The sequence below is a fragment of the Pluralibacter sp. genome (assembly GCF_019237635.1).
In the GTDB taxonomy this organism is placed as follows: Bacteria; Pseudomonadota; Gammaproteobacteria; order Enterobacterales; family Enterobacteriaceae; genus Enterobacter_B.
Genome location: NZ_JAFAGS010000069.1, coordinates 1 through 48,565, shown reverse-complemented (window position 1 = coordinate 48,565; position 48,565 = coordinate 1). Strand labels below are relative to the sequence as shown.

The following is a 48,565-nucleotide window of genomic DNA, read 5'->3' as shown; positions in this document are numbered from 1 at the left end:
TCGCATCATCTCATCCCACTGATCCTCGGCTTTCGACAGATCGGCACAACCACGTGCCAGTTCGTCCAGTGCACCGTAATTTGCCGATTTATCCACTCGCCAGAATACCGCTTCACCGGCATCGGCAAGCCGGGGGGAAAACTGGTATCCCAGCAGCCAGAAGAGGCCAAAAATAATGTCGCTGGTACCGGCTGTGTCTGTCATGATCTCAACCGGATTCAGCCCTGTCTGCTGCTCCAGAAGGCCTTCCAGCACAAAAATGGAATCTCGTAATGTGCCGGGGACAACGATGCCGTGGAATCCAGAGTACTGATCAGAGACGAAGTTGTACCAGGTGATGCCACGTCCGGAACCAAAATATTTTCTGTTAGGTCCTGAATTGACGGTTTTCACCGGCGTGACAAAGCGCATGCCATCAGCTGAAGCCACTTCGCCACCACCCCAGCGGCCAGCAAGCTCCAGTGTGGACTGAAAATCAACCAGGCGGGCATTGGCGCTGACCAGCGTTTCTGCCCGGAGGTAATTCTGTTTTACCCAGCTAAGCCGGTGGCGCGTCAGCGCCGGTATATTGTGCTTTATCAGCGGTTCCAGCCCGATATTGCAGGCCTCTGCCATCAGGACCGCGCACAGGCTGATGTGCAGATCCTGTGCCCGGGCCCCGGATTCACTGACATGCGTAAACTCACGTGTAAATCCCGTTCTGGCATCTATTTCAAGCAACAGTTCCGTCAAATCTACTGGCGGGAGTAGCAGCCTTACCCGACTGTTGAGACGATGCAACGATGTTGGCTCCTCCAGTTTCTCCAGGCTGCTGATAGTCAGGGAAGGATGTTTACCGTCATGGCAAATATGAACCTCCGCATTTCCTTCAAAGCGGGATGCGACGGTTTTCCAGGTTTCATCTAGCTGGACCGCCAACTGTTGCACGCCTTTATGTCCATCAGTGGGATGTCCCAGCGCCCGGCAAACGGGGACCCGCTGAGCCTGCCATTCTTCCCCCTGCAACAGCTTCTCGCGGGGATTTCCCCAGCGATCGCTGTTTTCGAGCCAGATGTCCCTTCGACGTAGTGCATCCTGAAGGCGCTCCAGCAGACAAAGCGAGTAACCGGCACGCTGTATCCGGCCCTCCGCATCGTATACCAGGCGTTTCCAGGGGCCGGTAATAATATGTTCAGGCGCATTGTCCAGGATGCGCTTTTTCGAGCAGTTCAGTTCGGTCAGATAATGAATGGCGGACAACGTATGTTCTCCGGCTGGCGCTGCCTGGAAATGCAGGTCGCGCAATACCGCCGGAAGAAAGCGCTTTACCCGCCCGTACTGCTCCACCATTTCGTCATGGAAATTGTTGTTCTGAGGCCGGGCCAGCTCATTTACCTTGCAGACGGATTCTGCCAGCCTGCTTTTCGGTATGCTGTTGAATATGGTCTCCCTCAGTTCAGCATCGTCAGCCTGTTCATCCAGCAACAATGAACATGCCCGCGCCAATATTAGCGCAGCACGATCAAGATCTTTAAGCGTCCTGAGCCGTTTTTTCTGCCCCGTTTTCTTCGCCGCACGAGTGATATCCAGTATCAGCATATCGAGCACATCAACGGCCTCATCCAGCGCCGCAGTCTCCTGCGCTTTAACGAATGCTGTGAGTACGGCCAGTTTTCTCTGCTGTGGCATTCGCGCGATATATTTTACCGACGCCATGCCTGCGTAACGGGCCAAATTACGCAGTTGTATAGCAGGCAGACCGGTAAAATTCAGTCGGGAAAATTCCAGGTTTCGCAGCCGGATATACCGCTCCAGCGCTTCGGTAAATGCCGGGCCGCTGACGGTGACCGGTCCCTTTTTCAGTTGCTCCAGCGGTGAAGTACGCTGCCCCTCAGGAATGTCCAGAAGCTCCGTCACGCGGGCGGTCTGCCAGCTGTCCGGCAACGCGGCCAGTTTCTTCCACAGCCGCTGATTTGCCCGTTCGCGTATTTCACTGACGAGACGTACAAGTGTGGTTGCTCCGGGCAGCAGGACCTTATTCTGAAGCAGCCACGCGGTGGCAAAATCAAACATAAGGCCGGGTCGCTCATTACTGAGCCATGCGCGGGTGTACAGCAGGCGCTTCAGGCGGAAAGACCAGGGGAAATCGCCAAATTCATGGTAACCGTAATATTCCTTAATCAGCGCAGTATGCTCTCTGAGGGTGGTAACCCGTTCTGCGTAGCGGGTAAGGACTTCTGGACGGCGAATATTAAGCTGCACCGCGACAAATTGCTGAACACCTGGCAGAACCCGGGTTAAGTCTGTCAGAAAGGTGCCCAGAAAACGGGCGGTGGTGAGCTGAAGCGCAATTCCCAGCCGGTTATGCCTTCCCCGCCGCTGGTTAATGAAGGCAAGATCCCGCTCATCAAGATGAAAATAGCGCGCCAGCTGCACGTCATTGGGTTCTGCAACATAGCGACCATAATTCAGTTCCTGCTCAGTGGTCAGAAAATCGACGGGCATACCGGCCTCCCTGCCTGATGGTCATGAATTAACAATTTCGCAACCGTCCGAAATATTATAAATTCTCGGACACACTAAAATGGTGTTGTCTAGGTGTCTATTAAATCGATTTTTTGTTATAACAGACACCCACTGTCCGATATTTGATTTAGGATACATTTTTATGCGACTTTTTGGTTACGCACGGGTATCAACAAGCCAGCAGTCCCTCGATATTCAGATCAAGGGGCTTAAAGAGGCGGGGGTGAAAGCCAGTCGCATATTTACCGACAAAGCATCCGGCAGTTCTACCGACAGGAAAGGACTGGATCTGCTGCGAATGAAGGTGGAGGAAGGTGACGTCATCCTGGTGAAGAAACTCGACCGGCTTGGCCGCGACACTGCCGATATGATCCAACTGATAAAAGAATTCGACGCTCAGGGAGTCGCGGTCCGATTCATAGACGACGGGATCAGCACCGACGGTGAAATGGGGAAAATGGTTGTGACCATTCTTTCAGCTGTAGCCCAGGCCGAACGCAGGAGGATTCTGGAGCGTACGAACGAAGGACGGCAGGAGGCCAGGCTGAAAGGTATCCGGTTTGGCCGAAAGCGCATCATCGACAGAAATAGTGTACTGGCACTTCATCAGCAGGGAACTGGTGCAACAGATATTGCCCGCCGGCTCAGTATTGCCCGTTCCACTGTTTATAAAATTCTGGAAGATGAGAGCCGGGTTAATCTGAGCAAAATTTGAGGACGAACATGAGTGATGTAAAGGCATTCAACAATTGCATGAGTGTGTTCTGGCGACAGCATGAAGCCGAATTCTCTCGCTTTCTGACATCGAAGACAGGTGATAGCGAAAAAGCAGCAGACCCGGAGAAGACGAAGGTGATTATCGTGACGCTTGCCGAAACGACACCTGTACTGGAAGCCGCTAACCTGCAGCAGGATCTACGCCGAGCTGGCATCGAGCCGTGGGCATGGGTCGTTAATAACAGCCTGGCAGCTGCTCAACCGTCTTCGCCTTTCCTGAAGATCAGGGCGAACCGCGAGCTGCCTCTCATCTCTGATGTGGAAGAGCAGTATGCAAAGCGTATTGCATTAACAGCGCTACAGAGCGAAGAGCCGGTTGGTATTGACCTGCTGGAAGAAATGGCGAAGTAATAATGAAGGGGGCAAATGCCCCCTTCGTCTTTATTTCAGTCTTTTACCTGAATCATCAACGACTTTTTCACCGTCTTCCTTGGTGAAAGCCGCTTTCTGGGCATCTGGAAGGATATCGAGAACAACCTCTGAAGGACGGCAAAGTTTAGTTCCCAGTGGCGTCACTACGATCGGACGGTTGATCAGAATCGGATGCTGTAGCATAAAGTCGATGAGCTGGTCGTCAGTAAATTTATCTTCTGCAAGACCCAGTTCCTCATACGGCTCGACGTTCTTACGCAGCAAAGCCCGGACGGAAATGCCCATATCCGCAATGAGTTTGAGCAGCTCATCGCGTGAAGGTGGAGTCTCAAGGTAAAGAATAACGGTCGGCTCGATACCGCTGTTGCGGATCATCTCCAGCGTATTACGCGACGTGCCGCAGGCTGGGTTGTGATAAATGGTGATGTTGCTCATATCAGTATCTCATTACAAAGTGAAAGAGAGACGTAGCGCCAGCGCGGCCAGCGTTACAAACAGCACAGGCAGAGTCATGACGATCCCGGTGCGGAAATAGTATCCCCATGTGATGGTCATGTTCTTCTGTGAAAGGACATGCAGCCAGAGCAACGTTGCCAGGCTACCAATAGGTGTAATTTTCGGTCCAAGATCGCAGCCAATCACGTTGGCAAAAATCATCGCCTCTTTGATAACGCCTGTTGCAGTGCTGCCATCAATAGAGAGAGCACCAACCAGCACGGTAGGCATATTGTTCATGATGGAAGAGAGGAAAGCCGTCAGGAAGCCAGTACCAAACGTCGCGGCCCAAAGTCCTTTATCTGCCAGCACGTTCAACACACCGGAGAGGTATTCTGTTAGTCCGGCATTACGCAGACCATAGACCACCAGATACATTCCCAGAGAGAATATGACGATCTGCCATGGCGCACCGCGAAGCACTTTGCCAGTGTTAATGGCATGGCCTCGCTTCGCCACCGCAAACAGAATGACAGCCCCTACAGCAGCAATCGCACTGACCGGGATACCCAACGGCTCAAGGACGAAAAAGCCAACCAGAAGAAGGATCAACACTATCCAGCCGGTTCTGAAGGTTGCCAGATCTTTAATCGCTTTTGCCGGTGCTTTCAGGAGAGCCAGGTCGTAAGTTGGCGGAATATCTTTGCGGAAGAACAGATGCAGCATCACCAGCGTGGCGATAATGGCTGCGATATCCACCGGCACCATTACCGACGCATACTCAGTGAAACCCAGCCCAAAGAAGTCTGCAGAAACGATGTTAACCAGGTTGGACACGATAAGCGGCAGACTGGCCGTATCGGCAATAAACCCGGCGGCCATGACAAATGCCAGCGTAGTGCCTTTGCTGAAACCTAATGCAAGCAGCATGGCGATAACAATTGGCGTCAGAATCAATGCCGCACCATCGTTGGCAAACAGTGCCGCCACCGCTGCGCCGAGCAAAACGATATAGGTAAACAGCAAACGCCCGCGACCGTTACCCCAACGTGAAACGTGCAGCGCCGCCCATTCGAAAAAGCCCGATTCATCGAGCAGAAGGCTGATAATAATCACGGCAATAAAGGTCGCCGTCGCATTCCAGACAATATTCCACACTACAGGGATATCACCAAAATGGACTACGCCAGAGATCAGCGCCAGTACCGCGCCCAGCGTCGCACTCCAGCCGATCCCTAATCCCTTCGGTTGCCAGATAACCAAAACGATGGTCAGGACAAAAATAGCGCCTGCCAGTAACATAAATCCTCCAGACAGGACGGCTTTGCCGCCCTGTATATACAAAAAAAATTAAACAACCAGCTCTCTGAGTTTCTCGATGCCAGTGGGCTCTGCAGCCATTACCGGTACTAACGCTATGCGGCTTGCATGCTGGTTTTTCACAACCTCGATTTGAGGACGCTCTTGTAGGGCGCGCTGGCAAAGCAGCGGCGATTGCGTCTGTGCAATCGAAAGGCTGTTATTGATAATCCAGCCCCAGGGATGAATCCCCGCACGTTCAAGATCGGACTGCAGGTTTGCCGCTTCCAGTACAGGTGTGGTTTCAGGCAGAGTGACCAGCAAAACTTTGGTACGTTCCTGGTCCTGAAGCTGCATCATCGGAGTGGTAAAATGACCTTTATCCCCCATCTTCCTGGCAATCTCACGGTGATAAGCCCCGGTAGCATCAAGCAGTAATAGCGTATGCCCGGTAGGTGCCGTATCCATGACCACAAACCGTTTGCCAGCTTCACGAATTACGCGTGAAAACGCCTGGAACACCGCAATCTCTTCTGTGCAAGGAGAACGTAAATCCTCTTCGAGCAGCCGTTTCCCAGCCTCATCCAGATCCCTGCCTTTCGTCTCAAGAACATGCTGACGATAGCGTTCAGTTTCATCGTGAGGGTTGATTCGGCTGACCTGCAGATTTTTGAGGCTGCCATTGAGCGTTGTACTGAGATGTGCAGCAGGATCTGAGGTGGTGAGATGCACATCAAAACCCTTATCCGCCAGACTGACGGCGATAGCCGCAGCCATTGTGGTTTTGCCCACACCACCTTTGCCCATCAGCATAATCAAACCGTGTTCACTGCGGGCGATATCATCAACCAGGACAGACAACGACATATTCTCTGGCTTGTTCTGTGGGCTTTGTTCAGGAAGCGATGTTATCTCAGCGTGTTCGTTGAGCAGGCCTTTCAATGCGGATACACCAACCATGTTCAGCGGCTGCAGGTATAAGTTGTCTGTCGGCAAATCAGATAACCCGGCAGGAAGATTTGCCAGCGCCTCTTGCTCCCGTTGCCATATTGCAGCGGCCAGTGCATCACGTTCTGCTTCGCTCGCAGGCAGGACACCGTTAATGACTAAATACTGATTTTTAAGGCCAATAGCTGATAATTCGTCATGAGTACGAGCGACTTCCTGCAGTGTTGATTTTTGCAATCGCGCGACCAGCACAAGGCGAGTTCGTTCAGGATCGGATAATGCCTCAACCGCATGAGCATATTGCTCGCGTTGTTTTTCCAGCCCAGCCATTGGACCAAGACAGGAAGCACCATCCGGGTTACTTTCGATGAAGCTGCTCCAGGCTCCGGGAAGCTGAAGAAGGCGAATAGTGTGGCCAGTTGGGGCAGTATCAAAAATGATGTGATCAAAGCGGGTCAGCAGAGAAGCGTCAGTCAGTAAGCCAGTAAACTCGTCGAATGCAGCGATCTCTGTCGTACAAGCTCCTGAAAGCTGTTCACTGATGCTGTTAACAACGTCATCAGGCAAAAGACCTTTAATAGGGTCAACGATTCTGGCGCGGTATTGCTGGGCGGCGTCCTGCGGGTCAATCTCCAGAGCCGAAAGACCAGACACAGCAGTCACGGGCTGGATAGTGTTACCGATAGTCTGATCGAATACCTGACCGACATTGGAAGCCGGGTCGGTACTGACAAGCAGAACACGCTTTCCCAGTTCAGCCAGACGTATAGCCGTTGCGCAGGAAATCGAAGTTTTGCCTACACCTCCCTTACCGGTGAAAAACAGGTAAGACGGGATATTCTCTAAGAATTTCATATGTCCTCCTGACATACTCAACAACAGGAAGTTTTACCACCACAGCAACTGGTGGAAGCTAAACCCACCTTTTCCAGCGGTATACCAAACCAGCGAGCCAGTTCAGCGCGTTTTGGGTATCGCCCGGCCATCACCGTTTCACCATCAAGCAACAGCAGCGGAAGCCCTTCAGCTCCAGAAGCCTCAAGGAATGCTTTCGCTTTTTCGTTCTCAACGAAGCTCATAGGCTGCTGCGCCAGGTTATAACGTTCGATCTGAACCCCACGCCCTTTCAGCCATTGCACATCAGCAGAAAAATTGACCAAAACCTGATCGACATCTGAACCACAAACGCCGGTACTGCAGCACATCGCCGGATCAAACACCGTTAACATTTTCATCTTTAACACCTCATATTCGTAAAAACATATATGTACAGGCAAAATTTTTAGATACAAACAGCCTTACCGCTGCCAGAGCAGTTGGCCGATGCCAGCTTACGGGCGATGGCCTGTACGTCGTCCTGTTGACTTAACCAGGCCTGCTCAATCACCAGGGCAGCCCAGGAAGGAATATGCGGGGATAAGCGATAATGAACCCATTTCCCCTGCTTGCGATCCAGCAACAGGCCACTTTCCCGAAGCATCGCCAGATGGCGGGAGGTCTTGGGTTGTGATTGTTCCAGCGCTGTGCAGAGATCGCATACGCACAGCTCCCCCATCTCCCTGAGCAGTAGCACGATACCCAGGCGGGTTTCATCAGATAGTATTTTGAAAAGTTGTAGGGATGCAATTTCTGGCATTATGTACTCCTGCTATGAATGGGTATTGTCTCTCCACCAAAACAAGAAGTCAAAATCATATGTGTTTTCTCGCATGTGAGTGCAGGTGTCACTATGCGGTTGAAAAACGACCTGATGTGCGATCGTTACGTTAGTTGGGTAGGTAAAAAAGTCATTTGAGGCTAAAACATTGCTTAGTGCGGGCTTTCAGTTCATAGAGAAGAATGAATAATATCAATTATAACAATTGGTTATTTCCTTAGCGTACGTTTTCGTTCCATTGGCCCTCAGACCCCTGTTACTACAAAATCATCCTGGAGAACGTGAAGGTGACGAGCGTGATTACCTCGATCCCAAACACAAAACTCTCCAGCTCGCAGATTAACCACGTCGAAAATGTCAGTCTGAACTACGAGAAAATCACCTGGCACTACATGGACGGGAACGTGCAGTACGCCGATGCTTGGAATGAGCGTAAAACGGCTTAAAAAAATGCGCCCTTAGCGGCGCACTTTTCTGATAATCCACATTGAGAGCAGATACCCCACCACGGCGAACGCCAAAGAGCTAACCACCCAGGTCAGCACCCACAGGTCGTCGAAATTCTCCTGGCTTGAGTATCCATGTACCCATTGAGCGAAGCGCTCAGAGGTGTACAGGCTAATGAACTTCTCAGGCGAGATGATTCGTAAGCCGATATAGAGCAGCCCGAGAAACCAGCCGATTTTTACCAGCCAGCGGGCCAGCGTCATGGTCAGCCTACTTGCAGAGGTTGTAGCCATTGTTGACCACCTCGATCATGCCGTATGCCTTCAAATCCTTCATGCAGGGCACATCGATAAGCGTGGTGGCCAGCAGCGCGTTACGCAGAGTGCGAAACTCAGCATTGCTCACCAGGGTTATGCAGCCGTCTGACAGCACACCCGGGTGCAGGCGGAAATGTTCGCGCTTCACACCTTCAATCCAGAGCGCATCGTCGATATTCCAGTCGTTCGGGTACAGCGCAAACCATTCATCACGGCTGAACTCTGCGCCACTGTGCCACTTGTTGTACGTGTCTTTGACGTAAGCAATGCCCTTTGAGATTGAACCGCCACCGCCACGGCTCACAATCCAGTAACGTCCTTCAGGGAGCGGACCGTCACCGGCTTTTTTCCCGGAATACTTGCCGCAGCCGCCCCGGTTTTTATACGCCCCGTTGCCGGAGAACGCCATAAACGTACCCACACCGGCAAAAGAAAGCGGCGCGACGTCGGCACCGTTCAGTAACATTTTTCCATTTAACGGCATACATTAATCCCTCTTGATTTTGTGGGTTAAGTGTACAGCGCAGATGCTTGTTTTTTGAAAGGTATTTCGTAATTGATTATTAACGCAGCAGATGTTTGCAGGGAAATGGAGCAGAGATATGAGGCACTTTTTTTTAAATTTGAAGCAATACTTCCCCCGGTATAGTGGATGTCCACTTTACCGGGTGATTCACAGTTTCGGGTTCCGCTTCAGGATATTCAGGACGTAATCGTCATTCTCCTTTTCAACGGAATACTCCAGAAAGCCAATATCTTTCAACTGCTGCAGTGCTTTCTTCACGATGGCGTTCTGATTACCGAGGTGAGAGGACAGCTGGAGCCGCTCGCGCAGCCTGTCAAAGCCAATTCTGTAGAATGTGCTGGGGAGTTCAGCCAGATAAAGATACAGCGCCTGGGCGGATTCTTTACGTGACAGTTTTTGGAGTGATCGCAGGTACAGCCTGGTTTTGCCATCCACCCGGTACAGTGTATTAAGTTTGGTGTTGGGATGGATGATGACCTTGCCCATAGCGCTGTTGTAATACGTGCTCTCAACCAGGTGCAGGTTGATAGTTATATGATCGTCTGTACCGGGTATCTTTTTAACACAGTTGATGTGTGTTCGAGATATACGGGTTAAGGAGTTATCAAAGCGTGCTTTCAGCTGCCGGTCTATGCGTTTGCTATCGATGCCACAGTATTTGGCGAACTCCGGGAAGTTCAGCTCCAGCTGGCCTTCCTCGTTGAGCTTTTTGTTAGATAACGCATACACAATGCCAACCCAGACTTTAAAGTCCGTATCCATATCAAGCCGCGGGCCGTAAATCTGGATCTGATCGTAGCCCTCACCCTCTATAATGGATAATCGGGACAGGGCCTCCGTGGCGTCAACGCAGTGGCTTTTCCGGCCACCCTTCTCAGTGGATTTCAACGTCGGTACAAACACACCTAGTCGCAGAAGAACCTTTGGCTGAATGGTCTGACGAAGAGTCGGTATCAGGTGGATAACCTCACCGCTTTCCTTGTGCTGCTCTTCAATAAATAATGCTAACTCATTATTATTATTGGACATATTCACCAAGCGAGGTTTGTGGACAGTATAAGGATCCTACCCTGTACAATGGATCATATCCACCCGGTATAGTGTATTTGTCACCCGGTACAGTGGAGCGCTAACCCTCTACAATGTATTTTCTACCCGTTACAGTGTATCTGGCATCCCTGAAAGCACCGTGATTAAAGGGCTGAGCGGATCCTTATTCTTTGTTGATCTGTTACTTAGCCCTGTATTGAGCTTTATTATTGATCTATCCGGTGGATAACTTGAAAAAGTACAGTGGAGCCAGAAAGGTTACTCAGAAGGTTTCCAGTATCTGCAGGGCATAGCAGGTATTCAGCCCCGTCATATTGGTGTTCAGCGACTTCATCATTCTCGCGCTGGCAAGTTTGATGTTGTCAGATAATGGGCCCTGATACCCTTTTGTCGTGACGATGGTCAGGCTGTCTGGTCTTCGCAGAGCCTGACGAGCTGAACATAAATCTTCTTCAGCGGCACGGAGATACACCGGGGAAGCGGCTATTACAAACCGGTCATCAGGTCTCGCTTGCATCAGTGCTGTCAGCGAAGAATTCCGCCGTTCCGTTAGTGGCCGTGTAGTGAGTTGCTGCCACATAGCACGATGGCAGAACTTCATCGCGGAGAACGTAGCTTCATAAGGCACAACGGGATCTGAAGCGTGCAGCAAACCCAGTCCGGCAGAAATAACCCACAATTCCGCCCCCGTGCGTGACGCAGCTGCAGCTGCCCGGCTCCAGTGTTGACCGGTATAAAGCTCGCCGGCAGTTATGGCCGTCTGATTACAGCTGGACTGAGCCAGGACCTTTCGCCATGCCTCGAAGGCTGAACCCGCATCCTCTGCTACCGGAAACACCCTGCTGCCGGCAGCCGCGGTTTTCCGTTTGGTACAGGTGACGATCAGGTGCAGGCCCTTAGCGTTTGTCATAGCCGCTCACCCGGAATACTGCCTTCAGGCTGCTGTCGGAGAACGATGTGGTAAACCCGGGCATCCCAGATCGCCAGGGACGGGCTGTTATCACAACGCAGGAACATCCCATTTTCTTTAGTGTCCACGGCAAATCCACCGGGATTGCCACACAGTTTCTGAAAGGCTGGCATCAGCTCGATGATACCAGCAGATGTTTCATTGCCGTCAGTAATGAACTCCCGGGCCAGCCACGTAGGATAGCGATCGGCATTGACCCAAGTAAGCCATTCTGCAGTACCGCTCATCATGACCAGAAAACTGAGAGCCAGCGCGGCGCGAATGCCCCACCGCATGGGAAATACTGGCTTCATGATTCCTCCTTGTTCCCGGTCTCTGCCGGCGCGTCACTTTCGTTGATCTGTATCCGGATATCCAGGCCCGCGTCGTGGCAGGCCTGTAGCCACTCTGCAACCTGTAGGGGATCGCCATTCAGCCGTGTCACCTGACCACCCTCGTCCCGCAGCTGCAGGCAGGTGGTGCCGTCGAGTCGTATCACATAGTCAGCCCGGTTAACGGTGTACCAGCGGTTATGCAGCCAGACTGGACGGCGTTCTGCTGCCGGTGCCTGACGGCTCAGCGGCAATACGCAGATTTGAGCCTTGCGCTGTTCGGCCAGTACGCGTTCCTGTTCATCTGCCAGCAATGGGGCAGCCATCTCACGTCCGGCAGCAGTAAGCTCAACCGCCAGCTGCAGATTTGGCGCCCGGAGGGTACGCAGCAGGCCAGTGTCCTCCATACGACGGCAGGAGGCGCGCAGGTTCGGCCCGTACACCGGGGCATCGCCGCCCTGCTCCAGCAGCCGCTCAATATCCCGTGTCGCCACTGGCCCCGGACGTTTCGCATCGAGAGCAGCCAGCACAATCAGCACTCTCCGCTGCAGTGGTGATGGTCGGCGTGTACCTGTGTTCTTCATGGTCTTTTACTCTTTATAGACAAGAGCTGCCAGACGCTCCGAGTCGGCATTAACGCGATCTTCGTGTTCTTTTCCGGAACCACCGCTTATCGCAAGATTGCGCCAAAATCCCAGAATGGCGGAAGCCCTGCCTAATTCCTTCAAATAGACGGCACCATCCGGATTAAGCCAGCATTTCTTAATTTCGTCTTCCGCAGTTCGGGTTAGCTGCTCATAGCTGAGTGAAAAATTCAGTTCCTGATCCATCCGCATGCTCCATCTGATAAGTGTTAGGTTAAGCAAAAATCATACTTAAACTGATTAAAGTATTATTAGATAAATATCATACCATATATGATTATATTCAAATATAAATATAATCATATTACCAACGGGTTTCCCGCCGCGCAGATCTGAAAAGATGCTTAACCGGATTTCTTGCACCGAGTTAAAGGAAGGTTTTACATTCATGTAAATAATGCCGTTTCGCTTCCTCCAGCTTGGTAAAGGAAACCTGAATGTACTTTTATGTGGATGAAACCGGTCAAACCGGTAAGAACCTTTTTGACCGCACCCAGCCTGTGCTTTCCTACGGCGTGCTGTCTTCTCCGGATGATCTGGATAAGGTTGCCGAAGTACCGCTTGCTGTTTTGCGTAAGAAACTGGGAGTACAGCGCCTGCACGCCGCAGAACTGGGCATGCACCGCCTTGATGAGGTGGTCGATACGCTGCTTGTTCTACAGAAGAAGCACCGGATACGATTTGATGTCTGGCAGGTGGTTAAACGGGACCACGCCATTATTTCATTCTTCGACCAGGTGTTTGACCAGGGCCTGAATCCGGTAGTGCCCTGGAGTGCCTACTGGACTCCCCTGCGCTATCCGCTGCTGCTGAATCTGGCAAACCTGTTTGATGATGAACTGGCTGAAAAAGCGTGGCTTGCCCGTCACGAAGCACATGATGAACGTTCCTCATCCCTGTTCTTTGAAGTCTGCAGCGAGCTGCTTGCGCGTGTGCATACCCTGGGCGACCCCCGTTCTGTTGAACTCATTACCGATGCGTTGTCCTGGGCGATGACTCACTTTAACGAGCTGGGATATAACTGCAAAACCGGCAAAGAAAAGTTGCAGATCATGCCCAACATGATCGGATTCCAGCATGTTTTGCACGGTATCTGCATACGGCTGGGATCGCCGAATAAGAGAGCCGACATCATTGTGGACCAGCAGTCGCAATTCAATACCACCCAGCGGGAGCTGAGCCAGTTCTATTACCAGATCCGTGAACAGCCGTGGGTACTCGGCCCCGGTTTACCGGTCATGGATCTGAAGAACATGCCGGCTGAACCGCTGGTCTTCCAGTCCGGCACAAAGAGCGCAGGGCTGGAGCTGGTTGACATTTATCTCTGGATCTTCAAACGCTTTATGGAAGGGAAAGAGCTGACCAGGCCACTTGCCCGACTGATTTACACTAATCAGAATACCGCCCGTACAGACAGTGTCTCCCTCCAGTCGGTGGCTAAACGTTTTAAGGAGTTTTTTGAAAAGTTGCCGGAGCCAACGGCCGAAATGATGCAAAAGGCGAGTGTATACCGGGACCGGGAAGAGGCGCGACGGCTGGCGCATCGGGTGCAAAGTCTGCCGCAATCCTGATCAGGAGGATTGTTCACGCGCGAAAACGGAAAACGCCACAGGCCGTTAATCTTCAGACGGGATTTCCCGGATGCTCTTCAAATCAAGACGGTTTGCACTCCAGACGCCGCTTGCAACTGCAGCGCCGGTGGACTTTCTGAAGCGCAAGCCGCATTCACTGACCCACCAGGTTCCGGTTTCCCGCAGCCTGACTTCGCGGGGCTGGTAGCATTCTGTAATGGTCCCGGTGTGCGTCATTTTCTTCTGCTTTTTCTTTTCAGGGGCATGACCGATGTTATCTGACGGGCCGTTCAGCGTCCAGCCACGGTACTCCTTCAGGATTTCCATGGAAACAAGCTGCGGCGGGCTGCACGGTTGCCCCGTCGCAGGCAGCAGACTGTCCGCCGTGGTTTTCAGCCAGTCATACAGTTTCCAGGCCTGATCCGGAATGCCGGCGAACGTCAGTTCACGCGTGCTGAGAGTCCCGCCCTGGCCCCGGACCATCTGCATAAATGCCGCGATCTGCCCGCCGGACTCAACGGGCTCCGCCACAACCCAGTCGTCATAGCCGTCAAACTGATCGAGGGTCAGGTCGATGTAGTCCCCGTTGAGGGCGACAATGACGTGGCCGTAGTCTTGAGCATTAACCCTCCAGTCCATCCCTATGACGTAAGGAAACAGCTTCTCGTCGTGTTCCATCAGGTACCTGACCAGCGTCTGGCTGGCCAGCTCGCAGCAGCCGCGCGGAAATGCCTTCAAATCGTTACGCCATGTGGAAAGCACGGGCTCACCGGCCGCGAGCTCCAGCGCCCGGCGGAAGGCCTTCACCCATGCCCGGGTGTCCGCTGTCATTTCTTCACCTTGCTGTCTGCCCGGGCCAGGGTCAGCAGCTCCTGCTGCAGGGTCTTTTCGCTGTCCCGCAGGGTTTTCAGGTCCTGCCGGCTCTCTTCCAGCTGTGCGGTCAGGTGTTCATTCCGGGTCTGCTGGCGCACCACCTCCTCGCGCAGCGAAATCATCCGCTCATTGAGCCCCAGCTCCTGTTTGAGCAGACGATCGCGCTCGGCCTGCACCTCGCGCAGCACCGCCAGCTCACTTTCCAGGGTGGCCACTTTCGCCAGGGCCTCATCGCGCTCCCGGTCGGCCTGTTCAGTGTCGGCATCGGCCTGCTCACGCGCGGCCAGGGTGTCAGCATCAGCCTGCCTGACCGCCGCCTGCCACAATAGCCCCAGCTGGCCGGTCAGCAGCTGCGTGAGCTCCGCCGGCAGCGCCGGGGTCTGTTCACTGGCCAGCGCGCGCTGACGGGCACGGAAGTCCCGCATTACCGGGGAGATGTGGGAGAGCGAGCCGCCGCCGAGGTGCTGGCGGACCTGTTCGTTGGTCGGGTTGGGGGTGCCGGCGGCGATGAGGGCCGCTGCGGCGTCTTCAATACGGCGGACGGTGTCCGGGGCGAGTGTGCTCATAAAAAGGGCTCCGATCTTGTCAGGGAATGAGGTTATAGTACTCCCGGTGTAAAAAATACACAATACACAGAATACAAATAATACATACAATACAGTGAATACATACCGTACATACAGTACAGAACATACATGCAGTTTCTCTTCTTTCCCGGTCAGATCCGAAAAGTCCCGGTTCCGGATCTTCTTTCTATGCACCGCCGCCCAGCGGCGCTGAAACACAAGATATGCCACGCTATCAGCTGCGTTTTCTTCTATATGTTGTGTTATCCCCCTGCCCCGTGACCCGGCGCGCAGCGCCGGAAAACCACGATATGATTATTACGTGACCGTGGTACACTTCCGGAAAGTTGTGAATATGCAAGAAACCGGATCACCCTGTAACAGCCGTTCGGTAATTTAGCTGAGTGGTTATATGGCTGCTTATTATCAGATAAGTGATGTTTACGCCGGGTAAAGTCATTCGAGGTGACGGCCTGATGGGTCAGTGGGTGATTGTTACGTGGTGTGATTATTCAGGAGAAAAACAGTGTGTGACTTATGCGATCAGGATGCGAACTATTTTCATACCGCTGAATGTGTCTATGACCATCTGGTCAATGAATATCCTGTGCTCTGGTTACGGGACTCTACCCTAATAGGAGCCAGCTACGTTTGTCGTGAGCTTCATTCGCCCGAAGGAAGAGTTCTGGCTTTCCAGAATGCGCCTCCCATGATGGGATGGCGGCTTCGCCTGCGATACACTGAAACCGTTGATGAAGAGCCGGACCCGCAGCGTCAGGATATTGTTGAGCTGACCTCCCGGGCTGACGCCCTGCAGGCGTTTCTGCCGTTCCGTCAGGCAGCGGTATGATCCTGACTGGCGGGATTTCTTAAAGACTGATTTTCAACTATCTGTTCAGGAGAGTTAACGATGGAAAAGACAGCGCATGCAACGATGATTGGGGTCAACCTCAGAACCGTGACGGTGAAACAGTCGCTGGAAGACTTCGGCGTGAAACGGGGCGAAAACGGGAAACTGATATTTCCCCGGCATTCAGATCCGCGTTTCCCGGTTGGGCGCATTCGCCGCAGCCTGGCCGCTTACGGCTGGCGCGGGGAGCGTCTGAAGCAGGAAGTGGAACGCATTACAACCGGACCGACTCCCCGGGCGCTGGATATTGAGGAGAGAAACGGCAGGGTGATTTACCCGTATGGCTGGGAAAAGAAGGAGCTGACGCGCGAAATGCGCCGCATGTTCCCCCGCCGTTCAGGCCGCCGCGAGTTGATTATGCTCGATGAGCTTCACCTGGCGTTTCATGAACAGTGAAGAGGACTCCATGATGCACCGGACACCCGGAGAAGAAATGATCGAACTGCTGACGTTGTGCCAGCAGCTGCAGTCGGAGAAAGACGGTCTGAAACGTCCTGTTCCGCGTCGGCCTGGCGTGGCCGCAGATGAAGTGATGGACGGCTTTGCACAGCGCATACTGCAGTCCTGTGCCTTTGCTGCCTCCCTTGACCCGCTTCTGGACCTCCAGTCCCGACTGGCCGACGTCGGCCGCCGGCTCGAAGAGCAGGGGCAGTTACAGACTGACGTCGGCGATAACTACGCCCTGGCCGCGCTGACCTGGATGGAGCTCATCACCGGAACGGGAACCGCATTATGACCGTGCCTGCACTCCCGGTCTTTCCTGGCGCCCATCCCGTTGTTATGCCGCAGCAGCTGCCGGTGGCCATTGACTACCCAGCTGCACTGGAACTGCGCCAACTGGCAGCCCTGCATGATGAACTGCCGAAATATCTTCTGGCCCCGGAAGTCAGCGCCCTGCTCCACTACATCCCGGACCTGGAGCGCAAGACTCTGTTTGCAACCTTGTGGAATACGGGGGCTCGTATCAACGAAGCGCTGCCATTAGGTAGAGCGGATTTTTTACTGCAACCGCGTTACTCTTTTGTGCAACTGGCTACGCTGAAACAACAGGAAGAGAAAGCGGCCCGAAGTTCCGGGCGTACGCCAGCCGGGACGGTACCTCACCGTTTAGTCCCCCTGTCCGATCAGCACTACCTCAGCCAGCTGAAAATGATGATAGCCACGCTGAAGATCCCGCTCGAACGGAAAAACAAGCGTACCGGCAGGATGGAAAAGGCGCGGCTATGGACCATCACCGATCGCACTGTGCGAACGTGGCTGGCTGAGGCCGTGGCGGCCGCCGCGGAAGATGGCGTAACCTTCTCTGTACCGATTACGCCACACACCTTCCGCCACAGTTACGCGATGCACATGCTGTACGCCGGTATTCCGCTCAAAGTGCTGCAGGCATTAATGGGCCACAAGTCGATAAGTTCGACAGAGGTGTATACGAAGGTGTTTGCGCTCGATGTCGCTGCACGCCATCGCGTACAGTTCCAGATGCCAGAAACCGAAGCGGTAAGCCTGCTGAAAAGTTTGAATCCTTCTAGCTGAGTTACAACTAAGATCGGCTAGAGGGAATTGTATCTGTAGGATGCTCTAAAGTGTTCGGCCACCAAAGGGTGGCCACGCAGATTTGCATTAAATCATACTTCACATTTCATAATTAATACTTCATAAGTGTGATTTATGATTTCATATTATTTAGGTAGAGATCCAGAGCTTCCCTTACTATGGCGCTTACATTCTTAGGCTCTATACCATTCCGCTTGTTTTTCAGTGCTAGATCTTCAACCTTTAACAACATAGATTCTTGTAGAGAAATTGTAGTTCTGCACTGCTTTTCCTGGACCTCTTTCTCAGGGACTGATTTTACAGGATCACCATAAGGCTTATCAGCCAGGCGCTGCGCCAGTTCGTCTGCCTGTTCTGGTGTTACCGCTGAGCGTGATGAGGCTTGTTGACTTGGCTTCTTAACCATTATCCAAATACCTCTTCCATCAGTTTTTCCATTTCTGTTTTTGCCGCTGCATTGTCAGTTTCCAAAACACCCAGACCACTGCTCATACAGTCACGGTAAACCTTCCTGAAACAAATGACCGACTCTAGGGTTTGAATAGAAGGGAACTCATCGAGATAATCAATGAACTCCTTGCGCTCATTGCCTCTTAACACCGGATTTGTTGTAGCCATGCTTTGAAGACAAAATACCTTCAATTCAGGGTTAAGGTCTCTCATGCTTTCAACCTGCTGTTGTAGCTCAATCAGTGTGTCAAGGTCTGGTTGTGAACATTGGAGGGGGGCGATGATTTGATGAGCTACTACACCACTGGTAATGAACTCTCTGGAGTTGCGGCCTGCCACATCAACGATAACATGCTCATACTTCTCATCCAGCGCTCGAAGCGTTTGGGAGAGATTATCAAATTTCTCAATAAGCGTTATAGCCGGCTTAACTTCCGAGGCCTCACGCTCTGCAAGATGTTTTGCTGCGGTCCGCTGTAAATCGCCGTTAACCAGGCAAACATCTTTTCCCCTGAGAGCAAGCCCTATAGCAAGGTTCACTGCCGTAGTAGTTTTCCCCGAACCACCCTTATTACCACCAATGACTGTTATCATGGTTAATCCTAATTATGAAGTGTGAAGTATGATTATCTGAGATTATATGCAATTGCACGATTATCATACATCATAAATCATAAATAGGAAGTGTGACTTCATACTTCATACTTCATACATCATAAGTATGAAGTGTTATCTATAGCAAGCGTGCTTTAGGGATTTCACTCCAGCGGGTGGTGTAAGCCGGAGAGAGCATCTCCCGCTTCATTTTCCACTCAGGTGCAATACCTCTGCCGGCAAACCATACTTTCCCCAGTCCTGAGTGATTGATCCCATCCAGAACTTTCATTAGTTCGCTGCTACAGGCGCGGGGTTGCACTTCATCGAACAGGTTTAACTGAGAAACGCCAGTAGGGGTGAAGTCGTTTAACATCACTCCTGCTTTGGCATAACGATGGTTGTCCTGCCAGATGCGGTCTAATGACCTGATGGCGGCGGCAATGACATCGCGAGTATCCTGGGTTGGTACCAATAGTTGTTCGCTGGCCACGTTACCGTAATAGGGCTCATTAACTGCGAACGGCGACGTTTTGACGAACACAGTAACATGCCGGCAGAATTGGCGTTCACCACGTAATTTTTCAGCTGCTCTTTCGGCATATTGGCAAATTGCCTGCCGCATAGATTCGTAAGTTGTAATACGTTCCCCGAACGATCGGCTACATACAATCTGCTGCTTTGGTGGCGGGGCTTCTTCAAGCGAAATACATGGCTCTCCGTTCAATTCTCTGACGGTGCGTTCAAGTACCACATTAAAATTCCTGCGGATAAACGTGGGATTAGCCTGTGCCAGCTGTAACGCGGTGGTTATTCCCATCGTTGCTAACTTTTTCGCTATGCGGTTGCCCACTCCCCATATTTCTCCTGCCGGTTGCAATGAAAGCAGCTTTTCAGTGCGGCGGGGATTATCGACTGTAAGAGCGAGTACTCCGCCGAACTGGGGCCATTCTTTAGAGGCCCACTGGGCACTCTTGGCCAGTGTTTTAGACGGGCCCATGCCAACACCAATCGTCAGACCTGTTCCGGCCTTTACATGCTCACGCAGCTGCCGTCCGAAATCCTCGTACTGTATGCAGCGATCAATCCCACGGATGTCCAGGAACATCTCATCGATGCTGTACTGTTCCACCCGCGGCGCGAGCGCCTCAATATGTGCCATTACACGATTGCTGAGGCTCGCGTACAGTTCGTAATTGCTTGAAAATACATGTATTTTAGTTGGGAAGTCTGTGCCTTTTAGCTGGAACCAGGGGACGCCCATTTTTATACCCAGGGCCTTTGCCGCTGCGTTTCTCGCGATCACACAACCGTCATTATTGCTAAGGCAAACAATAGGTTGCCCGCGTAAATCTGGCCTGAACACCCCCTCACATGAGGCGTAGAAGCTATTTACATCCGCCAGGGCAAACATCAGTCGCCATTCCGGGTTTTGTGGATGAATGCCGTGACCACACCGAATATCTGCAGCTGCTCAGGATCAGGATACAGGGTAGGGTAAGCCGGATTCATGGCCTGGAGGCCGGGACGGGGAGTGAGCAGCAGACGTTTAACGGTAAATTCCCCCTCAATCTCAGCGATGACAATATCCCCGTGCTGCGGCCGTTCGGCTTTATCAACGATAAGCAGGTCACCGCTGTGAAGCCCTATATCCGTCATTGAATTGCCGATTGCCCGGACAAAGTAAGTAGAGCTGGGCCTCAGAATGCAGTAATCATTCAGATCGAGCTCTGCCTCCACATAGTCCTGGGCCGGGCTGGGAAAGCCGCAGGGTACCGTGTCCGCGAACAATGGCAGCTGCAAAATTTCCGGCTCTTGAGACGCTTTTATAAACTGGATGGATGTCATAGCTCTTACTCATTGACTGTATAAATATACAGTTATTATTTTAAGAAATTTCGCTTTCTGCAAGTTCTCTCGTCAAGGGTTTACTCAATCCGCTGTTTCCCATGCGAAAAAAGTCAGGTTCGGGTTTCTGACTTATCGCTGTGCTCATCAAGAATACTTCTCAAATTTATCTCAAATAGTTCTCCTTGCTCTTGCCAGTTGACAGGTAATGCGTATAATCCGTGAATAGTTCTCTTATTTATCTCAAGAAGTTCTCTGTATGCTCTTTCATTTAACTCAGGTGGCGAACATGAAAATCTATATCGATGACGGATCAACAAACATTAAATTGCAGTGGGTTGATGGTGGAGAGGTAAAACAATCAATCAGCCCAAACAGCTTTAAGCGTGAGTGGGCGGTGGCGTTTGGAGGCCAGCAGGCTTACAACTACATGCTGAATGGAGAGCAGTATTCATTTGACGCGATCAGCCCTGAAGCTGTAGTGACGACGAATGTGGCCTGGCAGTACAGCGATGTGAACGTGGTGGCTGTTCACCATGCGCTGCTGTGTACCGGCATTTCGCCGCAGGACGTCAGTATCGTGGTTACGCTGCCGCTGGCTGAGTACTACAACAAAAACAACCAGCCGAACGAAGACAACATCCGCCGCAAAAAGGATAACCTGATGCGCGCTGTGGAACTCAATGGCGGCAAAACGTTCAATATTTGCAGCGTTGAGGTTATGCCTGAGTCCATTCCGGCAGGATTTGATGTCGTGAAGGATCTCAATGAACTGGACTCACTCCTGATCATCGATTTAGGGGGAACAACTCTGGATGTCTCGCAGGTTATGGGCAAGATGCGCGGGATTTCCCGAATCTTTGGTGATTCTTCCCTTGGCGTATCCCTGATGACCAGTGCTGTCAAAGATGCGCTGTCTGTGGCCAGAACGAAGGGAAGCAGTTATCTCGCTGATGACATCATCATTCATCGCAATGATGAAGCCTACCTGGCATCGAGGATCAATGACACCTCTTGTGTGACGTTGGTTCGTGAGGCGATGAATGAAGCACATGGTCGTCTTGTTAACCGGGTTATTGAAGCCGTCAGCCGCTTTGAGGGATACTCACACGTTATGGTCATCGGCGGTGGAGCTGAGCTCATTGCTGATGCTGTCAGGGATCACTGTGCGGTCAGGGAAGAGCGTTTCTATAAAACCAACTCATCTCAGTTCGACCTCGTTAACGGCATGTACCTCATCGGATAATCACTATGGATACGCGACGCAAAATAATGTTTTACCTGAATCCCGAAACTAATGAAGCTGACCGTTTCGTCTGCCAGAAGACTGACGAAACGCCTCAGGGAGAAAGGGGACGTTTGTGGCGCGCCGCGCTACTCACCGGTTTTGCCTTCGGTAAGCAGGATGAAAGGTTGCCTTATCTGTTCAGTGAGCTGCTAAATGATGGCACCTCTTTTGACGATCTTCTGCAGCTGCTGCGCGCGGTTTATCCGCGAGAGGTTGATGCTTTGCTACAGGGCCAGGGCAGGGGAGTGGGTGAAAGCGCCCCGGCATCCAGGACTGTAGCAGCCACAGCCGGTGATGAGGAAACCCGAAATAATGCCCGCCAGATGTTTGGAGGCCCGTCAAATGACTGATCTAAAGGAACATGGTCGTCTGATTCGCCAGTTTTTGAAGGCTGCCAGGGAGCTGCAGGCTCTGGGGCTGGTAGAGGATGCTGAAAATAAAACACTGGCCAGTATCCAGCATGAGCTGGTCAGTCGTTCCACTCCTGGCGCGGGCTATAAGCAAGAGTATCCTCGTCACGGTGCCCGCTGGGAGGAAGACGAAAAGCAGCAACTGATCGCGCGGGCCACAGCGGCTGATTTCGATGTTAATGCTTTTGCCCGGGAGTACCAGCGTCGTCCGGAATCCGTTATCACTTGCATGACTCGTCTGGGCCTCATCGATAAGACCCACAACGCTCACTAGACTTCCCTAATCCGGCTGGCGGTAATCACACTGCCAGCAGTTCTGTCCATTCCTGCCTCTTCACATTCTGCTGTTCTCCCCCACACCGCTTAACCGTCGCACCGTGCCGGAAAAATTCAAGCCGCCAGCTGCGGCGCCCGTTCGCATTCCTTCCCTCTGGTCAGTCTTTTGCGCTGCGGCCTTGCATCCGGAGCTGGATTTTTTCCAGCTGGCACGTTGCGTCGTGTGCGGTATGGCGGGAGCACACCGCAGACCGCCGGAAAGGAAGGAACGCCAGAATGACGCAATTAACTCTGGAGATGGCATTACCAGAAGCAACTCACCTTAAACCAGCGCATACCGGGCAAAACGGTTACGACCATTACCGCCGGGATTTTGTTCGCCTGTTTAGCGACATCGCGCGCTACCATCACCGGCATGAAGTGTTCCGGGATTTCGTTGAGATGGCATCGATCGCTGTCCAGAATGCCTTTCTTCGTTCGCCGGAACTTGAACAGGAATATCTGACTATTGCGGGCCGTTATCAGCCTGATGATGTGAAACGTATGGCACACCTGCTGGCATGCCTCACCGGCGCGCTGGAGTGTCAGCCCGGTGATTTTCTTGGGCAGATATTTATGGAGCTGGAGATCGGCTCTGCGCATATGGGGCAGTTTTTCACTCCTTATCACCTTTCCCAGCTGATGGCTCGTCTTACCGCCGGCAACCCGCGCGAGCAGCTGAAGGACAAACCGTTTATCACATTACATGAACCCGCTGCCGGCGCCGGTAGCATGGTGATTGCTTTTGCAGAGGTGATGGCAGAGCAGGGCATTAACTATCAGGACAAACTCTTTGCCAGCTGTATGGATATTGACCCGGTGGCAGCGCATATGTGTTACCTGCAGCTGTCCTACCTGGGTATCCCCGCAGAAGTCGTGATCGGCAACTCTCTGACCCTTGATGTTCGTCGGACTTACCGGACGCCTCTATGGTACGTCGGGGGCTGGCAGGAACGGCTGGGAACGGCTGATGCTATCGATTCTCTGCGCCGGTTTCTCCGGGGATGATGGAAGGCCGGGGCCGTTGCCCCGGCTGTCCGGGTGCTTCCAGGGGGCGATGCCCCCGGCACACCCGGCCGAATAAGGATGCCCGCCCCGGCGGGCCTGTACCGAAAAAAGCACTTCCGGTGTCCTCCAGCCTGGCGCACGTAATCTCCTGCCATCGCTTAAACGGTTGCACCGTGCCGTCAAAATTCAAGCCGCCGTCTGCGGCACCCGTTCGCACTCCTTCCCGTTGGTCAGTCGCTTGCGCTGCGGCTTTGCATCCGGGGCATGACTTTTGCCCGATGGCCCGTTGCCGCCCGTCGCTCATGGCGGGAGACAACGACCCCCTTCGAAAGGAGGAACGCCAGAAGGAAGTTTTTTTCGGACCATTATGCGAAGGAGAAAGTTATGAACGATCGTCAGGTAGTGCAAAACCTGCTGCAGGCAATGACAGATAAGCTGCTGATTTCATCCCCTGAGTTCGCCGCTACGCTGGCGCACTTTAATATCATCACAACGTATCAGGGCGTAAAAGGCGATCCGGATTGGGCGGGTCTGTGTGGCCGTGAAGCCAGTTTTTACGTGGACGTCTTCAGCGCCTCATATCCAAAAGGCCAGCGCTATGAGTTCCACTGCCCGGGTGACGCAGAAGCCTTCGCTGCCGGTGCGCGTGACAGGGAGGTTATCCTGTGAGCCTGTATACCCTTCTGACGGCGGCCCGGGGCCGCCAGCTTCTTACCGAACGCGGCTGGTCTGAAGGCCTGGATTTCCACGCAGCAGAATGCGGCAGCATGTTAACGGTTGCGGGTACGGTCAATACCACCACCCTGATTGACCTGTTGCCCTGCCTGGCAGCGAGAGGACGGCTGGCATCGAAGAACGTCAGCGGTCTGCAGCTGCTGTGCGGTAAGAGCGGTGTCTCTGCCCGGATTATGGGTAAGGTCTGTGGAGAGGAAATGAGCCTCAATGTTGTCCTGATCGATATGCCTGATGACCGCGAGCTGTGCCGGGACTCCCTGCAAAATGCCCTGCAGGATGATCTGGCTGCTGTCTGCCAGCTGATGGCTGAGGACGCTGACACCATCCTGGCGCTAACCGGAGCCAGATATGATGGTGCCTGGATATTTGAGCGTGAAACACCCCATTTCATTGTGGCTGCAGAAGTATGGGATGAGCTGCCAGTCACGGTAAAACCTGACCGCCAGCAGACCGATGCCTGGCTGGATGAGATCCTCAACCAGGGTTCTGAAGTCCTGACCGTCGGCCTGGTGGTCATTCGGGATCTGGGTATGTTCCGGATGGGAGAAATTCAGCTTCCCGAGGTCTGTGTTATCCGTCCCGGTACACCGGTGCGTGGCTGGCTACCGCGCCAGCACCTGACGACCCTGGCGGCGAACGTCCGCAGAACCATCCAGATTGAGCGGGAAATTACCGCAAGTTTTGCCCCGCGCTGATGTTAACGCACCCTCCCGGGCCGCCGGGAGGATCCACTGAGGTGATGTACATGCAACCCATTTCTGCCCATTCAGTCCCTGCTACTTTCAGAGAGCCGCCCGCAGAGCTGATGATATTTTCCCGCTCCATTTCAGATGACGACCTGTGCGCCTGGTGTAAGCATCTGTGGTACAGCCCCGGGGAGTCCAGCCTCTGCCAGCGCCACGCGGGGGGAGACTGGCCCGGCGCCACCGATGCAGACGGCTATTTCCAACACTGTGGCGATTTTTCCCGCGCCGCGAATAATGACGCGCCCTGAAGGGCGCCTTTACCCGCCTTACAGGCGGACGACGTCTTTCCTTCGGCGTCTCTCTCCTTTGTCGCCGGTGTTTCTGGCCGTGACTCACGCTGAGCCGGTGCGGTCCGGCATCAACAGCCCGTCAGTCCCCCGGTCACCGCGTCTGCCACGCGGCGCTGCGGCCTCCCTCCGGTTATTGACGCCGGCCCTGATACCCCGTCTCGCGAAAGGGTCACGGCCATCACTTCCCGGCCAGTCAGGGGAGTCAACACCAGAGGAAACACACGATGACATTTCAGACCTTTCACAGCCTGACCAGTGCGCTGATCCACACCATGGCAAAACAGGAGCTGCAGGCTCTGAACTGGCCCACATCACTTCGCCTTGAATATGGCCTGCAGTGGTGCCAGAGCGACGGCGTGGTTTTCCACGGCACCCTTTCCAGCACCGATCTGCTTCGTATTATTCCGGGGCTGCGAGGGAAGCGTTATCTGACCCGGCGCCATGCCCGGGCGTTATTCACGGCGGTGAAGGAGCAGGGCGCTTGTGTGCGACTCGAACTGACACAGAGCTGGTACAGCCATTCTGGCAATACCCGGATGGTTGCCGAGGGGTTTCCGGATGAAATGGAAGGGCTGGAAAAACGTCTACTGCAGGCACTGCGCGAACAGTATGAATGTCTGTGTCACAGTGTGAAAACACTGGGTTACCGCCTCACCGAAGGGACGTATCCGGCTGAATATAATGAGAACCTGTTCACCCGGGCCACGGAGAACGTCACCCTGGAGGCCGTGGCGGTAGACCCGTGCGACTGTGGCTATTGTGAAACAGAGGATGCCATTCTGGAGGAGTATATCCGGCTGATCCTGGACGATAATGCCCGCGTGGCTTCCGTCCGGTTTCAGGTGAAATGCGCGGGCCAGCTGATGGCGGAGTCCTGGGCCAGTGAGGTTGTCATTCTCCCCGGGCAGCCGGTCAGAAAATGGGTCTGCCGGTCAGAAATCCAGTATGTCGCAAACGAAGCCCGTCACGCCATTACAGAGCAGGCGCAGGCCTTCCGCAGTTTTGTTCACGCCGCCTGATCCCCGACACTCCCGGGTCGCTCCCCAGCGGCCCGTTTCCCCCTGCCGGATACCCCCGGCGTTGAGCCGGTGTTATCCGGAGTCAAAAAGGCCGCGCCCGTACCGGTCGCCTTCTGTCGCCGTGCCGGCGGAAGTTGGCTTTTTCCGCGATACGTGTTGTGCCCGAGGGGGCTGACGCCGTGCCCAAACCTTAGCCCGGGCGGCGTGAGTAACAAGGGAAGCTACGCCGCGCTCCTCACCCGTTCACGTCAAAAATCAGCGCATTCAGCACTGATTTTCGCCTGCGCTGCGGCTTCCGGGCGCGCCCTTGTTCCCCCCGCTGACCGCCCGGTCTGGTTAGTGGTCACGGCGACAGCCGTATCCACCAACTTGTATGGGAGAGAGAACGATGCCGAACTGGTGTGCCAACCGAATTAAACTCACCGTGTCTGTGTATGCGCAGGCCGAGGTCGAGGCCTGGGCGAACGGGACGATGTACCCGTATTACAAACGCGCTATTAATCAAAGTATTCGCATGTTCATCGCCGGCGTGGCCGGGCGACTGAAGCCGGGTATCGATATGCAGTATCTGCCGTATCCAGCGCTCACTGCGCATGGCTGCGACGAACCCACTGAAGCCGCCCTTGCATTTGGCGGATGGGTGGCAAAGCTGGGCAGTAATGCCTGGCTGGATAAATCATGCTGCCATTATATCGACCAGTATTATCAGGCGACGGGGCTTGCCGGTCTGAAGTGGGATGATCTGACCGCCGATGAGCAGACGCGGGTTGATGCCGTGATGCGCATTCAAAGCCATGACTGGAGCCATTTGTGGCTGCAAACCGTCAACCGGGGAGAGGTGTTCGATATGCTTGAAGCCGAACCCGAAGGCGAGATGTGCGATTTCCGCCTGATTTTCCCCACAAGGCTTGCGTGTGAACTTAACGGATTTAATGGTCGCCTGCTGGAGAGGGTACAGAGCGCCTGTGACCTGTACTGCGCCAACTATGGCATTAAATGGCCTTCAGCCAGTCAGGCTGAAATAACAGGCGGTTACGGCTGGCTGGAAATTGATATGGATACGCCCTGGTCTCCGCCAGATGAGTCGGTCATGGAGGCACTGTCAGACAGATGGGGCTGTACCATTGACCACTATTTCAGTGAGGCTGGCGGTGACTATTGTGGCTACCGGCGTTATGAAGAGGGCCGTCTGGTTGAGTGTGCTGATGACAGTCTGGAGTATGACGAAGAGGATGAGCACGGATGGAGCGATGTCATTGGCCCGGACTGGCTGCTGGGTAATGTACCGCACTATGGTGGTTAAATAGTAACCGCTCAGGGGCGTGTCACGAACAGTGCGCTCCTGAGCATGTTATCCACAGGCTGTCCGGTACCTTACTGACCTGCACTGTGGACAACCGACTTTTGCCGGCGGGAAAACCCTTCTGCAGGCTGAAGCCTGCAGGGACCGAAACCCGGCGCCTGCGGCGCTCCGGCCCGGTTCCGGATGACCTTAAATCATGCGATTCAGGGCGACAAATATTTCAGGTATCGGGGTTGAAATGGTCGGATTTTTAATGCAGAAAAAGTGCAAAAACTGCACTTATTTTAATTTATTTTTTAATCGAATCTCGGGGCTCAAAAGCACCACAATCAAAGAAATTCAAACCCGGCTGGGCCCCTTCGGCTTCCCGGTGAACCGGGTCGTCGCCTGCACTTCGCCGGGCGTCCACGCGGTGGCCACCAGGCTACGCGGAGCCAGGACGTGGCCTGTCTCCGTCCCGCAGGGATAGCAAGCGATGCCTGAAGGGCGGCGTGAGCAGCTGCCGTCCCGGCAGCGCCACTTTCACTGGCCGTCTCTGACGGCCGCTAAGGAAAGCCGGTAAACCGACTTCTTCCGGTACCCACTTTGCCCCCGTTGTCAGCGGTGTTCACTTTTGCTGTGACTGACGCTGCCCTGTTCCGGTCCATAAACAAGGGTCGGCTGAAGCCTGATGCCGGCACCCGTTCGCACTCCCTCCCGCTGGTCAGTCGCTTGCGCTGCGGCTTTGTCATCCCCCTTGTTTCCGTCCCCGATGGAACAGGGCGGTCATGTGTCACAGCAACGTGCTCCCCGCCTTCCGGAAACGGAAAAGGGAGGACACCAGAAAGAAGCCGAAGGAGGCAATGATGACAACCCAGACCCAAGAGTACTTTTTCCAGTTCCCCGCTATTCGCTGCTACCAGGGCGGCCGTGTCCAGTACATGATCTGCGCGCCAATGAATATGCTGAAACGCATTATGGCGTTTGACGATGCAGGGGATGTGATGTCCCGCTCTCAGCGTGAGGTCCACCTTGGCCGGGCTAAAAAGGTCACCGGCTATCTGACCAGTGGGTATGACAATAAGACCGACTATATGCTGCCCACGCTGGTCGGCAATATCGATGGCGTGGTTCGCTTTGAAGAGGCGGAAGGGGTGAAGGGTGGTTTGGGGACGTTATTTATTTCTATGGATGCAATTATTCACCTGTTTGACGGCCAGACCCGCTCCCGGGGGATCATTGACTATATTACCGCGCGGAAAGACTCTCCCGATACCATCACACTGCTGCTGACGGAAGGGCTGTCTCTGAAGGCCCGTCAGCAGTTCTTTGCTGACATCAACAACAATGCCAGCAAACCGGCCACGGCCATCTCAATGGCGTACAACCATAAAGATCCGGTCAATGCTCTGGTCCGTCAGATAGTGATCGCTGTACCAGCACTCAACGGTCGCGTGGATTACGAGCACAACGTGGTCCCGGCTAAAAGTGACCTGCTTATCAGCTTTAAAGCGCTGCATGATGCCACCCGCAAAATGTTTGGCCTGCGTGCCAGTGACGAGATTTCCGATGTGCTCCGTGGAGATGCCATCAATTTGTGGAAGGCGTGGAGTAAGGCGCTGCACTGGGCATGGCTGACTGAAAATGTGGGGCCTGCGCTGTACCGCACCCGCCATATCGGCACGCACGGCGTCATGGTTAACGCCATCGGTATTGCCTCGGCCATGATGCTGGAACACCACGATGCGGCAACGATCGCAAACCTTCTGAACCGAAATGAGCTGGGATGTATTAATGCCCTTTCCCCCTTTGTTCATGCTGAATGGCACGGTGTCTGCGTGGATGCGGAGACGGGTACGGTGAAATGCGACACTCCGGCACAAAACCGCGCGGCTGAGAAGCTGCTGGCAGTATTTGGCCTGAGTCCTGAACATCCGGATGCCTGGCTTCGTCCAAGTTTTGATGAGGACGTTTCCGACGAACTGGTTTCCGACATGGTGGAGAAGGTCACTAAGGTGGCTGCCGAAAAAAAGCTGGACCTTGCCATGCTGAAGACGGCCATACCGGAACGGATTGCCGGGAACGGCGAGACAGTGAAGCCTGTGCTGCTGAACATGCGCCGGTTACGTGCCTGGATAAGCGAGCAGTTTCCTCAGACGGACGCGGAGTAAAACCCACGAAGACCGCCCGGGAGGGCGGCTCTGTTCCGAAGCATCTTTCCCTGGTGCCACTCTGGCCGGAGCGGCAGGCGGCATTGCAGGCGATTATCGACGTCGAAAGTGACACGGGAAGCCGCCGCTTCAATTACTACCCCTATGCGGCCGCCTTCTTCAGACGGCTGACAGGGCGAGGGAAAGTTACTGGTAAAGCACTGAAATCCGTTGTCGGCATCATGTGGAACCCCCGCGAGAGGCTGGCTACGTTGGGAGATTACGAAATGGCATTTGATACGTTGATTCGAACCCGTGGCGAGTATTGCCCGACGCCATTGTGCAGCTCAACACGGCACTGGCTGTTCCCTGAGGTTGAATTTCAGCAGATGGAGCGTGATCGACAGCGCGCCAGGCTGAGTGCGCATAAGTCCGGCATCAAATCCCGCCGCCAGTGGGAACGGCAGCGGGAGCAGGAGGCGATTCAGTATCATCGCGTTGTGCAGCTGGCTGCCCTGGATTTGAATTTCCAGAGTCCGGATACCTTCAGCCAGTGGAATAAGCGGCATCCGGACCTGAAGGAAGTTGACTGGCTGAACATGTTCTGGCGCTGGCAGCCGCGTTTCCCGTCACTTGCTGAGCTGGAGTGGCTGCGTTATGGATCTGAATCGCTGTTCACACTGGTGCTGAATCTGGCGGCAATTGTCCGGGATACCCCCGAAGTGGTCCGGGCGCAGGAACGGCTGTACGTGCCGAATAAACTGGGTTATTCAGGCTGCTGAATTTGCATGGATTTTAGAGGTTATTCCTGGTCAGAATGGGATGACTGGCGGTATAATGAGCGTGGCGCTTGAGGCTGTTTGCCTCATGACGATCAGGTGGTTTGTTGCCTTGTTATGGCGCAAATAGCAGAAAGCCCCGAGTAATTTTTCAATTAACCCGAGGCCCACTGCATGTCTAGTCAACACCAGTATGGCCTCTTACCGTGCATTATGCAAGGAGGAGTAAACCATGAAACTGCCGCGAAACGCCCTTATCTGGTGCGTATTAATAGTGTGTTTCACACTACTGATATTCACATACCTTACCCGAAATCGCTTATGCGAGATTCGGCTAAAGGACGGAAACAGGGAGGTCGCTGCGGTTCTGGCTTACGAATCCAACGGTAAGTAGACCTGGAGGCGGGGGAAACCCCGCCTTTTCAGGGTTGATGATGTTCTGGCTTGCCGCAAGCGCCTTTTTGAAGGGACTGTCTGAGTCATCGGGCAGTCCCTTTTACTTTTCTGCCAGCCGCAAAACTGCGGCCCTGCGCTTGCAGCTGCCGTACCGGCAGCGCCGCTCTCACTGGCCGTCACGGACGGCCGCTAAGGAAAGCCGGTAAACCGGCTTCTTCCGGTGCCCACTTTGCCCCCGTTGTCAGCGGTGTTCACTTTTGCTGTGACTGACGCTGCCCTGTTCCGGTCCATAAACAAGGGTCGGCTGAAGCCTGATGCCGGCACCCGTTCGCACTCCCTCCCTCTGGTCAGTCGCTTGCGCTGCGGCTTTGTCATCCCCTTGTTTCCGTCCCCGATGGAACAGGGCGGTCATGTGTCACAGCAACGTGCTCCCCGCCTTCCGGAAACGGAAAAGGGAGTACACCAGAAAGAAGCCGAAGGAGACCATCATGACCACGACCGCAGCGACCATTCCCCAGACTGAGCAGGTAACACGTATTGAAATCACCCACCCACGCCAGCGCCAGGTGTTCGTGCCGCGCCTGTTTGCGACGCCGTTTGGCGAACAAATGGTGCAGTCATTTCTGGACAGACACAGCAACTACGACGGCGGCATGTGGCAATTCTGGGAAGTGCCGCGCGGGATTAGCGGCCATGTCGGCCCACATACAGACATCATCACTACCCGCCCGACCGGGTATATGACCCCACCAGAGGGCACTTACCAGCTGAGCATTCCGGGCAATTATTTTGACGAAGAAGTCTCCGCAGACGCTGCCGGGATCATTGCCACGCTGTTCGTACTTAACCAGCTGTGCTGGAAAACCTCAGAGATGGGGCCGCAGTACGCGCAGACCTGCCAGAACCTGGTTGACCGCCAGGATGCCCTGAAAGACTACGTGAGCATTATTGAGCATCCGGAACGCAGCAAAATCTTCCGCGCCATTGACTGATACCGCCAGGACCCGGGCAGGGTGCCCGGGTCAAATAAGGAGAACGAGAACATGATTAACGCATCCGAAATAATGGAAGGCCTGACGATTCTGGCCCGCTGGCTCGAAGACAATATCAACTGTGAATCAGAACTCTGTTTTGATGACCCGGAGACCGGGACGGATTCCGAAAAAATCCTGCCCTGCGTGGAAGCCGCGCTGTCACTGATGGCCGCTACGTTACGCAATGACGGCCAGGAACCCGGCAGTGAGATCCGGATTCGTGCCCAGGGAGAAGCCAACAGCTATGTGCTGCTGAAAGAAAATACCTGGTTTGCTCAGGTACTGATGAATGGCGAAATGACCACGACCCGACAGGAAGGTTGTTTACGGGCAATGGTTGCGGGGCTGAATAACGTGCGCGGAGCTGAATAAGATGGCAGATACGATAACGGGGATCAGGATGCTGGCCGCGATGGCCATCGAAAGAGACTGGCCGACTTTCCGGGAACCGGATAACGCTGACCGATCAGCTATGGCCGCAGAAATACTCTGCTACTTCGCCCGCCAGACCGGGCTTGCCCGCAGCGATGAATCCGTAGACACCATCATGGGCGATCTGATCACCGATTTGATGCACCTGTGTGACAGACTGGACATCGATTTTTCCGGGGTGCTGACAGTTTCATCTATGCACCATGACGATGAGTCTGAAGGCTGATCTGCGGCCCCTGCTGAAGCCCCCGCGCATCGAGCGCGGGTACTTCAGAACCCCGCCTGCCAGAGTTGTGCCCGCTAGTCAGGGGAGCATTCTCTGAAGCATCTCAAGGGCTTTCGATTTGCTGACCTGTGGGCGTGACATGAGCGGCATCAGACCCTGTACGGAAAGTGTGATCGTGGCTAACTCTATGGCCCGCTTAACTTCCGGCGCATTTTCGTAGTCTTTGTAAGAACGCAGGCAAACACCCAGCTCCTCAGCTGCCCTGTCACGGCTCCAGCCAAGGCTTTTTCGCCATAATCTGAGTTCAAATCCGGTCATTTTAAACCTAAAAAAAGTGCAGAAATTGCACTTATTCTAACTCAATAATCAATCGGATTTCGAGGCATAAAAGCGCCACAATCAAAGAAATTCAAACCCGGCTGGTCACCTTCGGCTTCCCGGTGAACCGGGTCGTCGCCTGCACTTCGCCGGGCGTCCACGTGGTGGCCACCAGGCTACGCGGAGCCAGGACGTGGCCTGTCTCCGTCCCGTTGGGATAGCAAGCGATGCCTGAGGTCAACGACCACGCTTGCTGCCCCCGTTCCGGGTGCGCCGCTTTCACTGGCCGTCTCTGACGGCCGCTAAGGAAAGCCGGTAAACCGGCTTCTTCCGGCGCCCACTTTGCCCCCGTTGTCAGCGGTGTTCACTTTTGCTGTGACTGACACTGCCCTGTTCCGGTCCATAAACAAGGGTCGGCTGAAGCCTGATGCCGGCACCCGTTCGCACTCCCTCCCTCTGGTCAGTCGCTTGCGCTGCGGCTTTGTCATCCCCCTTGTTTCCGTCCCCGATGGAACAGGGCGGTCATGTGTCACAGCAACGTGCTCCCCGCCTTCCGGAAACGGAAAAAGGGGACACCAGAAAGAAGCCGAAGGGCACAACCAGTGAGGAAATGAGCAATGAACGCGATGGCATTCTGGAGCAAATCTTGTGGATTCAACGGCTGGCGTAAAGCGCACTTCGTAGAGGGGGCGTGGCGCACTACGGCCTGTGCCACGTCGAAGACGCTGGAGGAGCTGAATGCTCATGGCGATCACTGGGAGCTGGTGACGGTGGAAGAGGCGCAGGCCCGTTTTGCCCAGGCAAATTATCAGCCGGTGACCGAAATCAATGAAGCGCGGTTTATGGACATGCTGGAAGTGCTTCCGCCGCTCGACTGGCGCGGAACGGCTGACAGCCAGTCATTCAAGCTGAGCGAAATGTACAGCGGCAACATCACTGACATTTTTGCCCAATACGGCACGCGCTTTTTTCAGATGCGCAACCACGCCACGCTCACACACAGCGAAATTATGGAAAAGGTTAAGGCGTTTATTGATGCCGAAGGGATTGCCGTTTAAGCGGCAATAAAAAAGCAGAGCGGTCGCTCTGCTTAATCACCCCGGTCTGTTCGCGCAGGCCGGCAACTACAAGTCTCAGATGGAGTTACATCATGAAAGACCGTTTCATCCTCGCATGTCAGGAATATTTTGTAAAGCGCCGCGCAGAAGCACAGGCCGCCGGTCAGCCGGTCAGCGCGCACCCGCGTTTTCGCCGTGAAACGTTACCGGAGGAAGACATCTCACGTCGTCTGAAAAGGCTGGGACGTCGCATTGTGCGCAGTGAAGGCCTCAACAAACCTGTCCGCGTTCCGGCGCTGAACGGGGCAGAGTGGGGGCATCTGCTCCGCTCTCTGGAGACCGTCAAAGGTCTTGCGTAATGACTACCGCCCCGCAAGGGGCGGTATTTAACCCCCGACTGGCGCTCACCGGCATTGAGCCGCTGAACTCCAGAAGAATCAGCCAGGGACAATGGAGCCCGACATGAAAAAAATTACAGAAGGTGCGCCGTATGGCGTCACGGTGATTCAGCTTGAGAACTGCGATGAGGCGCTTTACCTGCACGGAAACTGTCTGGCCTGTGCCGATTTTGCCCAGAGGGATGATCCCGTCTGCGATGTGGGTGTGCATCTGGCGGAGACGTTGGGTGTTCCGTATCAGTTACTGACCCTGCCTGTTCCGGAAGACGAAGAGTGGGCCTGGAATGATGTTGTTGAAAAACTTGGATGGGGAAAAACGTTCACGCTGGGCGCAAGAGTGATGCGCCCGGTTCTTGAATGCTCCACCACCCATATTACGCTTGCTGACAGCCATCTGCTGGGTGATCTGACTCGCGACACGTCTACCCGGGAATGGATCCATGACACCGGCGTGGGATTCATGATCCGCCTCGATGCCGTCAGGTTTCCTCTCCTGAAACTGAAACGGGAAGGGTTATCAGGTGCTGCCCGTTGGGTTATCTGGCACGGCATCAGGCAGGCCAATATCAGCATGATCCATTTTTCTGCCGTCGGAGATAGTCTGGACGGGTTCCAGACATTTGACTGGTGATGATACTGCCCCGAACTTCGGGGCAATATGCTTCCCGATCAGCCAATTTCTTCCCGCCAGACAGCCCCCCGGGCTTGCAGCTGGCTTGCGCCAGCGCCGCCCCAACCAGGGCCGCTTCGCGTCCCCTTCAGGGATACGGGCCTTGCCCGCCACTTCCTTCCGGCGTTTCCCTTTTCGTTCCCGGATTCATCGCAGTCTGCCTTTGCCGTGAAAGACACTGGCCTGGACCGTTCACCCTGCAAGGGCACGGCTAAAGCCTGCTTTCCTCCCCCGTTCGCACGCCTTCCCGATGGTCAGTCGCTTGCGCTGCGGCCTCGGACAGCTCCCTTGCAGGCTTCACTGAAGGTCCAGACCGGTCATTTCATCACGGCAACGGCCTCCAGCGATGGTGAATCACCATCAAAAGGACGACGCCAGAAGAAAGTCACTTTATAACCCCTGAGGAGAATCACCATGGCCCGTTTATCATCTGTTTTCCGCTCTGCTAACGTCATCCGTAAAGAACGCGCGCTGACCAACGATGAACTCATGCGCTTTGTTCCGAGCGTCTTCTCTGAGGAAAAGCATGAGTCCCGCAGCGAACGCTACACCTACATCCCGACAATCACCCTGCTGGATAATCTGCGCAAAGAAGGGTTTCAGCCTTTCTTTGCCTGCCAGACGCGTACGCGTGACGCCGGAAAGCGTGAGCATACCAAGCACATGCTGCGCCTGCGCCGTGAGGGGGAAATTGCAGGAGAGGAGGTGCCGGAAATTATTCTTCTCAACAGCCACGACGGCAGCAGCAGCTATCAGATGATCCCCGGCATGTTCCGCTTCGTTTGTATGAACGGTATGGTTTGCGGGAAAACGTTTGGAGAAATCCGCGTACCACACAAAGGGGACGTTGTCGGGCAAGTGATCGAGGGTGCTTATGAAGTACTGGACATTTTCGACGGCGTGAAAGAATCGCGCGGTGAGATGAAAGAAATCGGACTCAGCAAAGACGAGCAGCGAATTTTTGCCGAGATCGCACTGAACTGGAAATATGACGATAAAGGTGAAGGCAAGCACATTCCGCTGACGCCAGATGATGTGTTGCAGACTCGCCGTGATGAGGATAAACACAATGACCTCTGGACAACCTATCAGCGCGTTCAGGAGAACATGACGAAGGGCGGCGTCTGGGGTAAGAATGCGAAAGGAAAATTCCAGCGAACGCGTCCGGTAAATGGCATTGATGGCGATGTGAAGCTAAATCGGGCGTTGTGGGAGATGGCTGAAAAAATGAAGGCACTGAAAGCCTGACAGGGAAAGGCAGGGGGAAACCTCTGCCACCTTCTACCCCGATCATTTTTCACCGGTGTTGAACCGGCTCAAAATGAAATCCCCCGCCAGGAGAAAGAAAATCGTCACAGTGGTGCCGTTTTTCTTTCTCCTGTCCGCCCCCAGGGGCTTCCTAGGTTAGTCAAAAACCGTCAATTATTGAGCTTGTTTATCATTAACCGTTGTTGCGGGCTTTCTGCTTTTTGACGTGCGCGTTGGTACTTTCTTGGCAGAACTCAGAATCTCGCGGATGGCCTTCACGCTGGTTGGTATCCCGGCAGATTCGAGCGCACTTCGAATATCTTCCACGCTGTAACCTTTGTTATTCGCCAGCTCAATAATTTTTCCTTTCAACTGCTCCAGCACGTCTGTTTTAGTGAGGCGTGTTGGTGTCAAATCTGGAAGATCATCCAGTGATGATTTAGCCAGCTCCACATCCTCGATGCTATACCATTTCTTCTCAGCCATTCTGCAATTTCCTATTTTTGTGTGCTCAATTCCAGGCTACGAGTATACCTCCCGAAATAACTCAGTGCCAGAACCCGGCATTTCTGGCGTAAGCCAGTGACGGCGCAGCCGAAATCACATATACTTCCGGTCAGGAATCGAAATCTGATGTGAAGCGTGGGACAGGGTATGTTTTGTAGCACCGCCTGCACGCAGACGGTCCCACAAAACGCCCTGGTCAGGACTCCGTCCCGACACCCTATTACGGTGCCAGCCTTGCAGGCCGAGCAGGATTGAAGATGAGTAAGAGTGAAAGACGCCAGAGAACGGCGCTTCTGGGAAGTGTTCGGTGTTACCCGGAAGAGAAGGAGCAGATACAGGCCAGCGCGAAAGCTGCAGGTATCTCGACAGGAGAATTTCTCCGGCGTTCAGCCCTTGGTCGCCGCATTGTGGCCAAAGGTGACACCAGACAGATGAATGAGATTCTGAAGCTGGGTGGCCTGCAAAAGCATCTGTACAGCGAGATGCAAAAGCAGGGGATGATGACCGCAGAACTGAGTAAACAGTTTGCTGATACGCTGGCATCGCTTCAGAAAACATTAATGAAATTTCGGGCAGAGAGCCTGAACAACACTGAGGATTAACATGCTCGCAGTCGTGGCCGAAAGACGTCGTGATGGTAAGTCCAGCTTTGTGCAACTCGTCTCCTACACTATCCTGCGTGATGATGTTGAGATGAGCGAAACGCTGTCGCCAGAGCGTCCTTTTGTTCGCAAGTCACGGTCAGAAGATAAAATCTTCAATGACCTGGTTGGGTACGCGACACGTAACGCGCTGCCAGATTCACAGGATGTTATCGCAACGTTCCCGGACGGACGTCAGCAGGTGCGTTGCGATAAAGTCATCTGTGAGACCAACTGCTTTTCCCTTGCCACAGCCTCCACCGAAATGGACATGGTTGCCGTGCAAAACACCCGCTGCAATGACCCGGTCTACCATGCCATTCTGTCATGGCCAGAATCTGAAAGGCCTACGCCAGACCAGATTTTTGACTCAGCCAGGCACTGCCTTAAGCGCCTGGGCATGGAGGGACATCAGTATGTGTTCGCCATCCATGACGACACCGATAATCTGCACTGTCACCTGACCGTTAACCGTATCAACCCGGTGAGCTACAAGGCTGCTTCACTGTATAACGATCGCTTCACTCTCGACCGCAGCTGTCGTGAGCTGGAGCTCAGGAACGGCTGGAAGCACGACAACGGTCCTTACATGGTGAATGATTCCGGCGCGATTGTTCGTCGCCAGAAATTCTATAAATCTGCCCCTGCAGCTGCGCGCCAGCTGGAGCATTTTGGTGACAAGGAAAGTCTGTTTTCTTACGCGGTGGATAACTGCCGGGAGAAGATGGATGCGTTGTTCCTGGGCGGGAGCTATGACTGGGACGGGGTGCATGACGTTCTGATTGCGGCCGGACTTGAGCTGCGCCAGAAAGGTGAGGGACTTGCGATTTACGACGTCGCCGATGATGAACAGGCGCCAATTAAAGCCAGCGATCTTCATCCGGAACTGACGCTGAATTGTCAGCAGGAACTGATTGGTGCATTTACACGTGCGTCCGTTGTTCGTGAGGTTAACCGGGAAGGCAGAGATGTTCTGCTGAGTGCTGTGGATATTGAATCCCAGTACGATAATCGTCTTCACCGTCGTGACAAAGGTGCCAGAACAGAACGTCGTAATGCCCGTGCGGAGGCTCGCCAGGATCTGATTGCACGCTACAAGGCATACAAAAACAGTTTTGTCCGACCAGGGATTTCAGCTGATGCTGCCCGGACGCGTTTCCGCGAACTGGCGGCCGGCTATCGTATTCGCAAAAATAATGTTCGCATGACTGAACGCGATCCTCTCTTGCGTAAACTGATGTTCCGCGCGCTTGAAGTGGAGAAGATGAAGGATATGGCTGCACTGCGTTTGCAGATCAGGGATGAGCGGAAGGCGATGAAAGAGATGCCGGGTTCCCGTCCATTGTCGTATCGGGCCTGGGTGGAAGTGCAGGCTACCGGTAATGACGCAGCGGCAATTTCCCAGCTGCGCGGCTGGGCATATCGCGAGAAGCGGAAGAACCGTACTGCGGCTATCTCTGACAATATTATTCTTCACTCAGTTGCTGATGACATTCGTCCGTCGCAGATTCGTGGTTACGATACGACAGTGAATCGTGATGGTGCGGTGGTGTATTCATCCGGAGGTAAGCCGGTGCTGCTCGATCGAGGTTTGTATATTGAGGTTGCCGATGCGCCGGCTGAGAAGGGTAAAAATCTGGCGATGGCGTTGCACATCAGCGGGGAGAAAAGCGGGGAGACGGTGGAAGTCAGGGGAGATAAAGCGTTTGTGCAGGGTACCATTCAGTACATTCCGCACTTCAATGCGTCGTCCGGTAAAACCGTACCTCTGACTCATCCTTTGCAGCGCCAGCAGGCGGGTTACACTGGCCTGAATCGTCAGGAGCCGGACACAACGATCGGTAAAAATACTATGCAGCCTCAGACCTCGCCTAAACCCGACAGGCAACCCTGAAACTGGAGGATTAAATGGAATTATTTCACGGGTCGCGCGCACGCTTCACCGAGTTTGATACCTCCTTTAAGGGCACAGGTGAAGCAGGCACAATCGATGCTATCTGGTTTACCAATAACTTTGCCGGCGCTCGTAATCATGCCCGTTACAAATGTCGTAACGGGGACTCTCCGCTTGTTTACCAATGTAATCTATCGGAGAGGGCGCTGCTCGCGGATTTCAGCAAACCTCTCAGTGAACAGCCGCGAGTTGCGGAACTTTTGCATCGCCATCTTCCGGTCGGGATCAGCACGTCACTCTCGCAAGGAAGGGAATGGTATGGGTTAGCGCAACCTCATTACCAGAATTTCAAAGGTAAAATGCTCTACACTGGCAACAGAGGTGTTAATTCGGAAGAGAGCATCGAGCTGTTCAGAACCTGCGGACTTCACGGCGTTTATGACTGGGAAGGTGCATGGACCGATTCTTATCTTCACGGACCCTCAATCATCATCTTCGATCTTTCTGTGCTGGATGGCCTTACATGTTGTGACGCCTGAAGCGGCAAACTCAAGTCCTGAAGTTATCTGGCCCCAGAAACAAAAAAACCGCCACGAAGGCGGTTTTGTGATTGGCTCATTAGCTTATTTTTTTAAACGACTCTGTAGCCCTGGCTGTCGTTTTTCTCTCTCTTTACGTTCGTGATAAATAAAATATAACGAAACGGCTGCTATCAAAATTGTGAGAGCAAGAAGGACGTTAAGGTTTAACACCAGAAACGGGTCATGGAAATCCATTAGAACCTCAGCTGAGGAAGTGAGTGGTTGTAGCCTAAAATCATCCGGGTGCAGCTGCGTGACGTGACCAGCCAGATTGCCTGGCGTTAATCAGTCCCTTCACTCCATAGACGATTAAATTCCCCCTGATAGGCCTGCGCAGTCGAAGGCTCATTCCAGATGACTACCGTGTTTTCGGCATTGCGTTTAACAGCGCTGGACGTGTAGTTAAACGAGCCCGTCTGAGTGGTCACTCCGTCAATCACCATGAATTTGTTGTGCTGGATAGCGTAGCGGTCGTTCAGACGAACCGGGATACCCTTATGCTTTAACCAGGTGACAGCTGAATAGCGGCCGCCGTTGTCTTTCGCATCCGCGACCACCCGGACTCTGATACCCCGCTGGCTGGCGTTATCCAACGCGATGGCCACAGGCTTGCTGGTAAAGCTGTATGCAGCAACGTCGATGCTTTGTCGGGCGCTATTAATTGCTGTCAGTATGTTTTCGATGGCGCTTCCTCCGGGAGAAAATCCGGTAGTGATTCTTACCTCAGATGCGATCGATGACAGAGGAAGAAGCAAAGTCGTCAGTAAAAGCGTCAGGCGCGAAGTTCTGGTGCCAGTCATCATAAGTGCTGTTCTCTGTGTAGTGGGTTTGTTCGGGATATGAAGGTGCCGCCGGCTGGAAGAAATTTTCCGTTGGTGATGGTTGTGCCGGTGGCGTGCTGTATCCGGCATTATTCTGGTGCGCCTCTTCAATACGCTTCTTCGATATGCGTATATTTTCGCGGTCCTTCAGCCAGCGGTATTTGCCTTTGTTCTTCTCAAGGGCGTTAACGGCTGCTTCAAACAGCAGAACACCGCGTTCATCGTCGCTGTAGTCCACATCGGTACGGCTATCCAGATCGCTGGCCAGCTGTGTGATGGCCAGAAGTGTCTGGTCCTCGATACGAGCATGAAGGTGGCCGTGATACTCTTCCGGACTGGTCGAATGGCAGATGTCCAGAATCTGGCTGACCCGCTCCTGGGATACCGGACGCCGGCGTTCGGCTGCCGGTACTTCACGACAAAGGTCATTGAAATCCGGGCGGCGGATGGGGACGTAACGGTTGATCTTGACGTCCAGTTTCGAAATTTTCTCACTATCCGGGATATAGATGGAGTTGCTGCGAACCTGCTGGTCTTCAAAGACGATTATTCCCTCACCTTCTTTCAGTGACTTGAGCTCATCCAGTTGGATGTTGTCCTGGTCGCGGAACTCCACGCGCTCAGCATCCTGATAGCTCCCCATACTGGTCCGTTCCATGGTGCGCTGCTCAGCATACTGACCCGTACCACCGACTGCGCGGATCATCTTCAGAGTATCTTCCGTATCCTCCGTTTTCATGAACTGCTTGGTACCGAGGTTGGCGTTCACGGAATGCACTTCTTTCCCGTGTTTCAGCATGGCCTGCAGATCCTGGCCAAGGATAACCAGCATGTAACGCAGGCTTCGCATCTGAGCGGCCAGCTTCTCCAGACCTGGTGCGAAGTAGTAACCTACTTCGTCACAAAGGAGCATGAAAGGAAACTTGCTGGCGAACTTCTTCACGGTCAGCGTGTGTTCCGGCGAGCCCTCAATCTTATTCCCTAAATCTTTGGCAATGTTCATCCTGATGTCAGAGATATAGAGTTTACCCAGCGTGGCCGCTTCGTTATCGGAAAGCTCAAGCGCCGGTATGAGCACTACCAGCGTGCGATCGTTATGCAGGATGTCCTGCATATCGATGTCTCCGCCATTTTTAGGGAATATGTGACCATAGGTATCATTGAACATGCTGAGCATGCGGGTGAACTGCTGGATGAGGTAGCCGTGCTGGTCCAGCGCGCCCTGTGACCATTCTCCCGGACGGTTGATAAGATTCATATCGAAGCCGGCGAGGTTGGCCAGATAGTTCTCCATCGGCTTATAGCCTTCTTCGTGCCAGCCTTGTTCCAGCGCCTCACGATACAGACCCACAAATTTAACCAGCGGGAGATAGGACTGAATGACATCCTGCGTCAGCGGCATATTATCCCTGGCCCGCTTGTAGCAGAGCGCGTAAATCAATGCGCTATTCATGGCGCGCGCTTTGTCTTTCCACCCTTCGTCGCTGCCATTGCCGGCGGGTTGCATAGACTCCATCAACTGAGTGATGAAGGTCGGGCTTCCATAAGCAAAAGGGCTTGTACTGTTCGACTGCGGCCGGGATTTATCACCGAGTAACAACTTTTTGAAGCGATCATCATTACCGGTGATGAAGTTCAGAACGTGCCAGTCATCTTCCTGACCGAAGCGTCTGGCCATCGACCAGGTGGCGACGGCGAGGTCTATCTGTGCCTTACCGTCAGAGATACAGCAACCGCGTGCCCAGCACAGAGAATTGAGGTACATGCTGTAGAGCGTTTCCGTTTTCCCGCCGCCGGTGGTGGCCATAATTTGCATATGGCGCAGGGCGTCAGAGGTTTGCAGCCACAACTCCTTGCCTCTGTCCTGCTTGCGTGCTGTTCCCAGGCACAGCGTGCCTTCTGATTTTCCCCGAATAATTTTGGGGAGGTTCAGGTTGAGCAGTGGAATGTTCCAGCTGGCCTCGCGATCTGTCGAGAGGTCCAGACCTCCAACATCCATCGGTATCCGCAATGGTAAGCGAAAGCGCTGATCGCTAAATGCGATCAGCAGGATGGTACCGAGCGGGAGGGATAGCAGCAGTGTGACAGGCCAAATGGCGCCTACCAGAAGAGAAAACACCAGGAGTAGTTGTACGGTAGCCGGCGCCAGGAGTATGCGCTCAGCCTGTTGGCCGTGGACCAGCTTGCTTATTCGCCACCTGTCCACAGGGCCGTGACGTCCTTTCAAATCCATGAAAACCTCCTTACTGGCGGGTATTGAGGAATGACTTCAGTGCCGCATCGCTGGCCATAGCCTGCAGTGGGATCATTCGGCCGTCATCGGTGATGACGGTTGGCGTGCCCGGCATGCGGTACAGCTCAAATGCCAGGTCGTTACGCGCCAGTGCCAGTTTGCCGGCATCGCAAGCAGCCGGGGCAACATCAGCTTTGGCTTTGTCGGTCAGATTGAGCATGCCGGCGCCGGTGTCATACAGGGACTTCCACATTTCCGCTCGTTTCTCAGGTGCGGCGCAGAGCAGGGGGACCACCTCGTCTGCAGTGCGGGTTTTGCCAACCAACGTCACCGGAAAAATCTCCACGTTGTAGTCCTCTGCCAGGGCCTGAACGGTCGGCTCAAAGATGCGGCAGTTCGGGCACTCCGGATCGAGGAATATATACAGTGAACGCTCATGGCCAGAAGACAGGCGAATAGTGAACTCCTGCTTTGCTGCCCCGTTCTTCAGTCGTTCAGCGAGCAGAGCCCGGGCTTCTGCTGCCGCTTCTGGAGAGAGGGATGGCGCGTTCTGGACCTGGGCGCCTTGACTTTGGGGGACTGGCATTTTCGGTGTCGCTGCGGCTACAGCGGGAGGAACAGGCAGAACTGGTGGTGCCACAGGGACCGAAGTGGTCTGGGCCACTGGGACCGGTGTATTTACCACTCCATGGGGTGATGACAGTGTCAGCATGCCTATGGCTACAACCAGGGAAAGAAACGTTCCTGCGAGCACGTAGCTCTTCCACTTTGGCATTGTGGCTGTGGAGACCTTCTGTGGCTGGCTGGCGGTTATGGCCATACGTGTGAGCACATCTGCTGTGGTGTTCATAATCAGGCTGGCGAGCTCACGGTCTTCCGTTGAATAAAGACGGGCGAAGCCATTATTGCTTTGGCGCATCCAAATAACATAGTTTCCGGCGTCCTGCTCCAGGGTGAGCTGATAACGCTCAGCGGTCGGCTTGTTCAGGCAGAAAATGCTGCGATCGTTTAAACGGACTTGCAGGTGCTGGTCGTGAATTTCGGTGCTGATATTGAAAATGGTTTGCTCTGACATGGGATTATCTCATTTTTGGGCGAAAGGAATGGGTGTGGCGGTGTGCGTGAGGTTCTTCTGTGTGGCCAGCTGTTGGGCCAGCATCTTCATCGTCATCCTCAATGTCGTCCTCCTCTTCAGCAGGAGGGCGGGCCGGTCCGGGCGTATCGTCAACAACTGCCCCGATGTTCCGTAGGTCGTCTTCCAGACCATTCAGCGCGAGGCTCATGATGGGATGGCTAAGGCGAACCCTGTAGCGTGCTGCCAGTGTTTCCCAGTGGGCCTGGCTGACAACGCCAGCTGCTTCAACAAATGGCCAGGGGCGACCAGTAGACGCCAGGGTGTACCAAAGCGGACGGTCGAGCCCTTTCAACCAGCGGAAGCGGCGAATGGGCAAGTGCAGATCGTTGTCATGCAGGGCCGAGATGGCCGTACGAACGTAGCCGTACTGCCTGATGAAGTTCCGGGCCTGTTCTGTGGCGATAACCTTTTTGAATGCGTTGTTGGCCAACGTCAGATTCGGGTAGCCAATTTTGTTTCGGTACCTGCGGTCAGTTTTCAACGTGGAACGGTTGAGCACATCCAGCAGCGCTTCAGCTTCCTTACGCTTGTCCAAGAAGTGCTGCAGGCCAAAGATGGCGAACATAGCCCGTTCATGGTCATTAAACGCGTTGAAGAGTGGCGCCACGTCGGCGCCGGTGGCGACTTTGGGCAGTGGGGTCCCCAGCTGGGCAATGAACAGTTCCTGAGCCACCTCCCGGCGTAATCGCTGATTGACGACCAGTTTGTGCTCGATGACGAACTCATCCGGCGTCTGCGCGCTCCGGTGTTCCTCAGGGTCTACGTTCAGCAGCTGCTGCTTTTTATCGCCGTAGGTCAGTGCCGGAATAATTGACGGTGAGAAAGCAGACATAATGCGGGGCAGCGTATGGATAGAAATATCACGCCGGGTACGACTTACCTGGTGCCGGCGAACGGCGATAATGCCGGTAATGACAAGAGGGACCAGCGCAATCATCAGAATGCCGGCAGTGACGTCCATTACGGAAAAAAACTCGCCCCAGGTAACGTCCGGGGCGTTATTGTGCGTTCTGGCCAGAAGGTTAATACGCCAGGCAGCAAACTCATGTGTGCGAGGAAAATCGGCGATACTCCATAGCCAGTAAAGCACTAAGGAACAGGTCTCGACGGTGAGCTGTCGGAAGAACAGGGCTGCGATAATCAGCGTGATAAAGCCGCCGACCACAGCCATTGACCAGTCATGAGACCGGACGTCATTGCGTGGTGGTTGCGCCATAGGAAGGCCTTTGATAGTACGAATGCAAAAGAAAAGGCACTCTGAAAAGAGTGCCTCTGATGAAGGGGTTGCGGCTGCTTAAGAATTATTTCGGTGGCAGAACCAGGTTGATGCCGTTTTTCTCTGCGATCCTTTGTGCCTGATGCTCCACGTAGCCAGGAACATTATTCTCGTAAGTCCAGTTTTGATTGCGCATGGCATTGATTTTTTCATATAACTCGTTCGCCTTGCTTGTTGAAATGGAAACTGATGGAAGTTCAGGTATTCCAGTATAAATAGTGAGTTGCTTTCCCTCGACCTCTATTGATTTCCAGTCATTCATACCGAACCCCATAACTCGAACATCTTTAGGTACGAAGAAATTCAATATTGTGGTATCTGGGTGGTTAATGTATAGAAGCGTACCATTTTTTGTATCGAGAGACAGATAAGTAAGACCAGTCCAGCTTTTCGCTATGTTGGATGGTTGCGCCTCATTGAAATGAGTGTCTCTAAAATATGAGGTGAAAGCTCTGATGTTACGATTTTGTCTGGAGATTATAGAGAATATTAACGCACCTATGAATGCCAGGGAAACCCAAACAATCACCCAAAGTGTAATATCTGATTGTTGAAAGCCATAGTACTTCACATATTTATATATGAAGCCAGCTAAGGCAATGTGAATTGGTAGGCCGAATACCAAATACATGACCGACAGTGTTCCCACTAACGCGACAGACCATTTTTTTGAGTATGTGTCTATGTGTTTAATCGTCATAATAATCGTCCTGATATGTTATCTGAGTCGTTTACTGGCAAGGTTATAAACTTCACTATGCTCACGTTTTCCTACAGCAACAACAGCAATAATTAACTCATCATTAAGAACTTGATAAACAAGTCTGAAGCCAGATGACCTGAGTTTGATCTTGTAGCAGTCCGGCATACCTCTCAGTTTGGCTGAAGGAATATGGGGGTTTTCCGAGCATTTCTTTAGCTTCTTAGCAAACTGCTGTTGAATGGAACGATCAAGGCTGTTCCATTCTTTAAGCGCATCAGTTCTGAACTTAACTTTGTAGATCATAAGTAACGGTCCAGATTGACATCATGCAATGTCTGCTCTGAACGTTCTTTGACTAGGTTTGCGAGCTCCTGATCATCAATAAACTCTAACATTTGTTCGTATAACTCTGCAGGAACGCAGTAGAACGCGGGCTGATTACGATTCAAAATCGCAACTGGATATCCATCTCCTGAGTTGACTGTAGCCATTGGGTTTGTTTTCAACTCAGTGATGCTTGCTGTTGTTGTGCTCAGAATAGTTGTTGGCATAGGAACTCCTGCTGCAATAAAACCTATTTATAGGTTTTATTCTAGCACCAAAAAACTCATTAACAAGTCATTTGTGTGGTTTTTGCCCGGTCTTACCGGGCACCATTTACTTAAACCCGTCCGGATTTCCCGCTGATTTGTTCTGATCCATCCGTTTAATGCCTGGAGCGTGGCCTGCTTTACTACCAAAACCAGCAAACATACTCCGAGCAGATTCGACGGCACCTTTCATCATCTGAGCAGCTTCCCGTCCGCCGAGCCAGGCAATGACATAATCTGGCAGGTAGACCTGTAAGCTGAATGCTGAAGAAACCAGTGTGGTACACGTTCGGGCATAAATCATCAGGATACCAATAATGCTTGCCAACCCAGTTATTGAGTCTGCTTGAACATTTGCCATTGCTGGCAATATCAATATATTTAGCAATGTCCCGATAGCAACTACAACCAAGCTGGCAAAGAAAAAGCCAAATACCATAAGCGATGGTCTGATTGCTGCGTCAATCAAGAAGATATAGCCGTAATTTGCTCTACTACCTTTATCTTCCTCCGTGCCAATATGTGTCGCTGCCCACAAGGAACCTGCTGTAGTTCCAATGAGTACACTCCCAAGCCAGGATGTACAGGCCGTTATCCAATAAATCATTGGGATAAAAGGCAAGAAAATGGAAAGGGAAAATCCAATGCTTAGCATGATAAATAAAATGAAATATACAATTGGCGCAATTGAGCCAATTACACTTTTTGCTAAGTATCCAGCACCTGATACGGCATTGACAATTTTACCAACTCCAGAACCATTCCCCCAGTCAACAAGGCCCTTTGCAACAGTAAATGCAGCAAAAGTTGTTTGAGCAGCCCCTAAGGTATAGTCCCCAATCGATTTCATTTTTAAAAGTGGGTTAACTTGGCTTGAATTGTTTGAATTATCCCCATCCATGACTGAGTGAATTATGAAGTTAGCGAATCTTACACCGTAGGCGTTATCCAGGACTTTTAGCAAAGTAGAGTTCGCCGATTGACCATCATCGATGCTATCGTTCCCCGGTGTGTTCGCCGATCCTAGTGGTGGTGTATATGTTGAATTTTTTCTCTGGGCAAGCAAAGCAGTCCTGATTTCGTCCTGCAATTGACCAACTCCAACTTCCCCAATATTTGAAGGGCCTGTAACGATAGGGCTTTGATTTGCTACGCTGTTAACTTTCTGGTTGGCTGTTGCGAATGACTGGTACCAGGCACCCAGCGAAATCCAGCCACTTTGCTTCAAGTAGTTCGCCAGCTCACTGCGGATTGTTCCTTCGTTGTTCACGCTTGCTGATGCGGAAGTAATCGTGTCCTCATACTGGCGTGCAGCTTGCTGAATCTCCCCTTCAGCATCCGGAAGACGACCTTGCCCTCCATCCTGATAGCTACGCCAGGCGCTGACAAAGTTTTCAGCGTTCTGTGACAGCGTGCTATTCATTGCGGTGAAAGCATTCATCTGAGCATTTTCGAGGGGGCCGGAATTTATCGGCACGCTAAAGGTGAACCAGGAACTGTTGTCAGTTGTTTCCGGTAATTTGGCGCTGCCGCAGAGAGCACTGCCGTTCGAAATGCGTATCTCACGACCGTCAGAAGACCGCTGTTCAGACATTGGTGGTGTGTTGCTACTGATCCTACCCGTGAATAGTGGACACGGGACTAAGTGAGTAAACTCTCAACCAGAGGTGACTCATGACCAAATCAGCCACAACCAGCAACAAGCCCCGCAAGCAGCACTCGCCTGAATTCCGCCAGGAAGCCCTTAAACTCGCTGAA

General features: G+C 53.3%; 56 protein-coding genes and 3 pseudogenes. 31 read left to right on the top strand and 28 right to left on the bottom strand.

The features are described 5' to 3' along the window. The coding region (locus JO226_RS08140; RefSeq protein ID WP_293547028.1) for a Tn3 family transposase at window positions 1-2,484 on the bottom strand (2,484 nt) is incomplete at its 3' end. A gap of 163 nt (window positions 2,485-2,647) precedes the next feature. Between JO226_RS08140 and JO226_RS08135 the strand changes: the two genes are divergently transcribed. Together JO226_RS08135 and JO226_RS08130 are read left to right on the top strand one after the other, a co-directional pair. Continuing rightward, on the top strand, window positions 2,648-3,220 hold the full coding sequence (locus tag JO226_RS08135; RefSeq protein WP_001556711.1) for a recombinase family protein: 573 nt from the start codon (window positions 2,648-2,650) through the stop codon (window positions 3,218-3,220). Between the two features lie 8 nt (window positions 3,221-3,228). After that, window positions 3,229-3,633 carry an ArsA-related P-loop ATPase gene (locus JO226_RS08130; protein ID WP_004118313.1) on the top strand — a complete coding sequence of 135 codons (405 nt, stop codon included), beginning with the start codon at window positions 3,229-3,231 and terminating at the stop codon, window positions 3,631-3,633. Between the two features lie 30 nt (window positions 3,634-3,663). Here the strand turns inward: JO226_RS08130 and arsC are convergent, their stop codons facing one another. Genes arsC through arsR form a run of 5 tightly spaced genes read right to left on the bottom strand, consistent with a single transcriptional unit; the run spans window position 3,664 to window position 7,972 of the window. After that, complete coding sequence (gene arsC / locus JO226_RS08125) at window positions 3,664-4,089, bottom strand: glutaredoxin-dependent arsenate reductase (RefSeq protein WP_000065758.1); 426 nt, start codon at window positions 4,087-4,089, stop codon at window positions 3,664-3,666. Between the two features lie 12 nt (window positions 4,090-4,101). Beyond that, complete coding sequence (arsB, locus tag JO226_RS08120) at window positions 4,102-5,391, bottom strand: arsenite efflux transporter membrane subunit ArsB (protein WP_000922630.1); 1,290 nt, start codon at window positions 5,389-5,391, stop codon at window positions 4,102-4,104. 48 nt (window positions 5,392-5,439) lie between these two features. Further along, a complete protein-coding gene (gene arsA / locus JO226_RS08115; protein ID WP_001556710.1) occupies window positions 5,440-7,191 on the bottom strand; it encodes an arsenite efflux transporter ATPase subunit ArsA in 1,752 nt (583 codons plus the stop codon). 17 nt (window positions 7,192-7,208) lie between these two features. Continuing rightward, window positions 7,209-7,571 (bottom strand): arsenite efflux transporter metallochaperone ArsD, encoded by a 363-nt coding sequence (gene arsD / locus JO226_RS08110; protein WP_000783215.1) that lies wholly within the window; start codon window positions 7,569-7,571, stop codon window positions 7,209-7,211. Between the two features lie 47 nt (window positions 7,572-7,618). Further along, window positions 7,619-7,972, bottom strand: a complete 354-nt coding sequence (gene arsR, locus JO226_RS08105; RefSeq protein ID WP_001114073.1) for an As(III)-sensing metalloregulatory transcriptional repressor ArsR — start codon at window positions 7,970-7,972, stop codon at window positions 7,619-7,621. A gap of 287 nt (window positions 7,973-8,259) precedes the next feature. Between arsR and JO226_RS08100 the strand changes: the two genes are divergently transcribed. After that, on the top strand, window positions 8,260-8,439 hold the full coding sequence (locus JO226_RS08100; RefSeq protein ID WP_293547040.1) for a type VI secretion system tube protein Hcp: 180 nt from the start codon (window positions 8,260-8,262) through the stop codon (window positions 8,437-8,439). 12 nt (window positions 8,440-8,451) lie between these two features. On the opposite strand, the gene JO226_RS08095 is transcribed toward JO226_RS08100, so the two are convergent. The 7 genes and pseudogenes from JO226_RS08095 to JO226_RS08065 form a co-directional block, all read right to left on the bottom strand. Beyond that, window positions 8,452-8,733: a hypothetical protein gene (locus JO226_RS08095; protein ID WP_293546439.1), complete on the bottom strand. Its 282-nt coding sequence runs from the start codon at window positions 8,731-8,733 to the stop codon at window positions 8,452-8,454. Next, window positions 8,711-9,241 (bottom strand): DUF2778 domain-containing protein, encoded by a 531-nt coding sequence (locus JO226_RS08090; RefSeq protein WP_293546436.1) that lies wholly within the window; start codon window positions 9,239-9,241, stop codon window positions 8,711-8,713. The genes JO226_RS08095 and JO226_RS08090 overlap by 23 nt, the downstream gene beginning before the upstream one ends. A 189-nt stretch (window positions 9,242-9,430) precedes the next feature. Beyond that, window positions 9,431-10,312 (bottom strand): RepB family plasmid replication initiator protein, encoded by an 882-nt coding sequence (locus JO226_RS08085; protein WP_293546433.1) that lies wholly within the window; start codon window positions 10,310-10,312, stop codon window positions 9,431-9,433. Window positions 10,313-10,595: 283 nt separating this feature from the next. Further along, window positions 10,596-11,243 carry a DUF6884 domain-containing protein gene (locus JO226_RS08080; protein ID WP_293546430.1) on the bottom strand — a complete coding sequence of 216 codons (648 nt, stop codon included), beginning with the start codon at window positions 11,241-11,243 and terminating at the stop codon, window positions 10,596-10,598. After that, on the bottom strand, window positions 11,240-11,596 hold the full coding sequence (locus JO226_RS08075) for a hypothetical protein (RefSeq protein WP_293546427.1): 357 nt from the start codon (window positions 11,594-11,596) through the stop codon (window positions 11,240-11,242). The genes JO226_RS08080 and JO226_RS08075 overlap by 4 nt, the downstream gene beginning before the upstream one ends. A gap of 20 nt (window positions 11,597-11,616) precedes the next feature. After that, window positions 11,617-12,198, bottom strand: a pseudogene (locus JO226_RS08070) (hypothetical protein); the annotation flags it as partial. Window positions 12,199-12,204: 6 nt separating this feature from the next. Next, on the bottom strand, window positions 12,205-12,444 hold the full coding sequence (locus JO226_RS08065) for a hypothetical protein (protein ID WP_293546424.1): 240 nt from the start codon (window positions 12,442-12,444) through the stop codon (window positions 12,205-12,207). A 251-nt stretch (window positions 12,445-12,695) separates the two neighbouring features. Here JO226_RS08065 and JO226_RS08060 point away from each other — a divergent pair, with 251 nt between their 5' ends. Beyond that, a complete protein-coding gene (locus tag JO226_RS08060; RefSeq protein WP_293546422.1) occupies window positions 12,696-13,829 on the top strand; it encodes a DUF3800 domain-containing protein in 1,134 nt (377 codons plus the stop codon). 45 nt (window positions 13,830-13,874) lie between these two features. Here the strand turns inward: JO226_RS08060 and JO226_RS08055 are convergent, their stop codons facing one another. Beyond that, a complete protein-coding gene (locus tag JO226_RS08055) occupies window positions 13,875-14,660 on the bottom strand; it encodes a hypothetical protein (RefSeq protein ID WP_293546419.1) in 786 nt (261 codons plus the stop codon). Then, window positions 14,657-15,268, bottom strand: a complete 612-nt coding sequence (locus tag JO226_RS08050) for a DNA-binding protein (RefSeq protein ID WP_293546416.1) — start codon at window positions 15,266-15,268, stop codon at window positions 14,657-14,659. The genes JO226_RS08055 and JO226_RS08050 overlap by 4 nt, the downstream gene beginning before the upstream one ends. Window positions 15,269-15,794: 526 nt before the next feature. Between JO226_RS08050 and JO226_RS08045 the strand changes: the two genes are divergently transcribed. The 4 genes from JO226_RS08045 to JO226_RS08030 are packed head-to-tail and all read left to right on the top strand — an operon-like array spanning window position 15,795 to window position 17,711. Continuing rightward, on the top strand, window positions 15,795-16,118 hold the full coding sequence (locus JO226_RS08045; protein WP_293546413.1) for a hypothetical protein: 324 nt from the start codon (window positions 15,795-15,797) through the stop codon (window positions 16,116-16,118). Window positions 16,119-16,178: 60 nt separating this feature from the next. Next, window positions 16,179-16,574, top strand: a complete 396-nt coding sequence (locus JO226_RS08040) for a hypothetical protein (protein ID WP_293546410.1) — start codon at window positions 16,179-16,181, stop codon at window positions 16,572-16,574. Further along, a complete protein-coding gene (locus JO226_RS08035; RefSeq protein WP_293546408.1) occupies window positions 16,564-16,914 on the top strand; it encodes a hypothetical protein in 351 nt (116 codons plus the stop codon). The genes JO226_RS08040 and JO226_RS08035 overlap by 11 nt, the downstream gene beginning before the upstream one ends. Window positions 16,915-16,958: 44 nt before the next feature. Continuing rightward, window positions 16,959-17,711 (top strand): site-specific integrase, encoded by a 753-nt coding sequence (locus tag JO226_RS08030; RefSeq protein ID WP_293547038.1) that lies wholly within the window; start codon window positions 16,959-16,961, stop codon window positions 17,709-17,711. A gap of 133 nt (window positions 17,712-17,844) precedes the next feature. On the opposite strand, the gene JO226_RS08025 is transcribed toward JO226_RS08030, so the two are convergent. The 4 genes from JO226_RS08025 to umuD all read right to left on the bottom strand — a co-directional run bounded on the left by JO226_RS08025 (window position 17,845) and on the right by umuD (window position 20,615). Beyond that, window positions 17,845-18,138, bottom strand: a complete 294-nt coding sequence (locus JO226_RS08025; RefSeq protein WP_293546405.1) for a CopG family transcriptional regulator — start codon at window positions 18,136-18,138, stop codon at window positions 17,845-17,847. Next, the gene (locus JO226_RS08020; RefSeq protein ID WP_293546402.1) at window positions 18,138-18,776 is read right to left on the bottom strand and encodes an AAA family ATPase; all 639 of its coding nucleotides are present in this window, start codon (window positions 18,774-18,776) and stop codon (window positions 18,138-18,140) included. Before JO226_RS08020 ends, JO226_RS08025 begins: the two co-directional genes overlap by 1 nt. A 139-nt stretch (window positions 18,777-18,915) precedes the next feature. Then, window positions 18,916-20,190, bottom strand: a complete 1,275-nt coding sequence (locus JO226_RS08015; RefSeq protein WP_293546399.1) for a Y-family DNA polymerase — start codon at window positions 20,188-20,190, stop codon at window positions 18,916-18,918. Beyond that, on the bottom strand, window positions 20,190-20,615 hold the full coding sequence (umuD, locus tag JO226_RS08010) for a translesion error-prone DNA polymerase V autoproteolytic subunit (protein ID WP_293547036.1): 426 nt from the start codon (window positions 20,613-20,615) through the stop codon (window positions 20,190-20,192). The genes JO226_RS08015 and umuD overlap by 1 nt, the downstream gene beginning before the upstream one ends. Window positions 20,616-20,913: 298 nt before the next feature. On the opposite strand from umuD, the gene JO226_RS08005 reads away from it, so the two are divergent. From JO226_RS08005 to JO226_RS07910, 20 genes and pseudogenes are all read left to right on the top strand, one after another. Further along, on the top strand, window positions 20,914-21,870 hold the full coding sequence (locus JO226_RS08005; protein WP_293546396.1) for a plasmid segregation protein ParM: 957 nt from the start codon (window positions 20,914-20,916) through the stop codon (window positions 21,868-21,870). 26 nt (window positions 21,871-21,896) lie between these two features. Then, window positions 21,897-22,262, top strand: a complete 366-nt coding sequence (locus tag JO226_RS08000; protein WP_293546393.1) for a plasmid partitioning/stability family protein — start codon at window positions 21,897-21,899, stop codon at window positions 22,260-22,262. After that, window positions 22,255-22,596 carry a hypothetical protein gene (locus JO226_RS07995; RefSeq protein WP_293546390.1) on the top strand — a complete coding sequence of 114 codons (342 nt, stop codon included), beginning with the start codon at window positions 22,255-22,257 and terminating at the stop codon, window positions 22,594-22,596. Before JO226_RS08000 ends, JO226_RS07995 begins: the two co-directional genes overlap by 8 nt. 278 nt (window positions 22,597-22,874) lie before the next feature. Beyond that, complete coding sequence (locus JO226_RS07990; protein WP_293546387.1) at window positions 22,875-23,645, top strand: N-6 DNA methylase; 771 nt, start codon at window positions 22,875-22,877, stop codon at window positions 23,643-23,645. Window positions 23,646-24,029: 384 nt separating this feature from the next. Then, on the top strand, window positions 24,030-24,314 hold the full coding sequence (locus tag JO226_RS07985) for a hypothetical protein (RefSeq protein WP_293546384.1): 285 nt from the start codon (window positions 24,030-24,032) through the stop codon (window positions 24,312-24,314). Continuing rightward, entirely contained in the window at window positions 24,311-25,075 is a 765-nt protein-coding gene (locus JO226_RS07980) for a hypothetical protein (RefSeq protein WP_293546382.1), read from the top strand. The genes JO226_RS07985 and JO226_RS07980 overlap by 4 nt, the downstream gene beginning before the upstream one ends. A 50-nt stretch (window positions 25,076-25,125) precedes the next feature. Further along, complete coding sequence (locus JO226_RS07975) at window positions 25,126-25,374, top strand: hypothetical protein (protein ID WP_293546380.1); 249 nt, start codon at window positions 25,126-25,128, stop codon at window positions 25,372-25,374. 266 nt (window positions 25,375-25,640) lie between these two features. Continuing rightward, the gene (locus JO226_RS07970; RefSeq protein WP_293546377.1) at window positions 25,641-26,435 is read left to right on the top strand and encodes a hypothetical protein; all 795 of its coding nucleotides are present in this window, start codon (window positions 25,641-25,643) and stop codon (window positions 26,433-26,435) included. A gap of 388 nt (window positions 26,436-26,823) precedes the next feature. Further along, window positions 26,824-27,738 carry a DUF1281 domain-containing protein gene (locus JO226_RS07965; protein ID WP_293546375.1) on the top strand — a complete coding sequence of 305 codons (915 nt, stop codon included), beginning with the start codon at window positions 26,824-26,826 and terminating at the stop codon, window positions 27,736-27,738. 842 nt (window positions 27,739-28,580) lie between these two features. After that, window positions 28,581-29,888 carry a DGQHR domain-containing protein gene (locus JO226_RS07960; protein WP_293546372.1) on the top strand — a complete coding sequence of 436 codons (1,308 nt, stop codon included), beginning with the start codon at window positions 28,581-28,583 and terminating at the stop codon, window positions 29,886-29,888. Between the two features lie 53 nt (window positions 29,889-29,941). Continuing rightward, window positions 29,942-30,649 carry a plasmid SOS inhibition protein A gene (locus tag JO226_RS07955; protein WP_293546370.1) on the top strand — a complete coding sequence of 236 codons (708 nt, stop codon included), beginning with the start codon at window positions 29,942-29,944 and terminating at the stop codon, window positions 30,647-30,649. Between the two features lie 171 nt (window positions 30,650-30,820). Further along, window positions 30,821-30,973: pseudogene (locus JO226_RS07950) on the top strand (DUF5431 family protein); the annotation flags it as partial. Beyond that, window positions 30,918-31,040 carry a type I toxin-antitoxin system Hok family toxin gene (locus tag JO226_RS07945; RefSeq protein WP_293547034.1) on the top strand — a complete coding sequence of 41 codons (123 nt, stop codon included), beginning with the start codon at window positions 30,918-30,920 and terminating at the stop codon, window positions 31,038-31,040. The pseudogene JO226_RS07950 and the gene JO226_RS07945, both read left to right, overlap by 56 nt. A gap of 490 nt (window positions 31,041-31,530) precedes the next feature. Further along, window positions 31,531-32,034, top strand: coding sequence for an antirestriction protein (locus JO226_RS07940; protein ID WP_293546368.1), 504 nt, complete (start codon window positions 31,531-31,533; stop codon window positions 32,032-32,034). A gap of 72 nt (window positions 32,035-32,106) precedes the next feature. Then, window positions 32,107-32,232: pseudogene (locus tag JO226_RS07935) on the top strand (hypothetical protein); the annotation flags it as partial. A gap of 217 nt (window positions 32,233-32,449) precedes the next feature. After that, a complete protein-coding gene (locus tag JO226_RS07930) occupies window positions 32,450-32,734 on the top strand; it encodes a hypothetical protein (RefSeq protein WP_293546365.1) in 285 nt (94 codons plus the stop codon). 935 nt (window positions 32,735-33,669) lie between these two features. Next, the gene (locus JO226_RS07925) at window positions 33,670-34,110 is read left to right on the top strand and encodes a DUF1419 domain-containing protein (RefSeq protein ID WP_048796674.1); all 441 of its coding nucleotides are present in this window, start codon (window positions 33,670-33,672) and stop codon (window positions 34,108-34,110) included. 92 nt (window positions 34,111-34,202) lie between these two features. Next, window positions 34,203-34,469, top strand: coding sequence for a hypothetical protein (locus JO226_RS07920; RefSeq protein ID WP_293546359.1), 267 nt, complete (start codon window positions 34,203-34,205; stop codon window positions 34,467-34,469). A 103-nt stretch (window positions 34,470-34,572) separates the two neighbouring features. Then, window positions 34,573-35,139 (top strand): DUF5983 family protein, encoded by a 567-nt coding sequence (locus JO226_RS07915; protein WP_293546356.1) that lies wholly within the window; start codon window positions 34,573-34,575, stop codon window positions 35,137-35,139. A 453-nt stretch (window positions 35,140-35,592) separates the two neighbouring features. Then, window positions 35,593-36,426 (top strand): DUF932 domain-containing protein, encoded by an 834-nt coding sequence (locus tag JO226_RS07910; RefSeq protein WP_293546353.1) that lies wholly within the window; start codon window positions 35,593-35,595, stop codon window positions 36,424-36,426. Between the two features lie 174 nt (window positions 36,427-36,600). On the opposite strand, the gene JO226_RS07905 is transcribed toward JO226_RS07910, so the two are convergent. After that, on the bottom strand, window positions 36,601-36,912 hold the full coding sequence (locus JO226_RS07905) for a molybdopterin-guanine dinucleotide biosynthesis protein MobC (RefSeq protein WP_293546350.1): 312 nt from the start codon (window positions 36,910-36,912) through the stop codon (window positions 36,601-36,603). 278 nt (window positions 36,913-37,190) lie between these two features. On the opposite strand from JO226_RS07905, the gene mobA reads away from it, so the two are divergent. From mobA to JO226_RS07890, 3 genes are read left to right on the top strand one after another with little or no spacing between them, the layout of a single operon-like run. Then, window positions 37,191-37,535 (top strand): plasmid mobilization protein MobA, encoded by a 345-nt coding sequence (mobA, locus tag JO226_RS07900; RefSeq protein WP_293546348.1) that lies wholly within the window; start codon window positions 37,191-37,193, stop codon window positions 37,533-37,535. A 1-nt stretch (window position 37,536) separates the two neighbouring features. Beyond that, entirely contained in the window at window positions 37,537-39,468 is a 1,932-nt protein-coding gene (traI, locus tag JO226_RS07895) for a TraI/MobA(P) family conjugative relaxase (RefSeq protein WP_293546346.1), read from the top strand. A 14-nt stretch (window positions 39,469-39,482) separates the two neighbouring features. Continuing rightward, complete coding sequence (locus tag JO226_RS07890) at window positions 39,483-40,007, top strand: hypothetical protein (protein WP_293546344.1); 525 nt, start codon at window positions 39,483-39,485, stop codon at window positions 40,005-40,007. Between the two features lie 323 nt (window positions 40,008-40,330). On the opposite strand, the gene JO226_RS07885 is transcribed toward JO226_RS07890, so the two are convergent. From JO226_RS07885 to JO226_RS07850, 8 genes are all read right to left on the bottom strand, one after another. Next, window positions 40,331-40,849 (bottom strand): phospholipase D family protein, encoded by a 519-nt coding sequence (locus JO226_RS07885; RefSeq protein ID WP_293547030.1) that lies wholly within the window; start codon window positions 40,847-40,849, stop codon window positions 40,331-40,333. Continuing rightward, the gene (trbC, locus tag JO226_RS07880) at window positions 40,773-43,103 is read right to left on the bottom strand and encodes an F-type conjugative transfer protein TrbC (RefSeq protein WP_293546342.1); all 2,331 of its coding nucleotides are present in this window, start codon (window positions 43,101-43,103) and stop codon (window positions 40,773-40,775) included. Before trbC ends, JO226_RS07885 begins: the two co-directional genes overlap by 77 nt. 10 nt (window positions 43,104-43,113) lie before the next feature. Continuing rightward, a complete protein-coding gene (locus JO226_RS07875) occupies window positions 43,114-44,178 on the bottom strand; it encodes a thioredoxin fold domain-containing protein (RefSeq protein ID WP_293546340.1) in 1,065 nt (354 codons plus the stop codon). Between the two features lie 4 nt (window positions 44,179-44,182). Next, on the bottom strand, window positions 44,183-45,454 hold the full coding sequence (locus JO226_RS07870; RefSeq protein ID WP_293546337.1) for a conjugal transfer protein TrbA: 1,272 nt from the start codon (window positions 45,452-45,454) through the stop codon (window positions 44,183-44,185). An 85-nt stretch (window positions 45,455-45,539) separates the two neighbouring features. Continuing rightward, the gene (gene excA / locus JO226_RS07865) at window positions 45,540-46,214 is read right to left on the bottom strand and encodes a plasmid IncI1-type surface exclusion protein ExcA (RefSeq protein WP_293546334.1); all 675 of its coding nucleotides are present in this window, start codon (window positions 46,212-46,214) and stop codon (window positions 45,540-45,542) included. A gap of 18 nt (window positions 46,215-46,232) precedes the next feature. Beyond that, complete coding sequence (locus JO226_RS07860) at window positions 46,233-46,520, bottom strand: type II toxin-antitoxin system RelE/ParE family toxin (protein ID WP_111967998.1); 288 nt, start codon at window positions 46,518-46,520, stop codon at window positions 46,233-46,235. Beyond that, the gene (locus JO226_RS07855; RefSeq protein ID WP_111967997.1) at window positions 46,517-46,768 is read right to left on the bottom strand and encodes a type II toxin-antitoxin system Phd/YefM family antitoxin; all 252 of its coding nucleotides are present in this window, start codon (window positions 46,766-46,768) and stop codon (window positions 46,517-46,519) included. Before JO226_RS07855 ends, JO226_RS07860 begins: the two co-directional genes overlap by 4 nt. Before the next feature lie 106 nt (window positions 46,769-46,874). Next, window positions 46,875-48,401 carry a DotA/TraY family protein gene (locus JO226_RS07850; RefSeq protein ID WP_293546321.1) on the bottom strand — a complete coding sequence of 509 codons (1,527 nt, stop codon included), beginning with the start codon at window positions 48,399-48,401 and terminating at the stop codon, window positions 46,875-46,877. Between the last annotated feature and the right edge of the window lie 164 nt (window positions 48,402-48,565).

Bases quoted from the DNA above. Each gene is read 5' to 3' on its own strand.
- JO226_RS08085 (WP_293546433.1), bottom strand. From the start codon at position 10,312: ATGTCCAATAATAATAATGAGTTAGCATTATTTATTGAAGAGCAGCAC.
- JO226_RS08025 (WP_293546405.1), bottom strand. From the start codon at position 18,138: ATGGTTAAGAAGCCAAGTCAACAAGCCTCATCACGCTCAGCGGTAACA.
- arsC (WP_000065758.1), bottom strand. From the start codon at position 4,089: ATGAGCAACATCACCATTTATCACAACCCAGCCTGCGGCACGTCGCGT.
- JO226_RS08030 (WP_293547038.1), top strand. From the start codon at position 16,959: ATGCCGCAGCAGCTGCCGGTGGCCATTGACTACCCAGCTGCACTGGAA.
- JO226_RS08035 (WP_293546408.1), top strand. From the start codon at position 16,564: ATGAACAGTGAAGAGGACTCCATGATGCACCGGACACCCGGAGAAGAA.
- trbC (WP_293546342.1), bottom strand. From the start codon at position 43,103: ATGGATTTGAAAGGACGTCACGGCCCTGTGGACAGGTGGCGAATAAGC.
- JO226_RS08130 (WP_004118313.1), top strand. From the start codon at position 3,229: ATGAGTGATGTAAAGGCATTCAACAATTGCATGAGTGTGTTCTGGCGA.
- JO226_RS08005 (WP_293546396.1), top strand. From the start codon at position 20,914: ATGAAAATCTATATCGATGACGGATCAACAAACATTAAATTGCAGTGG.
- JO226_RS08015 (WP_293546399.1), bottom strand. From the start codon at position 20,190: ATGTTTGCCCTGGCGGATGTAAATAGCTTCTACGCCTCATGTGAGGGG.
- JO226_RS08090 (WP_293546436.1), bottom strand. From the start codon at position 9,241: ATGCCGTTAAATGGAAAAATGTTACTGAACGGTGCCGACGTCGCGCCG.
- JO226_RS07965 (WP_293546375.1), top strand. From the start codon at position 26,824: ATGCCGAACTGGTGTGCCAACCGAATTAAACTCACCGTGTCTGTGTAT.
- JO226_RS08000 (WP_293546393.1), top strand. From the start codon at position 21,897: ATGTTTTACCTGAATCCCGAAACTAATGAAGCTGACCGTTTCGTCTGC.
- JO226_RS08080 (WP_293546430.1), bottom strand. From the start codon at position 11,243: ATGACAAACGCTAAGGGCCTGCACCTGATCGTCACCTGTACCAAACGG.
- JO226_RS07960 (WP_293546372.1), top strand. From the start codon at position 28,581: ATGATGACAACCCAGACCCAAGAGTACTTTTTCCAGTTCCCCGCTATT.
- JO226_RS07870 (WP_293546337.1), bottom strand. From the start codon at position 45,454: ATGGCGCAACCACCACGCAATGACGTCCGGTCTCATGACTGGTCAATG.
- JO226_RS07905 (WP_293546350.1), bottom strand. From the start codon at position 36,912: ATGGCTGAGAAGAAATGGTATAGCATCGAGGATGTGGAGCTGGCTAAA.
- JO226_RS08095 (WP_293546439.1), bottom strand. From the start codon at position 8,733: ATGGCTACAACCTCTGCAAGTAGGCTGACCATGACGCTGGCCCGCTGG.
- JO226_RS08075 (WP_293546427.1), bottom strand. From the start codon at position 11,596: ATGAAGCCAGTATTTCCCATGCGGTGGGGCATTCGCGCCGCGCTGGCT.
- JO226_RS08060 (WP_293546422.1), top strand. From the start codon at position 12,696: ATGTACTTTTATGTGGATGAAACCGGTCAAACCGGTAAGAACCTTTTT.
- JO226_RS08050 (WP_293546416.1), bottom strand. From the start codon at position 15,268: ATGAGCACACTCGCCCCGGACACCGTCCGCCGTATTGAAGACGCCGCA.
- traI (WP_293546346.1), top strand. From the start codon at position 37,537: ATGCTCGCAGTCGTGGCCGAAAGACGTCGTGATGGTAAGTCCAGCTTT.
- JO226_RS07985 (WP_293546384.1), top strand. From the start codon at position 24,030: ATGAACGATCGTCAGGTAGTGCAAAACCTGCTGCAGGCAATGACAGAT.
- JO226_RS07920 (WP_293546359.1), top strand. From the start codon at position 34,203: ATGAAAGACCGTTTCATCCTCGCATGTCAGGAATATTTTGTAAAGCGC.
- JO226_RS07995 (WP_293546390.1), top strand. From the start codon at position 22,255: ATGACTGATCTAAAGGAACATGGTCGTCTGATTCGCCAGTTTTTGAAG.
- JO226_RS07915 (WP_293546356.1), top strand. From the start codon at position 34,573: ATGAAAAAAATTACAGAAGGTGCGCCGTATGGCGTCACGGTGATTCAG.
- JO226_RS07850 (WP_293546321.1), bottom strand. From the start codon at position 48,401: ATGTCTGAACAGCGGTCTTCTGACGGTCGTGAGATACGCATTTCGAAC.
- JO226_RS07930 (WP_293546365.1), top strand. From the start codon at position 32,450: ATGGCAGATACGATAACGGGGATCAGGATGCTGGCCGCGATGGCCATC.
- JO226_RS08020 (WP_293546402.1), bottom strand. From the start codon at position 18,776: ATGATAACAGTCATTGGTGGTAATAAGGGTGGTTCGGGGAAAACTACT.
- JO226_RS07890 (WP_293546344.1), top strand. From the start codon at position 39,483: ATGGAATTATTTCACGGGTCGCGCGCACGCTTCACCGAGTTTGATACC.
- mobA (WP_293546348.1), top strand. From the start codon at position 37,191: ATGAGTAAGAGTGAAAGACGCCAGAGAACGGCGCTTCTGGGAAGTGTT.
- JO226_RS07885 (WP_293547030.1), bottom strand. From the start codon at position 40,849: ATGACTGGCACCAGAACTTCGCGCCTGACGCTTTTACTGACGACTTTG.
- arsD (WP_000783215.1), bottom strand. From the start codon at position 7,571: ATGAAAATGTTAACGGTGTTTGATCCGGCGATGTGCTGCAGTACCGGC.
- JO226_RS07990 (WP_293546387.1), top strand. From the start codon at position 22,875: ATGACGCAATTAACTCTGGAGATGGCATTACCAGAAGCAACTCACCTT.
- JO226_RS07975 (WP_293546380.1), top strand. From the start codon at position 25,126: ATGCAACCCATTTCTGCCCATTCAGTCCCTGCTACTTTCAGAGAGCCG.
- JO226_RS07855 (WP_111967997.1), bottom strand. From the start codon at position 46,768: ATGCCAACAACTATTCTGAGCACAACAACAGCAAGCATCACTGAGTTG.
- JO226_RS07860 (WP_111967998.1), bottom strand. From the start codon at position 46,520: ATGATCTACAAAGTTAAGTTCAGAACTGATGCGCTTAAAGAATGGAAC.
- arsR (WP_001114073.1), bottom strand. From the start codon at position 7,972: ATGCCAGAAATTGCATCCCTACAACTTTTCAAAATACTATCTGATGAA.
- arsB (WP_000922630.1), bottom strand. From the start codon at position 5,391: ATGTTACTGGCAGGCGCTATTTTTGTCCTGACCATCGTTTTGGTTATC.
- JO226_RS07910 (WP_293546353.1), top strand. From the start codon at position 35,593: ATGGCCCGTTTATCATCTGTTTTCCGCTCTGCTAACGTCATCCGTAAA.
- JO226_RS07970 (WP_293546377.1), top strand. From the start codon at position 25,641: ATGACATTTCAGACCTTTCACAGCCTGACCAGTGCGCTGATCCACACC.
- excA (WP_293546334.1), bottom strand. From the start codon at position 46,214: ATGACGATTAAACACATAGACACATACTCAAAAAAATGGTCTGTCGCG.
- arsA (WP_001556710.1), bottom strand. From the start codon at position 7,191: ATGAAATTCTTAGAGAATATCCCGTCTTACCTGTTTTTCACCGGTAAG.
- JO226_RS08135 (WP_001556711.1), top strand. From the start codon at position 2,648: ATGCGACTTTTTGGTTACGCACGGGTATCAACAAGCCAGCAGTCCCTC.
- JO226_RS08055 (WP_293546419.1), bottom strand. From the start codon at position 14,660: ATGACAGCGGACACCCGGGCATGGGTGAAGGCCTTCCGCCGGGCGCTG.
- JO226_RS08040 (WP_293546410.1), top strand. From the start codon at position 16,179: ATGGAAAAGACAGCGCATGCAACGATGATTGGGGTCAACCTCAGAACC.
- JO226_RS07875 (WP_293546340.1), bottom strand. From the start codon at position 44,178: ATGTCAGAGCAAACCATTTTCAATATCAGCACCGAAATTCACGACCAG.
- JO226_RS07940 (WP_293546368.1), top strand. From the start codon at position 31,531: ATGACCACGACCGCAGCGACCATTCCCCAGACTGAGCAGGTAACACGT.
- JO226_RS07925 (WP_048796674.1), top strand. From the start codon at position 33,670: ATGAACGCGATGGCATTCTGGAGCAAATCTTGTGGATTCAACGGCTGG.
- JO226_RS08065 (WP_293546424.1), bottom strand. From the start codon at position 12,444: ATGGATCAGGAACTGAATTTTTCACTCAGCTATGAGCAGCTAACCCGA.